Genomic DNA, 56,468 nt, shown 5'->3' on the forward strand with positions numbered 1-56,468 from the left:
GGGCGTGCACGAAGGCCGTGTTGCCGGCCACGTGGTGGGCCCGGTAGTACAGGACGGCGACGGTGGGGCCGTCGCCCTTCCGCTCGCGGTCGAGCAACCCCCACGCGGGGGCCGGTTCCGGCGCGTTGAAGCCGTGGCCGGTGAGCAGGACCGTGTCGGACAGGAAGTGGTGCAGCTGGGCGAGGTTGGTCGCGCCGCCGTGGGCCAGGTAGGCGTGCGCCTCGGCGCAGACGCCCGCGGGGACGGTCGACAGCTCCATCAGCTCGGCGTCGGGGTGCTGCTCGCCGCCCAGGACGACGACGGGGCGCGGACCGGCCAGGAGGGCGTCCAGGCCCTCCTCCCACATGCGCCGCCCGCCCAGGATGCGGACGACGACCAGGTCGACGTCCCGCAGCAGGTCGGGCAGGTCCTCGGGGGCGGTGCGGGCCGGGTTGGCCAGGCGGTAGCCGACGCCGCTCGCGCGGGCGGACAGCAGGTCGGTGTCGGAGGTCGACAGCAGCAGGATCACGTGCGGGCTCCATCCCTCGGGGGTCCTCGCCCCAGGTCGTAGGGGACGGCGGGCGGAGTTCCTGACTCCCGGGGACTGCCCCCGGTCACAGTGGCGGGACCGCGCCGGATTCGCACCGGCTTCCTCCTGTTGCTTCGCCGTTCGGAGGTCACCCTAGTTGGTGGTTAGCATCCAGCCCATGTCCACCGACCGAGATCGCCCGGACGCCTGCCCCGGCGCCGTCGAGGTGCACCGCGCCGCCGACGGCGGGCTGGCGCGCGTGCGGGTGCCCGGCGGCACCCTGAGCGCCGCCCGGTGGGACGTGCTGCGCACCGCCGCGCTGGAGCTGGGCGACGGCGCCCTTGAGCTGACCTCGCGGGCGAACGTGCAGCTCAGGGGCCTCGCGGAGGGAGCGGAGTCGGAACTGGCGGCGCGGCTGCGCGAGGCCGGGCTGCTGCCCTCGCTGACGCACGAGCGGGTGCGGAACGTCGTCGCCGACCCGCTGGCGGACAACCAGGCGCTGGTCGACGCGATCGACGCGGCGCTGTGCGCGGCGCCGGAGCTGGCCGACCTGCCCGGCCGCTTCCTGGTCACCGTCGGTCGCGGTGTCAGCGGCCTGGCGGGTGACGTCGGGCTGGTCGGTGACGCGTTGTTCCTGGCCGGTGTCGATTCAGGGATCCGGGTGACCGACCCGGTGGCGGCGGTGGTGAGGGTGGCGCGGCTGTTCCGGGAGCTGCGCGGCAACGCCTGGCGGCTGTCCGAAGTGGACGGCGGTGTGGGGAAGATCACCGCGGCGCTGGGCGGCGCGGGCGACGAGCGGCTGCCCGCCGTTGTGACGCCCGTCGCACCGGGGCCCGTCGGTTCGGTCGTCGTCGCCGGGGTGCCGCTGGGGCGGTTGGACGCCCGGCTGCTGGCCGGTGTGCCCGTCCGGGTGACGCCGTGGCGGAGCGTGGTGGTGCCGCTGGGCACCGACACGACGGGGTTGTTCACGTCGGCGGACTCGCCGTGGCACGGGGTGAGCGCGTGCACCGGGCGGCCGGGGTGCGCGAAGTCGTTGAGCGACGTGCGGGCCGATGTCGCCCGGTGGGTCGGCGCCCCGCACGCGGGCCGCGTGCACTGGTCGGGCTGCGCGCGGCGGTGCGGGCGGCCGGCCGGGGACGTCGTGGAGTTCGTCGCCACCGGCGACGGGTACGAGGAGATCAGGTGACCAGCTACGTCAGGGACGGCGCGGAGATCTACCGCCGGTCGTTCGCCACCATCCGGGCCGAGGCCGACCTGGGGCGCTTCCCCGCGGACGTGGCGCGGGTGGTGGTCCGGATGATCCACGCGTGCGGCATGGTCGACCTCGTCGACGACGTGGGCTTCTCGCCGGGCGTCGTGCGGGCGGCGCGGGAGGCGCTGCTGGCCGGCGCGCCGGTGCTGTGCGACGCGCAGATGGTGGCCTCGGGCGTGACCAGGCGGCGGCTGCCCGCCGACAACGAGGTGCTGTGCCTGCTGGGCGACCCGCGGGTGCCCGCGCTGGCCGAGGAGCTCGGCAACACGCGCAGCGCCGCGGCGCTGGAGCTGTGGGGCGAGAGGATGGGCGGCGCGGTGGTGGCGATCGGCAACGCGCCCACGGCCCTGTTCCACCTGCTGGACCTGGTCGCCGCGGGCGCGCCGAAGCCCGCCGCGGTGCTGGGCGTGCCGGTCGGCTTCATCGGCGCGGCCGAGTCGAAGGACGCGCTGGCGGACAACCGCCTGGGGCTGGAGCACCTGGTCGTGCGCGGGCGTCGCGGCGGCAGCGCCATGACCGCCGCGGCGGTCAACGCGATCGCGAGCGAGGAAGAATGAGCGGCAAGCTATACGGCGTCGGGGTGGGTCCGGGCGACCCGGAGCTGGTGACCGTCAAGGCGGCGCGGCTGATCTCCGAGGCGGACGTGGTGGTGTTCCACAGCGCGCGGCACGGCCGGAGCGTGGCGCGCCGGGTCGCCGAGCCCTACCTGCGGCCGGGTCAGGTCGAGGAGCAGCTGGTCTACCCGGTGACGACCGAGGACTCGGACGACTACCAGGGCGAGATCGACGCCTTCTACGAGGAGTGCGCGCGGCGGCTGGCCGCGCACCTCGACGCCGGGCGCGTGGTGGTCGTGCTGGCGGCGGGCGACCCGTTCTTCTACGGGTCGTACATGCACCTGCACAAGCGGCTGGCGCACCGGTACGAGGCCGAGGTGGTGCCCGGGGTGACGTCGGTCAGCGCGGGCGCGGCGGTGCTCGGCCGGCCGCTGGTGGAGCGGGACGAGGTGCTGACCGTGCTGCCGGGCACGCTGCCCGCCGACGCGCTGGTCGAGCACCTGGCGGGCGGCGACCCGGTGGCGATCATGAAGCTGGGTCGGACGTTCCCGCAGGTGCGGGCGGCGCTGGAGCGGGCCGGGCGGCTGGACGAGGCGTGGTACGTGGAGCGGGCCACCACCGGCGGGCAGCGCACCGCGCCGCTGTCCGAAGTGGACGCCGGGAGCGTGCCCTACTTCTCGCTGGCGGTGCTGCCCAGCAGGGGGCAGCGGCGGCGCGAGGCCCGCGGCGAGGTCGTCGTGGTCGGGCTCGGCCCGGCCGGGCCGGAGTGGCTGACGCCGGAGGCGCGGCGGGCGCTGACCGAGGCCGATGACCTGGTCGGGTACGTGACGTACCTGAACCGGGTGAACGCCAGTCCGCGGCAGCGGGTGCACGCCTCGGACAACAAGGTGGAGTCCGAGCGCGCCGCGTTCGCCCTGGACCTGGCCAAGCGGGGGCGGCGGGTCGCGGTGGTGTCGTCGGGCGACCCGGGCGTGTTCGCGATGGCGAGCGCGGTGCTGGAGGTCGCGGACGAGGAGCAGTTCGCCGACGTGCCGGTGCGCGTGCTGCCGGGGCTGACCGCGGCGCACGCGGTGGCCAGCCGGGTCGGCGCGCCGCTCGGGCACGACTACTGCGTGGTGTCGCTGTCGGACCGGCTCAAGCCGTGGGACGTCATCGAGGGCAGGTTGGAGGCGGCGGCGAGGGCGGACCTGGTGCTCGCCGTCTACAACCCCGCGTCCCGGAGCCGCACGTGGCAGGTCGAGTCGGCGCGGGAGGTGCTGCTGCGGCACCGGTCGCCGGACACGCCCGTGGTGATCGGGCGCGACGTCGGCGGTCCGGAGGAGGACGTGCGGGTGGTGCGGCTGGCCGACCTGGACGCGTCCACCGTGGACATGCGGTGCCTGCTGCTGGTCGGCTCCTCGCAGACCCGGTGGACCGCGCGCGGCGCGGTGTTCACCCCGCGCCGCTACCCGCGGTGAGCCAGGCCACGGCCTCCTCGACCGTCTCCACCAGCGGCGCGTCGGGCGCGGGCGGGCGGCGCACCACGACCACCGGCAGGCCCAGGTGACGGGCGGCGGCCAGCTTGGCCGCCGTCATCGGGCCGCCGCTGTCCTTGGTGACCAGGACCTCGACGGCGTGCTCGCGCAGCAGCGCCAGCTCGCCGTCGAGGGTGTAGGGGCCGCGGTCGAGGACCACGGTCAGGCCCGGCGCCGGGTCCTCCGGCGGGTCGACGGTGCGGGCCACGCCGGTGGTGAAGCGGGCCAGCTCCTGGCGGCCGGTGGTGATGAAGGCGCGCCTGCCCCGCACCGCGGCGGCCGCGTCGGCGACGGTGTCCACGTAGGTCCAGTCGTGCTGCGGCGGCCACGGCGGTCGGCGCAGCACCAGGAACGGCGTGCCGGTCTCCGCGGTGGCGGCCGCGGCGTTGGCGGTGATGCGTTCGGCGAACGGGTGCGTGGCGTCCACGAGCGCGTCGACGCGCTCGGCCCGCAGGTAGTCGACGAGACCCGGCACGCCGCCGAAGCCGCCGACGCGCACCTCGCCCGGCGGCAGCCTCGGCGCGCTCACCCGGCCCGCCAGCGAGGAGATCACCCTGAGGCCCGTGAGGGCTCCGGCGAGCGCGCGGCCCTCCCCGGTGCCACCCAGGACCAACACGGTCCTCACGGTTGTTGCATCCTGATGTCGTGAGCACGGAACTGCGCTTCGGCTGGACGACGGGCGCCTGCGCGACGGCCGCGACGACCGCCGCCTACACGGCGCTGCTCACCGGCGAGTTCCCCGACCCGGTCGGCATCGTGCTGCCCAAGGGGCAGACGCCGTCCTTCGCGCTGGCCCGGGAGGAGCTGGGCGCGGGCTTCGCCGCCGCCTTCGTGGTCAAGGACGCGGGCGACGACCCGGACGTCACGCACGGCGCGCTGGTCGGCGCGACGGTCCGGCCGGGCGAGCCGGGCTCCGGCGTCGTGTTCCGCGCCGGGCCGGGCGTCGGCACGGTGACCAAGCCGGGCCTGCCGCTGGACGTCGGCGAGCCCGCGATCAACCCCGTGCCGCGCCGGATGATGCGCGAGCACGTCGAGCGGGTGGCGCGCGAGCACGGCGGCAGCGGCGACGTGGTCGTGGAGGTCTCCGTGGCGCACGGCGAGGAGCTGGCGCGCCGCACGTGGAACCCGCGGCTGGGCATCCTGGGCGGGCTGTCGATCCTGGGCACCACCGGGATCGTGGTGCCGTACTCGTGCTCGGCGTGGATCGACAGCATCCGGCGCGGCGTCGACGTGGCGCGCGCGGCCGGCCGCGCGCACGTCGCCGGGTGCACCGGCAGCACGTCGGAGAAGGTCGCGGCGGAGCTGCACGGGCTGCCGGAGGACGCGCTGCTGGACATGGGCGACTTCGCCGGGGCGGTGCTGAAGTACCTGCGGCGCCACCCCGTGCCGCGGCTGACCGTGGCGGGCGGGATCGGCAAGCTGTCCAAGCTCGCCGACGGCCACCTGGACCTGCACTCGGGCCGGTCGCAGGTCGACCTGGGCTTCCTGGCGTCGCTGGTGGGCGACGACGACGTGGCCGCCCGGGTGCGGGCGGCCAACACGGCGCTGGGCGCGCTGCGGGTGTGCCAGGAGGCCGGTGTGCCGCTGGGCGACCTGGTGGCGGCGCGGGCGAAGGCCGTGGCGGAGGGGGTGCTGCGGGGCGCGCCGGTGGAGGTGGACGTGGTGGTGATCGACCGGGCGGGGACCGTGGTCGGGCGCGCGGGCGGGCCGGCGGGTCACGAGCGGCAGCGGTCGGCCGAGTAGAGGTGGCTGTCGGGGAAGCCCTCGGCGGTCAGCACGCGGCCCACCACGATCACGGCGGTGCGCCTGATCCCGGCGGCCAGCACCTGGTCGGCGATGGTGGCCAGGGTGCCCCGGAGGACCTCCTCGTCGTCGCGGCTGGCCCGCGCCACCACGGCCACCGGGCAGTCCGGGCCGTGGTGGGGCAGCAGGTCGGCCACCACCTCGGTGATCCGCTGCACGGCCAGGTGCAGCACGAGCGTGGCGCCGGTCGCGCCGAGCGCGCCCAGGTCCTCCCCCGGCGGCATGGGGGTGGCGCGGGCGGCGGTGCGGGTGAGCACGACGGTCTGGCCCACGCCGGGCACGGTCAGCTCGCGGTTCAGCGCCGCGGCCGCCGCCGCGAAGGCGGGCACGCCCGGGGTCACGTCGTAGGGGATGGCCAGGGCGTCGAGGCGGCGCATCTGCTCGGCCACCGCGCTGAACACCGACGGGTCGCCGGAGTGCAGGCGGGCCACGTCGTGGCCGGCGGCGTGCGCGTCGGCCAGCTCGCCGACGATCTCGTCGAGGGTGAGCGACGCGGTGTCCACCAGGCGGGCGCCCGGCGGGCAGTGCGCGAGCACCTCGGTGGGCACGAGCGCGCCCGCGTACAGGCACACGGGCGACTCGGCGAGCAGGCGGGCGGCGCGCAGGGTCAGCAGGTCGGGCGCGCCGGGGCCCGCGCCGATGAAGTGGACGGTCACCGGTCCTCCTCGGTCTGGGTTCGGGTGTCGGGCTTGGTCACGGCCCACGTGGTCACGGGCAGGTGGGGCCGCCAGGCGGTGAAGCCGCCGACGGCGGCGGCGCGGCTGACCTCCAGCCGGGTCAGGTCGCCGCCCAGGCGCGCCCGCCAGCGGGTGAGGACGGCCTCGGACTCCAGGGTGACGGCGTTGGCGACCAGGCGGCCGCCCGGCCGCAGGGCTTCCCAGCAGCGCTCCACCACGCCCGGCGCGGTCAGGCCGCCGCCGATGAACACCGCGTCCGGCGGGTCCAGGTCCAGCGCGCCGGGCGAGTCGCCCACCACGACGCGGATGCCGGGCACGCCCAGGGCGGTGGCGTTGCGGGTGACGCGGGCGGCGCGGTCCGGGTGCCGCTCGACGGCGATCGCCCGGCACGCCGGGTGGGCGCGGCACCACTCGACGGCGATGCTGCCCGCGCCCGCGCCCACGTCCCACAGCAGCTCGCCGGGGCGCGGCGCGAGCAGCGCCAGGGTCACCGCGCGCACCTCGCGCTTGGTCAGCTGCCCGTCGTGCTCGTAGGCGTCGTCGGGGAGGCCGGGGGTGGTCGACGCGCCGTCGCGGCCGCACTCCAGGGCCAGCACGTGCAGCGGGTCGGCGTCGTCGAGGTCGTGGTGGACGCGTTCGCGCGGGCCGCCGAGCTGCTCCAGGACGGTGACCCGGGCGTCCGGGGCCAGGGCCGCGACCTCGCGGGGCGCGCCGCCGAGCACCAGGACGCGCCGGCCGGGGTGCAGGTGCGGCACGAGCAGCGCGGCGGGCTTGCCGACCAGGCTCACCACCGCCACCTCGTCCAGCGCCCAGCCCAGCCGCGCGCACGCCAGCGACGCCGACGACGGGTGCGGCACGGCCCGCACCCGGTCCGCGCCCAGCAGCCGGACCAGGGTGGAGCCGATGCCGTGGAACATCGGGTCGCCGCTGGCCAGCACGGCGACCCGCCGGCCGCGGTGGCGCTCCAGCAGCCCGGGCAGGGCGGGCAGCAGCGGCGAGGGCCACGGGACCCGCTCGAAGTCGCCCGGGACGAGGTCGAGCTGCCGGGCGCCGCCCATCAGCACGTGGCAGGAGGCGATCTCGTGGCGCGAGGCGTGCGGGAGCCCGTCCCACCCGTCGGCGCCGATGCCGACCACGACGATCACCGGGCGGTGCCCAGCACGCGGGTCACGGTGATCTCGATGACCACCCGCTCGGGGTTGGGGCGCGGCGTGCGGTAGCGCCGGGCGTACCGCTGCTCGGCGTCCGCGACGGCGTCGGGTTCGCGGCGGACCACGGCCCGGCCCTCCAGCGTCGACCAGCGGGCGCCGTCGACCTGGCACACCGCGACGGGCGCGCCCGCCTCGCCCGCGGCCTCGACGTGGCGGACCTTGCGCGAACCGCCCGAGGTGATCACGCGCGCGGTGCCCGCCTCCACGTCCAGCGTGACGCCGACCGGCACGACGTGCGGCGTGCCGTCCCGCCGGACCGTGGTCAGCGTGCACAGGTGGCGCTCGGTCCAGAACGCGCGGAAGTCCTCGCCCTTGGTCGACAACATGGGTGCATCATGCGGCACGTCCGGGCTAGGGTGGAAAACGTGACGCGCCGATTTAGCCGCCCCCGGCCGGGAGACCCGGTCGTCGGGGCCTGCGGCGTGCGCTGAATCACGCGGTCCCGTCGGCGGACCGGCCAGGGGGTGCTCCCGCACCGTCCAGCCGACTCCCCCGAAAGGGACACCGCGATGACCCGCGACCTCAGCGACCCCGCCTACGGGCCGCACGCGATGCAACTGCTCCTCGACGAGATCCTGGCCGTCCTGCCGGGCGACGTGCGCGTCCTGCGGGACCACCCGGACGTGTCGATCGACGACAACTACACCGCGCTGGGCTACCCGCCCGACGCGATCACCCGCGACGCCCGCTACACGCGCTACACCACCGAGGGCCGGATGTTGCGCAGCCACACCACGGCCATGGTGCCGCCCGCGCTGCGCCTGCTGGGCGCCGCCGACGACTGGGACGACGTGCTGCTCGCGTGCGTCGGCGTGGTGTTCCGGCGGGACGCGGTGGACCGGGTGCACTCGGGCACGCCGCACCAGCTCGACCTGTGGCGGATCTCCCACCACCGGGCGTCGCTGGAGGAGCTGGTGGGCGCGGTGGTCTCGGCGGCCGTGCCGGGCCTGCCGCACCGCACCACGCCCGCCGCGCACCCGTACACGACGGCCGGTCTCCAGGTGGACGTGCTGGTGGACGGCCGGTGGCTGGAGGTCGCCGAGGGCGGCCTGGCGGCCCGGCACGTGCTGGACCGGGCGTGGCTGCCCCGCGACGCGCACGGCCTGGCCCTGGGGTTCGGCCTGGACCGGCTGCTGATGATCCGCAAGGGCGTGCCGGACATCCGGCTGCTGTCGTCCACCGAGCCGCGGGTGGCCGCGCAGATGCTCGACCTGGCCCCGTACCGGCCGGTGTCGCGGCACCCCGCGATCACCAGGGACATCTCGGTGGCGGTCGCGGCGGACGCCGACGCCGAGACCATCGGCGACGTGGCGCGGGACGCGGTGGGCGACCTGGCCGAGGAGGTGCTGGTGGTGGGTGAGACGCCGGTGGCCGAGCTGCCGGCCGCGGCGGTGGCCAGGCTCGGCGCGCACCCCGACCAGAAGAACGTGCTGCTGCGCCTGGTGCTGCGCCACCCGACGCGCACCCTGACCGACGAGGAGGCGAACGCCGCGCGGGACGCCGTGCACGCCGCGGTGCACGAGGGCGATCAGCCCCTGATCTCGTTGAGGTAGTTGTAGATCGTGTACCGGGTGACGCCGAGGACGCCGGCCAGGTGGTCGACGGAGTCGCGGATGAGGAACAGCCCCGCTTCGTCGAGCACGCGCACCACCTGCGACTTGTGGGACTTCTTCATCAGCTCCACGGGCACGCCGACCGCGTCGACGGCGCGTTCGACCAGCAGGCGCTGGAGGGTGTCGACGTCGCCCGGGAACGCCTCGACGGGGCGGGCGGCGCCGGGGGCGGCGCTGCCGGCGAAGCCGTTCTCGGGGAGGCCGTTCCCCGGGAGGCCGTCCTTCGGGAAGCCCTCCTCGGGCCGGCTGTTGACGCACAGGCAGCCGACCGCGACACCGCGCTCGTCGCGCAGGAACACCGTGGACGAGCGGATCACCCGGCCGTCGGGCGCGTAGGTCTCGTAGCCCGCGAGGTCGTGGGTGGTGCCCCGGCGGACCAGGCCGAGCAGCAGGTCGGTCATCGGCCCGCCGACGGCGCGGCCGGTCAGGTCGCCGGCGATGGCGATGATCGAGTCGGGCAGGGCGCCGAGGTCGTGCAGCACGACCTCGGCGCCGGGCCCGAGCGCCGCGGCCAGGCTGTTGACGGTGGGGACGAGGGCGGCGAGCACGTCGTGGGTGACGGGCGGCGCGGCGACCGCCCGGGGCGTGGGTCCGCCCAGCCCCTTGAGCGCTTCGGCGAACCGGCGGAGGGTGCCGGGCGCGGTGGAGGCGTGCGGTGAGACGCGCACGTGCTCCGGGCGCACGGTCGCGGTCACGCCGGCCTCGGCGAGGGCCGCGCCGACCACCGGCGGCGGCAGGCGGGGCAGGGTGAACGCGAGGATGCCCGCGCGCCGCCCGGTCGCGGACACCACCTCGCCGCCGGCGGCGCGGACCGCCTCGGCCAGCGCGTCCGCGTGCTCGGCGACCCGCTGTTCGAGGGCCGCCACGCCGGCCAGCTCGACCAGTTCCAGCGCCGTGGCGAGGGCGCCCGCGGCGACCGGGCTGAGGTTGGTGATCGACCAGCCGGCCGCGCCCTCGCCCACCGGGTGGACGGCGTCGTCGAACAGGCCGGGGTCCTCCGCGCCGGTCCAGCCGGACAGCACCGGGTCCAGGCGCTCCAGGGCGCGGTCGGACAGCGCCAGGAAGCCGGTGGACCAGCCGGCGCGCAGCCACTTCTGGCCGCCGACCACCAGCGCGTCGGCCACCTCCCACGGCTCGTCGACCACGCCGAAGCCCTGGATGCCGTCCACCACCAGCAGCCGGTCGCCGACCACCTCGCGCAGCGCGGCCAGGTCGGCGCGGTGACCGGTGCGGAAGTCCACCGCGCTGACCGACACCGCGGCGGTGGCCGGGGTCAGCGCCGCGCGCACCGCCTCGGGCGTCACCGGGCCGGCGGGCAGCCACGTCACGTCCACGCCGGGCGAGCGGGCCCACGGGTAGGTGTTCGCCGGGAACTCCCCCGCCGGCACCAGCACCCCGCCGCGCAGCCCGAGCGCCAGTTGGAACAGGCCGGTGCTGGTGTTGGGCAGCAGCGTCACGTGGTCGGTGTCGCTGCGGCACAGCCGGGCGGCCGCGGCCCTGGCGCGCAGGTCCTGGCGCATCAGCTCGTCCACGGTGGACGGGCCGGCCGCCGCCGAGGCCTCCAGCAGCCTCGTCGACGCCTCCACCACGGCGTGCGAGGGCGGCCCGAACCGGGCGAAGTCCAGGTACCCCTCCGGCTCGTGGAACTGGACGAGGTAGGAGGACGGGATGCGCATGACCACCTAGAGCACCTTCGCGAGGAACTGCTGCGTGCGTTGCCGCTGCGGATTGTCCAGCACCTGCGCGGGCGGGCCCGCTTCGACCACCGCGCCGTCGACCAGGAACACCACCTGGTCGGCGACCTGCCGGGCGAACCCGACCTCGTGCGTGACCACGACCATGGTCATGCCGTCGCGGGCGAGGTCGACCATCACGTCGAGCACCTCGCCGACCAGCTCGGGGTCCAGCGCCGACGTGGGCTCGTCGAACAGCATCAGCTTCGGCCGCATCGCCAGCGCGCGGGCGATGGCCACGCGCTGCTGCTGGCCGCCGGACAGCTGGTGCGGCCAGGCGTCGACCTTGTCGGCCAGGCCGACGCGCGCCAGCAGCTCCCGCGCCTCGTCGAACGCCTCCCCGCGCGGGCGCCGCAGCACCCGGACGGGGCCCTCGGCCACGTTCTCCAGCGCCGTGCGGTGCGGGAACAGGTTGAACCGCTGGAACACCATGCCGATGTCCCGCCGCTGCCGGGCGACCTCGCGCTCCCGCAGCTCGTGCAGCCGCCCGCCGCGCTCGGCGAACCCCACCGGCGTGCCGTCGACCCAGATGCGGCCCGCGTCGATGGTCTCCAGGTGGTTGACGCACCGCAGGAAGGTGGACTTGCCCGCGCCCGACGGCCCGAGCAGGCACACCACCTCGCCCGCGGCCACCTCCAGGTCGACGCCGCGCAGCACCTCGACCGCGCCGAAGGCCTTCCGCACGCCCACCGCACGCACCAGGCTCATCGGACCGTCCCCCTGCCGTAGTAGCGCTCCAGGAAGTGCTGCCCGACGCTCGCCACGCTGACCACCACCATGTACCAGGCGGCCGCGGCCAGCAGCGTCTCCATGATCTGGAGGTTGCGCGAGGCGATGTTGTTGGCCGCGTGGACCAGCTCCAGGAAGCCGATGACCGACGCCATGGACGTGCCCTTGAGCATGTTGATGAAGTTGTTGCCGGTCGGCGGGATGATCACCCGCATGGCCTGCGGCAGCACCACGCGCCGCAGCGTGGTGGCGGGCGTCATGCCGATGGCCTTGGCGGCCTCGACCTGCCCGTGGTCCACGCTGTTCAGGCCGGCCCGCACGATCTCGGCCATGTAGGCGCTCTCGTTGAGGCCCAGGCCGAGCAGCGCCGCCACGAACGCGGTCACCAGGACGTTGGTCTTCTCCTCGTAGAGGCCGAAGATCGAGATGTGCTCGAAGACCAGGGCCAGGTTGAACCACAGCAGGATCTGGAGCAGCACGGGCAGGCCGCGGAACAGCCAGACGTAGCCGGCGGCGAACCAGCGGGCGACGGGGTTGGGCGAGCGCCGCAGCAGCGCGATCACCACGCCGAGCGCGATCGCGCCCGCCTGGGCGACCAGGGCGAGCACGACCGTGTTCACCAGGCCGCGCAGCATGATCTCGTGGGTGAAGAAGCCGGGCACGGCCGCGTAGTCGATCCGCGCGCCGGCCAGCGCCCAGGCGAGCCCGCCGAGCAGGGCGAGGATGACCGCGCCGCCGACCCAGCGGCCCCAGTGGCGCAGCGGGACCACGGCCAGGTCGTCGGTCGCGGGCGCGCCGCCCTCCGGGCCGGGGGACGTCCCGGCGCCCGCCTCAGCCGCCATTGACGGTCGCCTCGTCCACCGCGCCCTGCTCGACGTCCCAGGCGGCGAGGACCTTGCCGTAGGTGCCGTCGTCGATCAGGGCCTGGAGGGCTCCTCGGAGGGCGGCGGCGAGTTCGGGGGTGTCCTTGTTGACGCCGATGCCGTAGGGGCCGCCGTTGATCGGCTCCAGGTCCACCACCTCGAAGAACTCGCCGTCACCCGCGGTCTTGGCGACGTAGACGGCGGTGGGCAGGTCGTTGAGGATGGCGGCCACCCGGCCGGTGCGCAGCTGGTTCTGGTTCTGCGTGTCGCTGTCGGTGGCGGTCACCTGGATGGGGTCGCCCGACAGGCACCGGTGCTCCTTGGCGAAGGTCTCCTGGCTGGAGCCGAGGTTGACCGCGACGGACTTGCCGCACAGGTCGTCCGGGCCCTTGACGCCCTGCGGGTTGCCCTTCTGCACCATGATCGTGATGCCGGAGGTGAAGTAGTCGACGAAGTCGATCGCCCGCTGCCGCTCCGGGGTGTCGTTCATCGCGGCCATGGTCACGTCGATGCGGCCCGCCTGGAGGCTCGTGATGAGCGAGCCGAAGGCCATGTCCTGGTGCTCGACGGTCAGGCCGAGCTTGGCGCCGACGGCCTTGACCAGGTCGACCTCGGAGCCGACCGGGGTCTTGCCGTCCTCGGCGTAGAAGTTGTTCGGCGGGTTCTGGACGTTGGAGCCGACCCGCAGCTTCCCGGCCCGCCGGACGTCCTCGGGCAGGCCGGCCGCGAGCGCGTCGTCCTTGGTCACGGCGCCCACGATCGCCGCGGTGTCCGGCAGGTCGCCGGAGGACCCCGGTGGCTGCTCTTCGGCTGGCGCACCGCACGCGACCAGCGCGAACAGGGACAGGGCGACGGCTGCGGTCCGGCGCACGGGACACCTCCAGGCGATCGGGTGCCCCGAAAACTACAACTTCTGGTTGAAGCCGTCTACAAGTTGTTGAAGGGAATTGCCCGCGTGTCCGTTTCGTTGAGCGGGGTACCAGGGGTGTGACCCCCTGAGTCAACACCGAGGAGGACCTATGACCACCGTGGAGCTGACCGCGGAGAACTTCGACGAGGTTGTCGGCGGCTCCGAGATGGTCCTGGTCGACTTCTGGGCGGCCTGGTGCGGTCCGTGCCGCCAGTTCGCGCCGGTCTACGAGAAGTCCGCCGAGAAGCACGCCGACATCGTGTTCGGCAAGGTCGACACCGAGGCGCAGCAGCAGCTCGCCGCGGCGTTCCAGATCCGGTCGATCCCGACGCTGATGATCGTGCGCGACGGCGTGGTGCTCTACGCGCAGCCCGGCGCCCTGCCGGAGGCGGCGCTGGAGGACCTGATCGAGCAGGCGCGCAAGGTCGACATGGACGAGGTGCAGAAGCAGGTCGCCGAGCAGAAGGCGGAGCAGGGGTCCTGACGCCCCTCCCCGGTCGACGAACTCCCGGGCGCGCCGCCTGGTCGCGGCGCCCGACCGACCGGCCGCGGCGACCGGTTGCCCGGTCGCCGCGGCCGGTTCCGGTTCCTAGTCGTCGTCCATCGCACGCGTGTCGCGGGGCGGGGCCACCGGGTCCTGCCCCGTCGACTCGCCCGCCGCCATCCGCCGGCCGCGCTCCAGCTCGGCGTCCAGCTCCGCGCCCAGCAGCAGCATCAGGTTCGAGATCCACAGCCACACCAGGAAGATGATCACGCCGGCCAGCGAGCCGTAGGTCTTGTTGTACGAGCCGAAGTTCGCCACGTACAGCGCGAACCCGGTCGAGGCCGCGATCCACGCGACCACGGCCAGGAAACCACCCGGCGTGATCCACAGGAAGCTCGGCTGCCGCACGTTCGGCGACGCCCAGAACAGCAGCCCGATCGCGGCGCTGGCCAACAGGAACAGCACCGGCCACTTGGCGATGTCCCACACCGAGACGAACGTCGAGCCCAGGCCGAGCAGGTCGCCCAGCCACTGCGCCACGCCACCGGTGAGCGTGACGCCCAGCGCGGTCAGCGCGAGCAGCACCACCACGCCGATGGTGAGCCCCAGCCGCAGCGGGACGACCTTCCAGAACGGGCGGCCCTCCTCCACGTCGTAGATGGAGTTCGAGGCGCGCATGAACGCGCCCACGTAGCCCGATGCCGACCACAGCGCGGTCACCAGGCCGACGATCGCCAGCAGCCCGCTCGCCCGCGACTGCTGGAGGTTCTGGATCGCGTCCGCGATGAAGTCCTTGGCCTCGCCCGGCCCCAGCACGTCCAGGCTGTCCACAATGGTCTGGGTGGCGCTCGGCCCGAGCAGCCCCAGCAGCGAGGTCAGGAGCAGGATCCCGGGGAACAGCGACAGCACCGAGTAGTAGGTGAGCGCCGCCGCCCAGTCGGTGAGGTTGTCGTCGTTGAACTCCTTGACCGTCCGCTTCAGCACCGCCAGCCAGGAGTGCTTCGGCAGCTGGGTCGGTGCCTGGGGTGCCCGTGTCGCCATGGCGGTCGGTTTCCCCCGAAGACGTGGCGTACACCTGCGGCTTTTTGGGTAGTCGGGTGGCGAGTGAGAGGAGACGGCCATGAACCACGTCGCCACCGACCGCGACCCGTCCACCGCCGAACTGGTGAGCCGGCTCTCCGAGCAGGTGAGCAGGCTGGCTCGGGACGAGTTCCGGCTGGCCGCGGCCGAGATGCGCACGAAGGGCAAGCGCATGGGCGCGGGCGCCGGCCTCCTCGGCGGTGCGGGCGTGCTGGCCTGGTTCGGCCTCGGCGCGGTCATCGCCGGCCTGGTGCTGCTGCTGGCGACGGTCTGGCCGGCGTGGGTGTCGGCGTTCGTCGTCGCGCTGGCCGTGTTCGCCGTCGCCGGCGTGCTGGCGCTGGTCGGTCGCAAGCAGATCGACCGCGGCGCCCCGCCCGTGCCGGAAGAGGCCATCTCGAACGTCAAGCAGGACATCGCCACCGTGAGCGAGAGGGCACACCGATGAGCGGCCCGAAGAAGGACACCGGACCGACCGACCCGGACGAGCTGCGCGCCGACGTCGAGCAGACCCGGCGCGAGCTGGGCGAGACCGTGGAGGCGCTGGCGCACAAGGCGGACGTGCCCGGCCGGGTCAAGGAGAAGGCGCACGAGGGAGTGGAGAAGGTGAAGGAGACCGCGACGAGGGCCAACGCGACCGTGGCCGCGGCGGCGGGCAAGACGGCCGCCGCGGTCGGGCACGCTACGGACAAGGCGGGCGAGAAGGCGGGCAAGGCCGGCGCCGCCGTCGGGAGCGCGGGTGTCGCGACCGGTGAGAAGGCCGGTGCGATCGGCGAGAAGGCGGGCGCGGTCGCGGCCCAGGTCGGCGAGAAGGCGAGTGCGGTCGTCGGCCAGGTGGGCGAGAAGGCCGGCGCGGTCGCCGACCAGGTGGGCGAGAAGGCCGGCGTCGTGGCCGGTCAGGTGAGCGAGAAGGCCGGCGCGGTCGCCGGGCAGGTCAGCGAGAAGGCCGGCGTCGTCGCGGGCCAGGTCGGCGAGCGGGCGAGCCGGGCGGTCGAGCAGCTGCCGCCGACCGTGCGGGAGCGCGTCGAGCAGGGCAGGCGGCACCCGGCCGCGGTCGCGGCGGGCGCGCTGGCGCTCGTGGTGGTGCTGTGGAAGCTCGCGCGGCGGGGGCGATGACCGTGAACAAGGTGCTCTACCGCCCGCTCGGCCTGCTGTTCGGCGTGCTCGGCGGTGTGGCGGCCAGCGCGCTGTTCGGCCAGGTGTGGAAGATCATCACCGGCACGAAGGAGGCCCCCACCGCGACCCAGAAGGACCGCGGCTGGGGCGAGGTGCTGCTGGCCGCGACCGTCCAGGGCGCGATCTTCGGCCTGGTCAAGGCCGCGATCGACCGCGGTGGCGCGGCCGGTTACGAGAAGGTCGTCGGCGAGTGGCCCGGCGACACCGACAAGCACGACGGCAAGTGAGCCGCCCGGCGGGGCCGCCCCTAGTCGGGCGGCTCCTGCCGGCGTCCGCGCCGCTCGTCCTCGTCGAGGAACTGCTCGGGGTCCACGTCGAGGTCGGGCGGCTCCGGCGTGCCCGGTGAGCGCGGCGGGTCCGGGTTGAGGGGTTTCTCCTCGGGTTCGGTCATGCCGACGAGGTACCCAGCCCCGGGGTGTTGAACCGCCCGGCTCGCGGACCCGGCCCGTCGGGGCGTCTCAGAAGCGCGGTGGGCGCTTCTCCAGGAACGCCGCGACGCCCTCCGCGTACTCGGCGCTGTGGATGGCCTCGTCGTACAGCTCCCGCACGGCGTCGTCCTCGTCGTGGTGGCCGTCGGTGATCCGGTTGACGATGTGCTTGGCCCCGCGCAGGCTCACCGGGGCCCGGGAGGCGATGGTCTCGGCCAGCCCCTTGACCCGCGCCTCCAGCTCGTCCGCCGGGTGCACCTCGTTGACCAGGCCGATGCGCAGCGCGGTGGCCGCGTCGATGATCTCGCCGCTGAACAGGATCTGCTTGGCCCACGCCGGGCCGACCGCGTCGACCAGCTGCCTGGTGGACAGGAAGTTGTAGACGATGCCGAGCTTGGCGGGCGTGATGCCGAACCGGGCGTCCGCCGCCGCCAGCCGCAGGTCGCAGGCCAGTGCGATCTCGCAGCCGCCGCCGATGCAGAACCCGGTGATCGCGGCGATGGTGGGCTTGCCGAGCGTGACGACGGCCCGCTCCCCCGCGTGCACGGCCTCGCTGTAGCGGGCCGCGCCGTCCGCGCCGCTGCGCAGGGTGGAGAACTCGCTGATGTCCGCGCCCGCCGAGAAGTGCTCGCCGCCCCGGACGACCAGCACGCGCACCCCGTCGTCGTCCCGGACCCGCCCGAGCAGGCCGGGCAGCGCCGACCACATCTCGTAGCTCAGCGCGTTGCGCTTGGCCGGGCGGTCGATGGTCAGCGTGGCGACCGGACCCGCGGTGTCGAGCCTCAACGTCATCACCGGAGGGTATGTCCTGGCGGCCCGCCGCCGGGAGTGAGGGCGCTCACGCGGGTGGCGCGCCCCGGTGTGGACGCGTCACCCGCGTGAGCGGTCGGGCCGGCCGCGCGGTTACTGCCGGTACTGGTTGCGGGTGTAGGCGAGGCTGAACTCGCCGCGGTTCGCGAAGTACGCCGAGACCAGGTACGCCGGGTCGGTGGCGAGCAGGCCGCGCTGGAGGTCGCTGCCGTCGTTGCCGTCGTCCCAGCCCCACGCGGTGTTCGCCGCGTTGTCCTTGCCGTTGTCGCCCCGGAAGGTGCCCCAGCTCGCGAACGTCGCGGTGCTGTTCCGCTGCGCCCACAGGCCGCCGGTGGCGAAGGTGTCGACCAGGCGGTAGCCGACCGAGCGGTCGTTGCCGCCCGACGGGACCTCGCCGGTGGCGGCGGGCACGTAGACCACGCCGTCGCCGCCGGGGAACTCCGCGCCGTTCCACGCGTACAGGCCGTGGCCCTTGGCCTCCTGGCGGGTGGTGGGGCGGTGGCCGTCGAGCCGCAGCGTGCCGTCGACGCTCTCGCGGCCCGAGGTGAAGGTGCTGCCGGGCGCGACGTAGGAGTAGAAGTCGCTGTGCGCCACGGTGATCACGGCTTCGAGCCTGCCGTAGGTCGAGCCGTCCTTGCGGACGGTGGCCAGCAGGCCCTCCATGTCGTTCTCGTGGGTGGTCAGCCCGAACGGGTCGGGCGCGTCGTCCCAGTCGCGCGGGTGGTAGAAGCTGTAGGCGATGAACCAGTGGGTCGAGGTCTCCACGACGGAGTAGTAGGCCGCGCCGGTGAGCCTGGCGAGCGAGTCGTCCTGGGCCTCCCAGTTGTTCTGCGCGTTCCAGTCGCCGTCGAAGTCCACAGTGGACAGGTAGTCGGCGTCGTAGTCCGACGAGTCCGTGTCCTGGTGGTGGACCGGGGCCCAGTGGTTCGCCAGGTCCGAGTCGCTCACCGCGTGCGCCGCCGGTGCGGTGAGGAACGCGGGGATCGCCAGCGCGGCGGCCAGGGTCGCGGCGAGCTTGCGTGCAGGGGTCATGCTCCACCTCTTCGTCAGGGTTGCCCGTCGGAGCCAACGGGCCGTGCGGAACCCTGCGGTGAAGCGCCGGTCAACACAAGGCGTTGATCAGGTGATCGTTGTCGTGGATCTTCGCCCCGCTACCCGGAAACCCTGATGGGCACGCGCTTTTCCACCTGATCGGCGGTTGCGCGGGTGAGGTCGCGTGCTGGTCGCGCGACGGCACCCCGGCCGCGCTGGTGGCGGAGGTGCGGGTGATCGCGGAGGCGGTCGACGAGCACGACCGCGCGGTCGCGGTCGATCCCGGCACCGCGCGAGCCCATCAGCACGCCGCGGGAACCCGCCGCACGACCGTGACCGCGGTCCCGCGCAGGGGGTCCGGCCATGCCGGTCACGGGCACCGCCTCGGCGGATCGGCTGGACAACGCTGGTCGAGCGCGCCCGGCAGGGCATCACGGACATGCCGGACGAGACGGTGCTCGCCGGCGTCTCCATGGGCGCGAGTGTCGTCTCCGACCTCTGGCCCGAGCGCCCCGCCGCCGGCGTCCTCCTCTTGCACGCCACCGCCGACCTCCCCGACCACGACCCGGCCGCGGCCGGGCTGACCTGGTCCCGAGTGCCGGACTTCCTCGGCCGGCTCCGACGCCGGTGACGCGGTGATCGGTTCGGCACGGGTTCGTGCAGGCAGGTGATCGGTGGCGAGGTCGATCAGGGCCCGGAACGAGGTGGCGGTGGGTTGCGGACCGCTTTCCACGGCCTGTGGCGTTCGCGGGCGCGGAGGTCGGGCGCGGGTCAGGCGGCGGGGAACATGCGCGCCATGCCGGGCGGCGGGGTGAACGGCCGCCAGCGCCCCGGCCGCTGGGCCAGCCGGTCCGCCACCACCCACAGCACGGTCGCGTTGTAGCCGTAGCCGAGGTGGCTCGACGCCACCGCCACGTTCTCGTGCCGCCTGCCCGCCGGCGAGACGCACGACCGCCACGGCACGATCCCGTCCGACCGGGAGTACACCGAGGTGGCGGGCACCGGGAAGCGCGGCCGGGTGTGCTCGGGCGGCGGTGGTTGCGCGCCCGCCTCGTAGAACCGCGCCAGCAGCCGGTAGACCGGGTTGACCCTGGTGTGCCGGGGGTCGGCCAGCGCGTACGGGCTGCCGAGCGTGATCACCTGCCGCACCGAGCCGGGGCGTTCGCGGGCCAGTTCCCTGGCGAACACGCCGCCCAGCGACCAGCCGACGAGGCTGACCTTGCCGTGCGCGGCCAGCTCGCGCAGCAGTCCGCGCATGCCCTCGATCGCGCTGACCGAGGGGCCGATGTTGCGACCCAGGCCCCAGCCGTGGACCTCGTAGCCCAGGCTCGTGAGGAACCGGCGCAGCGGGCCGGTCGCCCGGTCCGTGGAGCCGAGGCCGGGCAGGACGAGCACGGTGTGGCCGTCACCGCTGGGCGCGGCGCGCAGCAGCGCCCGGGTGGCGGCGAACTGGCCGATGTCGACCGCGGCGCGGGTCGGTTCGGTGAGGTACCAGAGCAGGCCGGGCTGGGCGGCCTCGACCGCGACAGCCGGATCCAGGTCCGGCGGGATGTCCGGCAGCGTCGTCATGGCCCCTCCGCTCATCGTCGAGCGCCCCTGGTCCCATGATGTTTCGCCGAACGGCAAACCGCCAGCACCGGCCAGTCTCGATTTCAGCCCCGGTCCAGCCAGTCCACCAGCCTGCCGCCGATCACCTCGGGGATCTCCAGCTGCGGCACGTGCCCGACGCCCGCGAACTCCTCGTACCTCCAGGACGGGTTGCGCCGCGCCGCCGCGCGGGCCGACGCCACCGGCACCAGCCGGTCCTGGTCGCCGTGCACCAGGTAGACCGGCGCCTTCACCCTGCTCATCGCGGTGTAGTAGCGGCGGCTGGTGGCCCCGGTCCGCACCACCGAGCGGGCGGCGGTCAGGAACGCCTCGTCCAGGCCGGGCACCTCGGCGCGCTGCTCCAGCAGGGTCATCGACGCGAGGACCACCTCCTCCGGCACGGTCTTCGCGTTCGCGCAGACCAGGTTGAGCACGCGCTTGACCTGGCGGCGCGTCGACACGCCCTGGCGCGACCGCTCCAGGAACCGCAGGCCCAGCCCCGGGACGACGTACAGCGCGAACGCGGCCACCACCCGCGGGTCCACCCGGGCGCCCAGCGACAGCGGGACGGCCGGGTCGAGCAGGGCCAGCGCGGTGATCGAGTCCGGGCGGCGGGCCGCGTGCAGGATGGAGATCATCCCGCCCATGGAGTTGCCGACCAGCGCCACGGGTTCGCGCACCACCTCGGCGAGGAACCGGTCGAGCAGCCGGGCGTTGGCGGGCACGGTGGTGCCGCGGCCCTCGGGGTGGGTCAGCCCGAACCCGGCCAGGTCCACCGCCAGCACGCGGTGGCGCTCGACCAGGTGGGGCGCGAGCAGGCACCAGTTGAGGTGCGAGCCGCCCAACCCGTGCACCAGCACCACCGGCGGCCCGTCGCCGCCGAAGTCGACGTAGTGCACCGGACCGTCCAGATCGACGTACCGGCTCGTCCCGCCCCAGTGGTCGAGTGTGGTCATACCGGCCAGTATGTCGCAACCTCGCTGGTCAGCCAGGAGCGACCCGGCGGGTGCAGGCCGGCGGGGGCAACGTGGCGGGAGCGGTCCGGCGGAGGCGGGGCCGCACGGCCGGCAGAGCCGGCCGACCCGTTCGGCGCACCTCGATCCTCTCGGCGCGCCCTGACCGGTCGGGGCGCGCCGACCGTTCCGAGGCGCGCCGGGCGGGTCGGGGTGCCCGATCGGAGCAGAGCGGGCAGGGCACAATGGCTCGCTGTGACCACTGCCATTCACCAGAGGATCGCCGACGAGCTCGGGGTGCGGGCCGGGCAGGTCAGCGCGGCCGTCGAGCTGCTCGACGGGGGCTCCACCGTGCCGTTCATCGCCCGCTACCGGAAGGAGGCGACCGGCGCTCTGGACGACGCCCAGCTGCGCACGCTGGATGAACGGCTGGGCTACCTGCGCGAGCTGGAGGACCGCCGCGCGGCCGTGCTGGAGTCGATCCGGTCGCAGGGCAAGCTGGACGAGGCGCTGGAGGCGCAGGTCCTGGCCGCGGACTCGAAGGCCCGGCTGGAGGACCTCTACCTGCCGTACAAGCCGAAGCGGCGCTCCAAGGCGCAGATCGCGCGCGAGCAGGGCCTGGAGCCGCTGGCCGACGGGCTGCTGGCCGACCCGACCCGGGACCCGCAGGTGGCCGCCGCCGCGTACGTGACCGGGGAGGTCGCCGACGTCGCCGCCGCGCTCCAGGGCGCCCGCGCCATCCTGGTCGAGCGGTTCGGCGAGGACGGCGACCTCATCGGCGAGCTGCGCGAGCGCATGTGGGGCCAGGGTCGCATCGCCGCCAAGGTCCGGGAGGGCAAGGAGGAGGACGGCGCGAAGTTCGCCGACTACTTCGACTTCTCCGAGCCGTTCACCAAGCTCCCGTCGCACCGCATCCTGGCGCTGCTGCGCGGTGAGAAGGAAGAGGTCCTCGACCTGGTCCTCGACCCGGCCGACGAGGACGAGCCCACCGGGTACGAGGCGCGCATCGCCGCCCGGTTCGGCGTCGACGACCGGGGCAGGCCCGGCGACAAGTGGCTGGGCGACACCGTGCGCTGGGCGTGGCGGACCCGGATCCTCGTGCACCTGGGCATCGACCTGCGGTCCCGGTTGCGGGCGTTCGCCGAGGACGAGGCCGTGAAGGTGTTCGCGACCAACCTGCGCGACCTGCTGCTGGCCGCGCCCGCGGGCACCCGCGCCACGATGGGCCTGGACCCCGGGTTCCGCACCGGCGTGAAGGTCGCCGTGGTCGACGCGACCGGCAAGGTCGTGGCCACCGACACGATCTTCCCGCACGTGCCCGCGAACCGGTGGGACGAGTCGATCGCCAAGCTGGCCGTGCTGGCGAAGGAGCACTCGGTGGAGCTCGTGGCCATCGGCAACGGCACCGCGTCGCGGGAGACCGACAAGCTCGCCGGCGACCTGCTCAAGCGGCACCCCGACCTGCGGTTGACCAAGGTCGTGGTGTCCGAGGCGGGCGCGTCGGTGTACTCGGCGTCGGCGTTCGCGTCGGCCGAGCTGCCGGGCCTCGACGTGTCGCTGCGCGGCGCGGTGTCGATCGCCCGGCGGCTCCAGGACCCGCTGGCCGAGCTGGTGAAGATCGACCCGAAGTCCATCGGCGTCGGCCAGTACCAGCACGACCTGTCCGAGACCAAGCTGTCGCGGTCGCTGGACGCGGTGGTCGAGGACTGCGTGAACGCGGTCGGCGTCGACCTGAACACGGCGTCCGCGCCGCTGCTGACCCGGGTGTCGGGCATCACCGCGGGCCTGGCCGAGAACATCGTGGTGCACCGCGACTCGAACGGGCCGTTCCGCACCCGCCAGTCGCTCAAGGACGTGCCGCGACTGGGGCCGAAGGCGTTCGAGCAGTGCGCGGGCTTCCTGCGCATCCCCAACGGCGACGACCCGCTGGACGCGTCCGCCGTGCACCCCGAGGCGTACCCGGTGGTGCGGCGCATCCAGGGCAAGGCGGACGGCGCGGAGCTGATCGGCAACACCGCGGTGCTGAAGAAGCTGCGGCCGGAGGACTTCGTCGACGAGCGGTTCGGCTTGCCGACCGTGACCGACATCCTGCGGGAGCTGGAGAAGCCCGGCCGCGACCCGCGGCCCGCGTTCAAGACCGCCACGTTCGCCGACGGGGTGGAGAAGATCTCCGACCTCAAGCCCGGCATGGTGCTGGAGGGCGTGGTGACGAACGTGGCCGCGTTCGGCGCGTTCGTGGACGTCGGCGTGCACCAGGACGGGTTGGTGCACATCTCGGCGCTGTCCAACACGTACGTGAAGGACCCGCGGGACGTGGTGAAGTCCGGCGACGTGGTGCGGGTGAAGGTGCTGGAGGTCGACATCCCCCGCAAGCGGATCGGCCTGACGCTGCGGCTGGAGGACGAGCCGGGCCGCAAGCCCGGGCGCGAGTCGCGGGACGGGCAGGCGCGGGACGGGCAGCGAGGTGGCAGGCAGGGCGGCGGCAAGCAGGGCGGGCAGGGCGGTCAGCGCGGCGGCAACGGTCGTCCGCGCCGGGACGAGCGCCCGCCGGCCAACGGCGCGATGGCGGAGGCGCTGCGCCGCGCCGGCCTCGGCGGCTGACCTGCCCGGCTGATTCGCGCGGCTGACCCGCGCGGTCGGGCCACCGGGGTGTCTCGCGGCGTGTCCCGCCGACGAGGCGCCCCGGTGGCCACGCGCACCTCGCCGGCGCGGTTCCCCGAAGCGGCGGGTGACCGGGTGACCGGAACCTCACCGCGCGCCGCCTGTTCGGGCTTGAGCGCGGCCGGTGGGGGTACGTTCCGGGCATGAGGGTCGTCGTCACGGGTGCCGCGGGCAACGTGGGGACGGCCCTGCGCCGCGTGCTCGCGGAAGCCGGGGGTCGAGATCGACCGGTGGGCGCCCAGCCCCCTGGCGCCGACCGCGCTGCCGGTCGTGGTCGCCACCGATCCCGTGCACCCGAGTGGAGCAGACTGGGGTGGGGTCGGCCCGTGCACCAGAGCCAAGAGGGAGGTTCGCGTTGAGCGACGTCGTGGACGCGGTGGTCATCGGGTCCGGTCCGAACGGGTTGGTGGCGGCGAACGTGCTGGCCGACGCCGGGTGGGACGTGCTGGTGTTGGAGGCCTCCGACGAGCCCGGTGGCGCGGTGCGGACGGCCGAGCTGACGGAGCCGGGGTTCCACCACGACCTGTTCAGCGCGTTCTACCCGCTGGGGGTCGCGTCGCCGGTGATCGCGGGGCTGGGGTTGGACCGGCACGGGCTGGAGTGGCGGTGGGCGCCCGACGTGCTGGCGTACGTGCTGCCGGACGACCGGGTGGCGCTGCTGTCGCGGGACGTGGACCGCACGGCCGAGTCGGTCGAGTCGTTCGGTGCGGGCGACGGTGACACGTGGCGGGCGGAGTTCGAGCGGTGGCAGCGGGTCCGGGACGACCTGATCGAGGCGTTGATGAGGCCGTTCCCGCCGGTGCGGGCGGGCGCGGGGCTGCTGGGCGCGCTGGGCGCGGGTGAGGGGTTGCGGTTCGCGCGGTCGTTCGTGCAGTCGGTGCGGGCGTTCGGGGACGACCGGTTCACCGGTGAGGGCGCGCCGTTGTTGTTGGCGGGCAACGCGATGCACACCGACCTGGGTCCGGACCAGGCGGGTGGCGCGGCGTTCGGGTGGCTGCTGTCGATGCTCGGGCAGGACCTGGGCTACCCGGTGCCGGCGGGTGGCGCGGGGGCGTTGACGCGGGCGTTGGTGCGGCGGCTGGGCGGTGTGGTGGAGTGCTCGCGGCCGGTGGCGCAGGTGGTGGTGGCCGGTGGGCGGGCGCTGGGGGTGCGCGACGCGTCCGGCGGGTTCGTGCGGGCGCGCAAGGCGGTGCTGGCGGACGTGCCCGCGCCGCGGCTCTACCTGGGGTTGGTCGGTGAGCGGCACCTGCCGGCGCGGTTGGTGTCGGACCTGGCGCAGTTCGAGTGGGACGACGCGACGGTCAAGGTGGACTGGGCGTTGGACGCGCCGATCCCGTGGACGAACCCGGAGGCGCGCGGGGCCGGGACCGTCCACTTGGGAGGTGACTTCAACGGGTTGGCGATGACCAGCGCGGAGATCGCGTGCGGGAGGCTGCCGCGGGTGCCGTTCGTGATCATGGGCCAGATGACGACGTCCGACCCGTCGCGGTCGCCGGAGGGCACGGAGACGGCGTGGGCGTACACGCACGTGCCCCGCGGCGAGCCCTGGTCGGCGGACCGCGCGCGGCGGCGGGCGGACCGGCTGGAGCAGCTGATCGAGCAGCACGCGCCCGGGTTCCGCGACCTGGTGCGCGGGCGGTTCGTGCAGGGACCGGGCGAGCTGGAGTCGCGCAACCCGAGCCTGGTCGGCGGATCGATCAACTCCGGGACGGCGGCGATCCACCAGCAGCTGGTGTTCCGCCCGGTGCCGGGCCTGGGTCGGGCGGACACACCGGTGGACCGGCTGTACCTGGCGGGGGCGTCGGCACACCCCGGCGGCGGGGTGCACGGCGCGGCGGGCGCGAACGCGGCACGGGCGGCGCTCGCGCGGAACGGCTTGGCGGGCGACGCGTACCGACTGCTGATGCGCGGCCTGAACCGGGCGGTGTACTAGCGAGGTGGACCAGGGTGGGCCGCAGCCGTTCACCTCGGCGGCTGCGGCCAGGCGGTGTGGTCGGGGGCCTCGCGGGCGAAGGATCACACGATGGGGTGATCATCGCCCGAAGATGTACGAAAACAGGGGTCTCGGCCATCGGTTGAACATGGAATCCCGCGACCACGACCACACCAACCCGGCCACCGACTCAGGTCAGCCCGGCCCCAACCCACGCCGCTCACAGGCTCTCCTTGCGCACGGCCAAGTCGGCGAGCCGCCGCAGTGACTCGCGGTTGCGCGGGACGAGGAACAGCGCCTGCGCGGACTCCGGCAGCAACGCGGTCGGCCCCTTGACGGCCTCCTCGGACATGACCACCTCGGTGCCGCCCGACACCTCGGTCAGCTCGATCCGGACCCGTGCCGCGCCGATCGGCCACAGGCGGGCCTCCAGGTCGAGCAGGCGAGAGGGCTCGACGGCCCGCACGGTGGTCACGTCGCGCACCGCGATCGGCCACGCCCCCACGCTGTGGTGGATGCGGGTGCCGACCGCGGGCCAGCCCGGGTCGACCTCGCGGATGTGGGCCGCGCCCACCACCCAGCCCGCGTAGGACCAGCCGTCGGTGAGGACCGCGAAAACGCGGTCCGCCGACGTGGGGACCGTCGTGCGCACCTCGATCATGCGCACCGGTTTCCCGGTGCGGGGCGGGTGAAAACTACCTGGCTGTCGCGGCACCCCCGGCCACCACCCGGTGACCGCAACACCCCGGCAACACCCCGGCAGCCGCCCGGCAGCCGGCAACACCCCGGCGGCACCCCTCGGCGGCTGCGACAACCGGCAAAACCCCGGCGTTGCCCCTCGGCGCTGCGGCAATGGGCAGCGCCCCGAGCCACACCCCGAAAGCGTCCCCCGGCAACGCGCCCCGGCAGCACCCCCACCGGCTACCTCGCCCGCGTGCCCTTCAGCTTGACCAGCTCGGACTCGAACAGGTTCGCCACCACGGCCAGGCCACCGGGGGTCGCGGGATCCGGGCGGGCGACGTAGGACTGGGTCGCGGACGGACGGCCGGCCAGTGAGAACCGGAGTTGGCCGGTCAGGCCGCCGGTGTCCACGTGGTTCGTGTCCTGGAACGCGCGCAGCACCCCGTCGCGGGTGAGGTCGTGCTCGGCGCACGCCTTCTCCAGGATCGCGGCGAACGCGACGCCGATGACGTAGCCGTGGTCGACCGAGCCCGTGGGTTCGACGTCGGGGTGCTCGCGCTCGAAGGCCTCGGCGACCTCGCGCGGGCCGGGGGCGTCGGCGGCGAAGGGGGAGATCGGGGAGACCATGAGCACCTTCTCGGTCACCGCCCGCGCGGCGGGGGTGTCCAGGATCCGGGGGTCGTAGGAGACGGCGTTGACCATGAACGGGACGTCCCAGCCGAGTTGTTCGGAGGCGGTCACGGCGGTCGCGGTCTGCTGCGGCGAGGTGCTGAGGAACACCGCCTTGACGCCCGCGGCCTTGAGCTCGGCGACCTGGGCGGTCACGTCGGCGGTGTCGGGGACGGCCTCGGCCACCAGGTCCATGCCCCACTGGCGGGCGGCGAACGTGCTGCCCTCCAGGGCGTTGCGGCCGAAGTCGCTGTCGACGTGGATGTGCCCGATCGGGTCGCCGTCGTGGATGGCGCCGGTGCTGCGGAGGTGGTCGAGGCCGTTGATGACGTCGAGGTCGTAGGTGGTGCCGACGACGACCATGTGGGGGTTGCCGAGCAGGGTGGCCGACCAGGAGGCGGGGGCGGCGAGGGCGCGGGTCTGCACGAGGTCGGGTTCGATGGCCTCGGTCATGGGCGCGCCGGTGATGTCGACGAACCCGAGGACCTGCGGTTCGAGCTCGAAGTAGCCGTTGAGGGCGCGGTCGACGTCGTAGCCGTGGTCGCTCTGCTTGAGCTCGACGCGCCGGCCGCAGAGGCCGCCGCGTTCGTTGAGGCCGCCGAAGAACAGCTCGTAGCCCTTGATGCGCAGCAGCGAGGTGGCCGAGAACGGGCCGGTCATGTCGGTGAGCACGCCGAGGGAGATGGTGGTGTCGGTGACGCCGGGCCCGGTCTTGAGCTGCGGCTCGTCCCCCGCGCAGCCCGAGGCGAGCAGGGCGAGGACGGCCGAGCAGACGACGAGCTTGCGCACCGGGAACTCCCACCCCTCACGTTACTGACCAGTAGGATTATCGGCACGTGGTCGCGGCACCACCTGATCCTGTGACATACCGCACGGTCGGTATGCCTGAACGGACGAGTCGCCTACGGAATGGAAGGTGAGCTCCAGTCACGGAAAGTCGTGAATTCCGCACCTCCTCACCCGTTCAGACCGATGATCTCGATGTGAACCACAGGGGTGCTGTCCGTGAACATCCCGGGTTCTAATACAGGGGTCGGCCGATCCCCCAGGAGTCCGCATGACGCCACCGCGCGCCGGTTCGCCCGTGCTGGTAGGACGGGACGACGAGCTGGACGCGCTGCTGGACGCGGTGGCCGGCCAGCCGTCCGTGGTGCTCATCGCGGGTGAGGCGGGTGTCGGCAAGAGCCGCCTGGTCAGGGAGCTGCTGCACCGCCCGGAGCTGGCGCCGCTGCGGGTGCTCACCGGGTTCTGCCAGCCGCTGCGGGAGCCCTTCCCCTACGGCGCGGTGCTCGACGCGTTGCGCACGGTGGGCCCGCACCTCAGAAGGGCGTCCCTGAGTCCGGTCACGGGCGTGGTGAGCCCGCTGGTGCCGGAGATCGCCGAGCACCTGCCCGAGCCACCCACCCGTCCGGACGACCCGCGGCACGAGCGGCACCACCTGTTCCGGGCCGTGCGGGAGCTGCTGTCCGCGGTGGGCCCCGCGCTGCTGGTCGTCGAGGACCTGCACTGGGCCGACGACGGCTGCCGCCACCTGCTGCGGTTCCTGATGTCCGACCCGCCCGCCAACCTGACCACCCTGGTCACCTACCGCCGTGAGGACGCGCCCGGCGGGATGCCGCTGGGCAGCGCCTACCGCCCGCCCGCCGGCGTCGCCTCGGCGCTGGTCGAGCTGCGACCCCTGGACGTCGCCGGCACCCACGACCTCACCACCGCCATCCTGGGCGCGGACGCCGTGCCCGCCGGGTTCGCCGCCCACCTGCACGAACGCACCGCGGGCCTCCCCTTCGTCATCGAGGAGGTGCTGCGCGCCCTGCCCGACCCCGACTGGCGCCTGCTGGACGCGGTGGAGGTGCCGGCCCTGCTGCGCGACGCCATGGCCGAGCGGCTGGACCGGCTGCCCGCCACCGGCCGCCGCATCGCGCAGGCCGCCGCCGTGCTGGAGGTGCCCGCCGACGAGGCGCTGCTGGCCGAGGTCGGCGCGGTCGCGCCCGACCGGGCCCGGACCGCGCTCACCCACGCCCTGCACAGCGGCGTGCTGCACGAGACCGGCGAGGTGCGCTACGGCTTCCGGCACGCCCTCGCGCAGCAGGCCGTCTACGACACGCTCACCGGTCCCGAGCGCCAACGCCTGCACCTGCGCGCGCTGAGGGCGCTGGAGGCCGCCAGCCCGCGCCCGTTCATGCAGCTGGCCGAGCACAGCCGTCGCGCCGGGCTGCTCGACGACTGGTTGCGCCACGGCGAGGCGGCCGCCGACCGGGCGCTGGAGGTCGGCGACCCGTCCACGGCCACGCGCCTGTACCAGCGGCTGCTGGACGAGGCGTCCCTGACGCCGTCCGACGTGGACCGGCTGGCGGTGAAGCTGGGCCAGGTGGCGCGCGGCGGGATCGACCAGCACGACCCGCGGGCCACGCTGGAGCGGCTGCTCGACGACCACCGGCTGTCCACCGCGGCGCGCGGCGAGGTGCGGCTGAACCTGGGTTTCCTGCTGATCCGCCAGTTCGGGGGCGTGCGGCACGGCCGCGAGGTGCTGGAACTGGCCATCGCCGAGCTGGGCGAGCGCCCGGAACTGGCGATGCGGGCGCGGGCCGTGCTGGCGCAGCCGTTCTTCGGCGCGGTGCCGCTGGCCGAGCACGCGCGGTGGCTGCGCGAGGTCGAGGTGTTCATCGCCGGCTGCGACGACGAGGCGGTGCGGTACTCCCTGCTGGCCAACCAGCTCGGCTCGCGGACGTGCGTCGGCGAGCGGGGCGTGGTCGACGAGCTGGACCGGCTGCCGGACACCTCGACCGACGTGGCCGCGCGCCGGCACCTGGCGCGCCTGCACTGCAACCTGGCCGACGCGTTCGCCCTGGTCGGGCACTTCGACCTGGCGCGCGACTCGCTGGACCGCGGCCTGCGGCTGACCGTCGGCGCGGGCGTGCCGTTCACCGCGGGCACCGGGCAGTCCACGCGCATCCACCTCGACTGGTACACCGGGGACTGGGCGTCGCTGGCGGACCGGTGCGAGCGGCTGCTGGAGGAGTACCGGGAGCTGCTGCCGGTCGCCGGTGAGGTCAACCTCGTGCTGGGGTGCCTGGCGGTGGCGCGCGGCGACTGGGACGCGGCCGAGCGGCACCTGGCGGGCGCCGGGGTGCGGTCGGCGGAGAACTCGATCACGCCGGTGGCGCTGGGCGGGTTCGCCGCGCTGACCCGGCTGTGGTTCGAGCGCGGCGACCTGGACCGGGCCTGCGCGGAGGCCGACCGGGGCCTGGAGCTGGCCCGCAGCAAGGGCGTGTGGGCGTGGCTGGGCGAGCTGGCGCCGGCCGCGGTGGACGCGTTCTGCGCGGCCGGGCGGGTCGGGGACGCCGAGGAGCTGGTGGAGGAGCTGGACGCGGGCCTGCGCGACCGGGACGCGCCGCTGGCGCACGTGGCGCTCAAGGCGTGCCGGGCGCTGCTGGCCGCGCACCGGGGCGAGGACGCCGTGCCGCTGCTGGAGGTGGCGCGGTCGGCCGCCGACGCGCTCGGGCTGCGGTACCACTCGGCGGTGCTGGCCGAGCGGACCGCGCTCGTGCGCCTGGAGCGCGGCGACGGGGCGGCGGTGGCGGCGCTGGGCCGGGTGGCCGACCGGTTCGACGCGCTGGGCGCGAGCCGGGACGCGGCGCGGTGCCGGCACCTGGTGCGCGGTGCGGGCGTGGCCACGCCGTCCCGCCGCGGCAGGCGCGGTTACGGCAACGCGCTGTCGCCGCGGGAGCAGGACGTGGCCCGGCTGCTGGCCCGGGGGCGCACCAACCGGGAGATCGCCGACGTGCTGTTCCTGTCGCCGCGCACGGTCGAGCAGCACGTGGCGCGGGTGCTGCGCAAGCTGGGGGTGGCGTCGCGGGCGGACCTGCTGGCCTGACCTGCCGGCCCTGACCTGCCCGCGACCGACCCCGCGCCTACAGGTAGGAGCGCTGACCCCACGGCATGGCCGCGGCGAGCTGGGCGCGCCTGCCGATGTCGAGCTTGCGGTAGATGCGGGTGATGTGGAGCTCCACGGCCCGGGTGGACACCGAGAAGTGCTCGGCGATCTGCCGGTTCGTCATGCCCTCCAGCATCATCAGCGCGATGCGGTGCTCGTGCGGCGTCAGCGGCTCGCGCGAGCGCGCCTCGGCGCTCTGCCCGTCCCGCGGACGCACCATGCCCGGCACCCGCTCGCCCTCCGGCAGCCCCAGCAGCACGTGCCACTGCCGGATGCGCACCTCGGCGATCGACTGCGACCGCACGTACGGGTCACCGCGCACCAGGTCCCGGGCGGCTGCGTCGTCGGGCACCTGCACGATCAGCAGCACCCCGGAGCCGTCGGCCCACGGGCCGGTCCCGACGAGCACGCCCTGCTCCGCGAGCGGACGCCAGTATTCCCGGTGGGCGAGATGAATGGATCTCCGCACCTGGCGCGCATCACGAAATGTCAACTCAACGGCGAAAGCCACTGGACTGATCCCCATTTCATTCCGCGGCCGACTTTCGCCCAACACTCAACATGTGGCGATTATTCAGTGTCAAGTGAGACACCTCACATGGGTGATATGCGAACCCAATGACCCCTATAGGCGCTTTTCGAACCGGTACTCGGCGTAGGGGTCGGCGTTGAACGGCGTGACCTGCCCGTAACCGTGCCTGGCGTACGGGGCGCGGGCTTCGACCAGGTCAGCGCGGGTGTCCAGGCGCACGGAGCGGGCACCCGGGGCGGCCGCGCCCCGCTCCACCTCGGACAGCAGGGCCGCTCCCCCGCCCGTGCCCCTGGCACCGGCCGCCACGTGCAGGCGCTTCAGCTCGGCGGTCGCGGGGTCGACCAGCCGGAAGCCGGCGCAGCCCGCGGGCCGCCCCCCGCACCTGCCGACGTAGCAGCCGACCAGGTCGTCGGTGGGGTCGTCGGCGATGGCCCGGTCCACGTCGCAGGGGGTGGCGGGGCGGCCGTGGCAGCGGCCGATGACCTAGGCCGGGTAGTCGCGCACGAGAGTGGTCACGAGCGGGTTGTCAACCCGCACGGGCTGAACGGTCCAAGAAGCCACTGGCAGATTTTCACCGTTGCTGGTCCATTTGGACACCTGGTTTTCCGCATTCCGGACGCGTGTAAAGTCCACGCCCGTGCCAGCGCAACAGGTCCGCTTGGAGCGGGACGCGGTCGGGCTCGCGGTGCTCACCGTGGACGCGCCGCCGCTGAACCTCTACACCGCGGAGCTGCACGACCTCCTGGAGGCCGCGCTCGACGACCTGGAGGAGCGGCCCGCGCGGGCGCTGCTGGTCAGGGCCGAGGGCAAGGTCGTCAGCGGCGGCGTCGACGTGCGGCTGTTCGCCGCGCAGAAGGGCGCCGCGCGGGCCAAGGCCCTGCTCGACCACATGCTGGAGCTGCCGGAGCGGGTGGCGGCGCTGCCGTTCCCGACCGTGTTCGCCGCGCACGGCCTGTGCCTGACCTGGGCGTTCGAGGTCGCGGTCGCGTGCGACGTGGTGCTGGCGGCGCGGCGGGCGACGTTCGGGCTGGTCGAGAAGGTCGTCGGGCTGACCCCGACCATGGGCGGCACGCAGCGGCTGGCCGCGCGGGCGGGCGTGGGCCGGGCCAAGGAGTTCGTGATGACCGGCGACCGCTACGACGCCGAGACCCTGGAGCGGTGGGGCGTGGTCAACCGCGTGCTGCCGGACGAGGGGTTCGACGACGCGGCGCTGGAGTTCACCCACGCCCTCGCCAAGGGGCCCACGCTGGCGCACGCCGCCACCAAGCGGGTGCTGGCGCACTTCGAGAGCGGCGGCGTGGCCGAGGCCGACGAGCACGTGACGGCCATCGCCGCGGAGCTGTTCGACACCGAGGACCTGCGCGGGGCGGTGCGGTCGTTCCTGGAGGACGGGCCGGGCCGGGCGACGTTCAGCGGCCGCTGAGCCGACGCCGAGCCGGTGCGGCCCCCGGCCGGGGGCCGCACCGGGTCACAGCGGGTCGTAGGTGGTCCCCCCGTACCAGGACAGCGCCGAGCGCAGCTCCACCACGTCCTGGTCGCGGCGCTTGCGGTAGCGCTCGTGCGAGATCGGGTAGACGCGCAGGCCGCCCTTGTGGGTGGTGAAGGTGCCGCGGCCCAGCGTCTCCGGCGGCTGGGCGGCGCTGACCAGCCACACCACGAGCCACGGCCGCGAGTGGTGCGACTCCACCTTCACCCGGGCGACGGCGTACCAGGGCAGGCGGCGGGTCTGCTCCCCGTCGGACAGCGTGATGCCGTCCGGGCCGACGCCCAGGGTGAGCTGCGCGCCCACCGCGCCCGCGATCAGGCGCACCGCGACGACCACGAACGCCAGGAACGCGACGAACGCGGCGATCCGCACCGGGACGATCGCGACGTTGTCCGGGTCGGCGATCCAGCCGGTGACGAAAGCCGCCAGCAGGTTCGCGCCCGCCCAGCCCAGGGCCACCGCCCGCGAGGTCCGGAAGCTGGCGCCGGTGGGCTTGACCTGCTGGGAACCGGGATCGGCGGCCGAGGCCACGCGGGTGGCGGGCTTGGGCGCCACAGGGGCGACGCCGGTCGGGTTCGGGACGCCGGTCGGGTTCGGGACGCCGGTCGGGTTCGGGACGCCCGTGGGGTTGGGGAAGCCGGTGGGGGTGGCGAAGCCGGTCGCGTTCTGGGCGGGGATCCCGGTCGGGTGGTGGAACCCGGCCGGGCTCGGGTTGACCGACGTGGGCGGCTTCGGCGGCGGGTCCTCCACCATGACCCGCGTCGGCGGCTTCGCGGGCAGCTTGCTCAGCTCGGTGTGGCGCTGCTCGACGACGGTGCGCACGCGGGCCGGCAGCCACGACGGGTCGGTCGACGGCGGGCCGATCAGCTCCAGCAGGCGGGCGGGCGTCGGCCGGTTCGCCGGTTCGCGGACCAGGCACGGCACGACCAGCGGCACCAGCGACGGCGGCACCCGCGTCAGGTCCGGGTCCTGGTGCACCGCGCGGTAGATCAGCGCGGACGTGGCGCCCTCGCCGAACGGGCCGCTGCCGGTGGCCGCGTAGACCAGGACCGAGCCGAGGGCGAACACGTCGCTCTGGGACGTGATGGCCTGGCCGACGACCTGCTCCGGCGACAGGTAGCCGGGGGTGCCGAAGACGATGCCCGCCTCGGTGAGCGCCGAGTGCTCCAGGGCGCGGGCGATGCCGAAGTCGATCACGCGCGGGCCGTCGTCGGCCAGCAGCACGTTGGACGGCTTGAGGTCGCGGTGCACCAGGCCCGCGGAGTGGATGGCGACCAGCGCCTCGGCCAGGCCGCCCGCGAGGCGGCGCACCGCGCGTTCCGGCAGCGGCCCGTGGTCCTGCACGGCCTGGTGCAGGCTCATGCCCGCGATGTACTCGGTGGCCATCCACGGGTGCTCGGCGTCGGGGTCGGCGTCGACCACGGTCGCGGTCCAGAAGCCGCCGACCGAGCGGGCCATCTCGACCTCGCGGCGGAAGCGCTCGCGGAACTGGGGGTCCTCGGCCAGCTCCGGGCGCGCGACCTTGACCGCGATCGGGCGCCCGCCGCGCGAGCGGGCCAGGTAGACCGACCCCATCGCGCCGCGACCGAGTGCGGCGAGCAGCGTGTAGTCGCCGATCCGCGACGGGGCGTTCGGGGGCAGTGGCTGCACGACACCCACATTAGATGTCCCGGCCACCCGGCTTGACCCGGACCACCGATTACGGCCTGTGAACTATTGCGACGCAACCTCGGGCGGGGTGGCGTTGCCGAGGGTCCCTCACCACCGCGGGGCCCGCCCGAGTGGACGACTCGTGGTGTCCGGGTGGACGACTCGTGATGTCCGAGTGGAGGACACGCGATACCCGAACGGAGGACACGCCTGGTCCGAGCGTTGAACTCGGGGGGTCCGGGCGTTCGACACGGTGGGCCTGGAAGGTTCGACTCGCGCCCGATCAGGTGGTGAGGGTCAGGAGGGTGGTGGCCTTGGAGTGCCAGGAGTGGGGCAGGACGGAGGCGCGGAGGGAGTGGGGGGACTGGAGGGGGCCCTGGGAGAGGGTGGCGCGGACGGCCTCCACGAAGTCCGCGTGGGTGGTGGTGGCGCGGACCCGGTCGGTGTAGGAGGCCAGTTCGGCGAAGTCGGTGCTGACCACCGGCAGGCCCAGGGACAGGTACTCCTTGAGCTTGATCGGGTTGGAGTGCCTGATCCAGCTGTTGTCCTGCCACGGCATGATCGCCACGTCGAACGCCGAGCCGTAGGCCGGGATGAGGCTGTAGGGGCGGAAGCCCAGCCAGTGCACGTTGGGGTGCTTGTCGAAGCGCTCCATGGGGTGGGTGGCGTCGCCGATCAGCACCAGGGAGGCGTCGGGCAGCTCGGCGGCGACCCGTTCCAGCAGGTCGAAGTCGACCACGAAGTCGTCGAGGGCGCCGAAGAAGCCGATGCGCGGGCCGGGGATCGCGCGGACGTCGTCGGGCCGCTCGTGCTCCGGGCGGGCGGTGAAGTGGTCGACGTCCACGCCGTGGTCCAGGAAGTGGGCGCGCGAGCCGGTGAGCGGCCGCTCCTCCTCCATCAGGGCGTGGGAGACGTAGACGACGTGGTCCGAGTGGGTGAGGAGCTCGCGCTCCAGCACCTCGATGGACGCGCGGTCGGCCTCCGGGAAGTCCGAGTGCCGGTCCGAGCGGTTGAACACCAGGCGGTGCCGCCGCATCGGGGCGACCACGTCCCACGCGGTCGGGATGGTGACCATGATCACGGGGGTGCGCAGGCGCAGGGCGGTGGCGACCAGCCGCACCTGGGCGCGCACCAGGACGGCGTTGACGCGGCGCAGGAACGGCGAGCCGTAGAACGGCAGCGGCAGCGGCGACATCACGTAGAAGTCCGGCAGCGGCTCGCGCACGAACTTGGCCACGCTGCGCAGCTTGCGCAGGATGCGCCGGGACACGTGGGTGCTGTTGCCGCGGGTCGGCATCCGCATGCCGATGCTGTTGACCACCAGCACCCTGCGGCGCCCGGCCACCGACCGCATCAGCTGGAAGTCCGAGTGCGCCCGGTTGTGGTACCACCAGTCCTGCGCGGAGAAGCAGATCCAGCCGTGCTCGGCGTCCCCGCCGGGGCGGGCGGGCCAGCGCCGCCAGCGCAGCAGGTCCCGCAGGGCCGTGCGGTGCTTGGCGTGGCGGGGCGCGCGCAGCAGCTCGTTGAGCACGACCGCGAACCACATGACGAGCGCGAGCGGGCGGCCGTGGCGCTCGCGGACCATCCGCACCCGGTTCGTGGTGGCCATCGACCACAGCACCGGCGACGTGGACTGCTCGCCGCCGAGGTGCACGGCGCGGGCGCGCGGCTCGTAGCGGACCGCGTGCCCGCGGTCGCCCGCGCGGAGCATGTACTCGGTCTCCTCCGAGTACAGGAAGTACCGCTCCTCCAGCACGCCGGTCGCCTCGCGGGCCTCGCGGGAGATCAGCCACGCCGCGCCGGTCGCCCAGTCGACGGTGGCCGCGGTCGCGTAGCGGCGGTGGTCGGCGACGACCTCGCCCAGCGCGTCGCGCAGGCCGGCGCGCTCGCCGCCGAGCAGGGCCTCGCCCAGGGCGCGCAGCGGGTTCGGCGCGCGTCGCAGCGACAGCTGCGGCGAGCCGTCGGCGTAGGTCAGGCGCGGCGCGGCGATGCCCGTGCCGGGCAGGGCCAGGGCGGCGCGCAGCAGCGCGATCGCGTCCGGTTCGAGCCGGACGTCGGGGTTGAGCACGAGGACGTCGCAGTCGGGCGCGGCGGCGAAACCCGCGTTGACGCCCGCGGCGAACCCGTCGTTGGCCTCGCGCGCCACCACCCGGGCGCCGGGCGCGACCCGCGCGACCACGTCGAGGGTGCCGTCGGTGGAGGCGTTGTCCACCACCACGACCCGACCGTCCGGAATGGACTCCAGCGCGGCGGCCACCGATCTCAGGCAGTCCTCGACGACGTCGGCGCTCTGGTAGGTCACCACGACCACGGCAAGCGGCACTTCTACTCCCCCGGACGGCGGAACCGGGTGCGCAGCGCGCCCCCGAGCAGGCGGAACGCGAACGGCAGGTCGTCGCGCAGGTAGCGCTTGGCCAGGCGGCGCGGTTCGAGCGCGAGGCGGTGCAGCCACTCCGCGCCGACCTTCTGCACCACGCCCGAGGCGCGGCGGAACTCGCCCGCGGCCATCGGGATGCCCGCGCCGCAGCCCAGGAACCAGGTCTCGGGCAGCTCCGCGCGCAGCAGCCGGATCAGGCGTTCCTGCTTGGGGAAGCCCAGGCCCACCATGACCAGGTCGGGCTTGGCCTCCACCACCCGGGCGACCACCTCGGCGGTCAGCTCGGGCGAGGTGTCGAAGCCGAACGGCGGCGAGTCCGTGCCCGCCACGCGCAGCCCCGGGTGCCGGTCGGCGAGCACGGCGGCGGCCTTCTCCGGGATGCCCGGGTTGCCGCCCAGCAGGTACACCGAGCGGTCCTCGCGGGCGGCGGCCGCGGCGAGGGTGAACACCAGCGACGAGCCGGTGACCCGCTCCGGCACGGGCACGCCCGCCAGCCGTCCCGCCCACACCACCGGCATCCCGTCGGCGACCACGACCTCCGACTCGGCGATCAGCGCCGCCAGCGCGGTGTCGCGGGTGGCGGCGCGCACGATGTCCACGTTGGCCGTGACGATCGCGCCGCCCTCGGCGCGCCGCCACGCGGCGGCGACGTGCCCGGCGACGCCGGACTCGGGCACGGCCCACACGTCGACGGCGCCCACCCGGACGCGGGCCTGCGAGTTCTCCGGCATACCCGCGTCATCGGCCGCGGCCGGGACGCCGTTACGGTGGTCCGACCACCGGTAACGGTCACCGCCCGTAGCCGATAACCGGGGCATGTACGTCGCGTCGGCCCGACCCGCGGAGCGGGTCAGGGGCAAGGTGCCCGGCACCGTGGTCGCCCTGGGGGCGGTGAGCCTGCTGACCGACGTGTCGGCCGAGATGGTGACCGCGTTCATGCCGGTCTACCTGCTCGTCACGCTCAACATGAGCTACGCCCAGTTCGGTTTCCTCGACGGCCTGTACACGGGGGCGACGGCGGTGCTGCGGCTCGTCGGCGGGCACCTGTCCGACCGGTCCCGGCGGCACAAGGCGGTCGCCGCGGCCGGTTACGGGCTGTCGGCGGTGACGAAGCTCATCTTCCCGGTGGTGGGCGCGTCGGCGTTCGGGATCGGCGCGACGATGGCCGCCGACCGCGCGGGCAAGGGCCTGCGCACCGCGCCGCGCGACGCCCTGATCTCCCTGGCGACCCCGCCGGACCGGCTGGGCGCCGCGTTCGGCCTGCACCGCACCATGGACACGGTCGGCGCGCTGCTCGGGCCGCTGGTGACGTTCCTGCTGCTGTACCAGGTCGGCACGGTCGCCGGGCCGGTGTTCGTGGTCAGCGCGTGCTTCGCGGTGGTGGGGCTGATCGTGCTGGTGGCGTTCGTGCGGGAGAACCCGGGACCCGCGCCCGCCGGGCCGAGGCCGTCGGTCCGGGCCGGACTGGCGCTGCTGCGGGACGCCGGCTACCGGAAGGTGGCGGTCGCGTCGGCGGTGCTGGGCCTGGCGACGCTGTCCGACGCGTTCGTGTTCATCCTGGTGCAGCGGGCCACCGGCGCGCCGCTGCACCTGCTGGCGCTGTTCCCGCTCGGCACCGCGCTGGTCTTCCTGCTCGCCGCCGCGCCCGCGGGCGGGCTCGCCGACCGGGTCGGCCGGTGGCCGGTGTTCCTGGTCGGGCACGTGCTGCTGCTCGGCGTGTACGCGGTGCTGCTCGTCCCCGGCACCGGCTACCTCGGCGCGGGCGCGGCGCTGCTGCTGCACGGCCTGTTCTACGCCGCGACGGACGGCGTGCTGTCGGCGCGGGTGAGCGCGCTGGCGCCGGAGGCGCTGCGGGCGTCGGGCCTGGCGGTCGTGCAGACGGGGCAGGCGCTGGCCCGGTTCGCGTCCTCGGTGGCGTTCGGCTTCCTGCTCCAGCACGCCGCGTTCGGCACGGCCGTCTGGACGGCGATCGGGTCGCTGCTGGTGGCCGTGCTGGTGGCCTGGCGGCTCAAGGCCTGACGCGCTGCCGCGGGCCTGGTGGGCTGCCGCGGGCCTGGCGGAACCGCCGCGGCGCCCCCTGTGGCGGGGACGCCGCGGCGGTGCGCCTCGGAGTCAGAGCGACCTCAGAGCAGGGCGATGTGGCCGTGGGAGACGGACCTGCCGTGCGCGGCGTTCCCGGCGAACGCGGCGGTGTAGCCCCGCAGGAGCGTGTCCAGGCCGACCAGCAGCGGCACCGGGGCGTCGCACCTCGCCTCGCCCCGGGCGTCGGTGGTGGCCGCGCACAGCGGGTGGCCCTTGATCGTGCGGAACACCACCCTCTCCCCCGCCACCGGGCGGCCGGTGTGCGACTCGACGAGCGTGGCGTCCACGCCGCGCAGGGTGAAGCCCAGCAGCAGCCGCAGCTGGAGCTGCGCGTGACCGGCGGTGAGCTCCGTCGGCGCGGGCGGCACGGCGTGGATCGCGACGCCGACCGGGTTCACGCCGACCGGCACGGTCCTGGTCACGGCCAGGGTGGCGGTGTCCACGACGGACACCGTGCCGCCGGCGAAGTTGGTCACGTAGGCGCGGGAGCCGTCCGGGGTGAGGGCGACGCCGATCGGGCGGCTGCCGACCGGGACCTGGGTCACGTGCGCCAGGGCGTCCACGTCGACCACGGACAGGGTGTGGCCCTCGCTGTTGGTGACGAACGCGCGGCCGCCGTCGGGCGAGACCGCGATGCCGTGCGGGACGAAGCCCACCGGCACCGCGCCGATCACCGCGTTGGTGGCCGTGCTCACCACGACCACGTTGTTGGACGCCTTGTTCACCACCAGCAGCTCCGCGCCGTCCGGGGTCACCGCCACGGCGGTCGGGGTCGAGCCGGTGGGGATCTCGGCGACCTCGGTGTTGGTCGCGGTGTCCACCACGGACACCGTGCCGGGGCCGGCCACGTCGTGCGCCACGTACAGGCGTCCGCCGTCCGGGCTGATCGCCACGCCGTCGGCGTTCGGGCCGACCGGGATGGTCTCGGTGGCGGTCAGCGTGGCCGCGTCGACCACCGAGACCGTGCCCGCCCGGTAGTTCGACACGTACACGTGGCCGCCGTCCGGCGAGACCACGACGCCGGCCGGGCCGTCGCCGACGGGCACCGCCGCGTCCACCGAGTTGGTGGGCGTGTCGATCACCGTCAGCGTGTTGTCGCGCACGTTGGTCACGTAGCCGCGCGCGCCGTCGAACGCGACGCCCACGCCGTAGGGCGAGCCGTTGGCGGAGTCGCCGAGGGTGGCCGTGACCGCGTCGGAGGCGGTGTCGAGCACGGACACGCCGCCGCCGTTGTTGGCCACGTACCCGAGCACGCGCGTGGGCGCCGGGGCGGCTGTGGTCGGTGGGGTGGCTGTGGCAGCCGTTCGGGCGGTCGCGGCGGGTGGGGCGAGCAGCAGCGCCGCCGCCGCGAGGGCGACCGCCCCGCCCAGCGCTCGTGAGGATGTCGGCAGCACTGTCGGCCTCCAGGGGTCAGAAACGGTAGATGTGCACCCCGTACGGGGCGAAGTCGTCGACGATGCGGCCGTCCGTGATCGGCACGGTCCGGTCCTCGCCGACCACGGTCGCCGTGCCCTGCCGGACCGGCACCTCCACCGTCACCCGGGCCGCCAGGCTCCGGGGGTGGTCCCGGTTGCCGTCGGTCTGCGCGAGCACCCAGTGGGCGCCGTCGACCCGCTTGTGCAGGAACGCGACCGGGATGCCGTTGTCGCTGATCGCCCGCACGCCCGGCTGGTTGCGCGCGTTGAGCACGGGCGCGAGCGACTCCAGCCGCGCGTTGACCTCCGTCACCCGCTGGGTGATCTCCGGGCGGGTCAGCACGCTGGAGTACTCGCCCTTGCCGTCCGGGTAGAAGCTGTGCGCGAAGTAGTTGATGCCGGTGGCGCCGTGCAGGACGGTGTTCCACACCGCCGACTCCAGCTGGTCGGCGTCGATGATCTCGCCGTGGGTGTGCGGGTGCCCGGTCTCCACGAACCCGTACAGCGGCTTGTCCGGCCCGCACCACTTGCGCATCGTGTCGATCACCTCGCCGTAGGCGTACGCGCCGACCGTGTGGTTGCGGTCGGGGTGCGTCCAGGCGTAGTAGTCGGCCGAGGCGATGTCGGCGGCCGAGCAGTAGGTGCGCATGTCCTCTTCGTAGGACTTCTCGATGTGGCCGTAGCCGATCTCACCGGTCGGCGTGCCCATCCACGGGCTGAAGTTGATGTAGGTGGGCCGCGTCGGGTCCTGGGCGCGCACCCGGTTGGCCGCCGCGAGGATCGCGGAGGGCTGCATGTCCGGGTTGAACACGTCCCCGTAGACCTTGTTCATGTCCGGCTCGTCGGCCACCAGGTAGCCGACGTAGTTGCGGGCGTGCGCGGTGTCGGCCAGCACGGTGTCGACCCGCACCGGGTCGACGTACACCCGCCAGTCGGTCTCGTACAGGCCCTCCTGGCGCAGGTACCACCACTGGTCCTCCCACAGCCCGATGCCGAAGTCGACGCCGATGCGGGGGAACGCGCGGCCCAGCTTCTCGCCGTGCTCGATCCCGGACGGGTCCTGCATCCAGACGTTGATCGGGAACACGTTCGGGTCGCCGGTCGGGTTCGGGCCGTTGGCCCACTGCTGGTAGTAGCCGGGCAGCGGGGTGGGGATCGGCGCGGGCCACGCCGCCGACCGCCCCTCCGCCTCGGCCGTGCAGGCCGCCGTCAGGATCAGCACCGCCAGGAGACATGGTGGTCGGGCCATCGTCGTCAATCCCCTCAACCGGTGGTCTTGGTGCGACCGCGCGCGGCCAGCACCTGCTTGGCCTTCTCGAAGCCGCCGGGGCCCAGCAGCCTCATCGCCGCGGTCTTGGCCGCGTAGCGGGCGCCGTCGCGCGCCACCCGCAGCGGGTGCCCGACGAACCGGTCGCGGGCCAGCAGCCCGGCGGCCGGCTCCGGCACGTCGCCCAGCGCGTCGCCGAACAGCGCCCGGTGCGGCGCGGGCGAGACCAGCCGGCCCCGCGTGCGGTTGCTCACGTTGCCGCCGTGCACCACCTGGAGCCAGCCGGGCGGCCCGCCCAGCGACACCACCTCGGCGTGCCGGTGCAGGCGGTTGTGCCAGTCCACCCAGCAGGTGACGGGGTCGTCCCAGCTCTCCCGCAGCGAGGCGAACGCGTTGTCGCGGTCGTGGTGGGCGTACAGCCCTCCCGGGCTCTTGACCAGGCCGTTCGCCAGGTACAGCGCGGTGCGGCGGCCGGTCGGCCGGTCCGCCTGGAGGCGGGCCACGAAGTCCGCGGCCAGGCCGTCGTCGTTGTCGAGGTTGGTGGTGATGAGCCCGTCACCCCTCGTGGCGAAGAGCTTCGAGATGTCCTCGACCAGCTCCTCGCGGCTGACCTGCGTGCGGAACACCGGCGCGTAGGCGTCGCCGTGGGAGGCGATCCGGTCCTTGAGCCACGCCGGGCTCTCCGGGTCGAAGTAGATGAGCCACCGGAAGTTCGAGGAGGTCTGGGCCGCCACCGAGGGCAGGCAGTACCTCTCGAACAGCCCGACGCGCTCGACCAACCAGCCCTCGCGCGCCCGCACGACGCTCTCCGCGCCCACGGACGGCAGGTTGAAGCGCGTCAGCACAACGTGGTCCATCGAGAACCCCTTCCCGTCCCCTCGTACATCGGGATCGGGAGCGGACCGTTAACGATCCGCCGGCGAGCACGATGAGTAGGTCGTGACTGAGCCCTCGGCACGACCCACGGTCGACGTGGTCATCCCCTGCTACAACTACGCGCGGTTCCTGCGGGCGTGCGTGAAGAGCGTGCTCGACCAACCCGGCGTCGACGTGCGGGTGTTGATCATCGACGACACGTCGGACGACGACACGCCCGAGGTGATGGCCGAGCTGGTGCGGGACCCCCGGGTCGAGGGCCGGCGCCACGAGGTGAACAGAGGTCACATCGCGACTTACAACGAGGGCCTGCTGGAGTGGGCCAAGGCCGACTACACGGTGCTGCTGTCGGCCGACGACCTGCTGGCGCCCGGTTGGCTCGCCCGCGCGACCGCGGTCTTCGAGGCCAACCCCGGTGTCGGGATGGTGTACGGGCGGGTCGTCTACTACACCACCGACGGGGACGGCGACCGGGCGGCGGCCCACGACGCCCCCCGGTTGCCGCGGGTGGTGGCGCCCCCGGCCGGCCGCACCGTGTGGTCCGGTGTGGACTGGGTCGAGGCGCGCTGCCGCACCGGGCAGAACGTGCTGTCCTCCCCCGAGGCCGTGGTGCGCACGTCGGTGCAGCAGGCGGTCGGCGGCTACCGGCCCGACCTGCCGCACGCGGGCGACCTGGAGATGTGGATGCGCATCGCCGCGGTGTCCGACATCGGGTACGTGAGGGGCGAGCCCGCCGCCTACTACCGCGTCCACCAGCAGTCCATGATGCGCACCCGGTTCTCGTCGCTGTTCGCCGACCTGGAGCAGCGGCAGGCCGTGTTCGACCTGTTCTTCCGCGAGCACCCCGACCTGCCGCCGCGCCTGCGGGCGCTGGCCAACCGGTCGATCGCGCGCGACGCGCTGTGGCGGGCCGTGCGCGCCTACGACCGGGACCAGCTCGACGACATCCCGGTCGACGAGCTGGAGGACTTCGCCCGCCGCGTCTACCCCGACACCGAGCGGCTGCCCGAGCACCGGGCGCTGCGGCGGCGGCGCGCGCTCGGGCCCAAGGCGTGCAGCCGCACCCAGCTGTTCCTCGGCTCGCACCTGGTCAAGCGCGGGCGCGGCCTGGTCGACAAGCAGCTGTGGAAGTGGCGCGGGCAGTGACCGCCGGCCTGGAGCGCAAGGTCACCTCGGCGATCCGGTGGAGCGCCGTCAACAGCCTCCTCCAGCGACTGGGGCAGGTCGGCGTCGGCGTCCTGATCGCCCGGCTGGTCGCGCCCGAGCAGTTCGGCGTGTTCGCGGTGGCGCTGGTCGTGCTCAACATCGTGCTCAGCGTCAGCGAGATGGGCGTGAGCGTCGCGCTGGTGCGCAGCGAGAAGCCGGTCGAGGAGCTGGCGCCGACGGTGACCACGCTGTCGATCGCCTCGGGCGTGCTGCTGTGCCTGGCGTGCGTGGTCGGCGCGCCGTTCTTCGCCGAGGCCATGGGCACGCCGCAGGCCACCGGCGTGATCCAGCTCATGTCGGTGTCGCTGGTGGTGGCGGGCGCGTCGGCGGTGCCGGGCGCGCTGCTCCAGCGCGAGTTCCGGCAGAACCACAAGTTCGTGGCGGACACCTCGGGGTTCGTCGTCGGCACGGCCGTGGTGGTGGCGCTGGCGCTGCTGGGCTTCGGCGCGTGGAGCCTCGCCTGGCAGCGGATCGCGGTCAACCTGGTGTCGGCCGGCGTGATGTTCGCCTACACCGAGCGGCGCTACCGGCCCGGGTTCGACGCGCGGCAGGCGCGGGAGCTGCTGGGGTTCGGCCTGCCGCTGGCCGGGGCGAGCCTGCTGGTGTTCGGCGTGCTCAACGTCGACCAGATCGTGGTCGGCAGCGTGCTGGGCACCGTGCCGCTCGGGTACTACCTGATGGCGTTCAACCTGGCGAACTGGCCGGTGGCGGCGTTCTCCCAGCCGGTGCGCAGCGTGTCCCTGGCGGCGTTCTCGCAGGTCAGGAACGATCCGGAGCTGTTCGCGCGCACGTTCGCCCGCGCGTTGCGGCTGCTCGCGCTGGCCACCGTGCCCGCGTGCGTGCTGCTGGCCGCGCTGGCCGACCCGCTGGTGCGGATCGTCTACGGCGAGCGGTGGGCGCCCGCCGCGCAGGCCCTGGCGATGCTGGTGCTGCTCGGCGCGCTGCGGGTGGCGCTGGAGCTGGGGTACGACTACCTGGCCAGCGCCGGGCGGTCGCGCGCCATCCTGGTCATCCACCTGGTGTGGCTGGTCGCGCTGGCGCCGCTGCTGGTGCTGGGCGCGCACGTCGACGGCATCCGGGGCGTGGCGGCGGCGCAGAGCGTGGTCGTGCTGGTGTTCATCGTGCCCGCGTACCTGGTGGCGTTCCGGCCCTACGGGTTGCGGGCGCGGGTGCTGGGGGCGGCCGTGGCGCGGCCGGTGCTGGGCGGCGCGGTGATGGTCGCCGTGGCGCTGGGCGTGCAGTGGCTGGTCGAGGACCCGCTGTGGCGGCTGCTGGCGGGCGGCGCGCTGGCGTCCCTCGCCTACGCCGCCGTCGTCTTCCCCCTGCGCCACGAGGTGCTGGGGCTGCTGAGGAGGAGCAACGCGTGAGGGTCGTCCAGCAGTTGCAGCGCCGCGCGCACCAGGTCTCGCGCATCGTGCGCGAGCAGGGGGTGCGACAGCTCGGCGCTCGCGCGCTGAACAACGCCGCCCGGCGGTTCGGCGCGGACACCGAGGTGTTCCCGGTGCGGCTGGAGGACGTGCGGGCCGCCGACCTCGCCGCGCCGCGGCCGCTGGTCGTGCCGCCCGTGCCCGCGGACGGCAAGCTGACCGTGAACTGGGTCAGCACGCCGCCCGCGCCCGGCTCCGGCGGGCACACCACGATGTTCCGGCTGGTCGAGCACCTGGAGTCGCTGGGCCACACGTGCCGGCTGTACCTGTACGACGTGTACGGCAGCCGGGCGGTGGACCACGAGCCGGTGATCCGGTCGGCGTACCCGGGGTTCCGCGGTCCGGTGCTCGACGTGCTGGACGGGATGGCCGACGCGCACGCCGTGTTCGCCACCGCGTGGATGACCGCCTACCCGGTGTTCAACGACCCGTGCGCGGGCAAGCGGTTCTACCTCGTGCAGGACTACGAGCCGTGGTTCTTCCCCGTCGGCGGGCTGTCGGCGCTGGCGGAGAACACCTACCGGATGGGCTTCCACGGCTTCACCGCGGGCCGCTTCCTCGCGGACAAGCTGCGGACCGAGGTCGGGATGCCCGCCGACCACTTCGACTTCGGCTGCGACGCGGACCGCTACCACCTGCGCGAGGGCGTGGCGCGCGACGGCGTGGTGTTCTACGCCCGGCGGCTGGCGCCCCGCCGCGCCACCGAGATCGGTCTGCTGGCCCTGGAGCTGTTCGCCGACCGGCACCCCGACCTGGCCATCCACACCTACGGCGAGAAGATCGGCGCCCTGGGCCCCCGCCACGTCGACCACGGCCTGATCAGCCCGGACCGGCTCAACGACCTCTACAACCGCTGCTACGCGGGCCTGACCCTGTCGATGACCAACGTGTCCCTGGTGCCGCACGAGATGCTGGCCGCGGGCTGCGTGCCGGTCGTCAACGACGCGCCGCACAACCGCGTGGTCCTGGACAACGACCACGTCCGCTACGCCCCCGCCACCCCCCACGACCTGGCCCGCGCCCTGACCGACGTGGTCACCGCCCCGGACTTCGCCACCCTGGCCCGCACCGCCTCGACCAGCGTCTCCAGCCGCTCCTGGGACGCCGCGGGCCACCAGCTGGAAAAACTCCTACGCCACCACCTGAACCTCTAACCCCCGCGTGTCCTCCGCTCAGGCATCGCGTGTCGTCCACTCGGACATCGCGTGTCGTCCGGTCCGACACCGCGTGTTGTCCAGTCAGGCAGGCAGAGCCGTGTTCCGAATGCGCAGTTCGCAGTGCCGGAGTGGAGGACACGCAGTGCCGGAGTGGAGGACACGCAGTGCCTGACCGGAGGACACGCGGGTCAGGGTGGGGAGGGGCTCGTGGCGTCGGGGATCAGGAGGGTGGCCGGGGTGGCGCCGGTGGCCTGGACCAGGTGGACGGCCGGGTGCTTGGCATCTCGGGGGACGGCGGCGAAGGCCAGGCGGGTGTCGTCCAGCCAGGTGGCCTGGTCGTCGATGCCGGCGGTGCCCGGGAGGCGGGTCTCGGCGTCGGTGGCCAGGTCCAGGACGGCCAGGTCCCAGGGGCCCAGGCGGCCGATCCGCTTCTTGTAGGCGATCTTCGTGCCGTCCGGGGACAGGGACGGGCACTCGGCGTCCCGGCGCAGCGACGTCACCGCGCGGGTCCGGAGGTCGCCCCGCACGAGCCAGGTGAAGCCGCCCGAGGCGAGGGTCGCGTAGAACGTCCGGTCGTCGGCGCCGACGGTCAGGCCCCAGTAGTTGGTGTCCTGCGCCGAGTGCGGCCTGCCCTCGATGTCGGCCGTGAAGCCCTCCAGGGTCTCCACCACCTCGCCGGTGCGCAGGTCCAGGAACCCGGTGCGGGTGGAGAAACCGCCCGGGACGGCGTACGAGTCGCCGGTCACGAACGACGTCCAGGCGACCACCTGGCCGGACGCCGACACCTTGGCGCGGCTCGGGATCCCGGGCAGCGGCACGGTCCGCACCACGGCCCCGTCGCGCGTCACCTCCACCGCGTACGTCGGCCCCGGCCCGGCGAGCCTCAGGCACACCTCGGTGCCGCCCGCGCGGTAGAAGCGCTGGCACGTCCGCCCGGTGGCGCTGCGCGCGCCGGGGTCGGCCAGGCTCACCTGCTCGACCCTCGACCAGCCGTCGGCCAGCTCCACGTAGAGCAGGTCGCCCTCACCCGCCGGTGTGGCCGCGGTGGCCGCCTGCCGCCCGTCGCGGGCGACCGCCGCCACGTAGATCCCGCCCGCCACCACGACCAGTACGATGGCGGCCACGGCGAGCACGATGCGACGCGAGCCCAAATCCATCACCACCTGTAACGACAAGGCGCAAGTCAGCCGATTTCAGGGTAACAACACTCTTGCGCACCTCTACGCAGGGTAAACGCGGATCGGGGAACGGATGGACTTCTGGGGCGCGCTGCGTGTCCTGCGGAGGCGGTGGTACATAGCGCTGCCGTCGGCGCTCCTGGCCGTGGGCTTGGCCGCGGGCGTTTTCGTGTCGATCCCGACCCGCTACGAGTCCACCGGTGTGATGGTGTTCACCTCGCCGTCGGCGGGTGGCACGTTCTCGGAGAACGTGTCGCCCGAGGAAGCGGTGAAGATCAACCCGCTGCTGGCGTTCGACGGCAGCCTGTCGACCACGTCGCAGATCATCGCGCAGATCCTGGCCGACCCGAAGACCCGGGAGAAGCTCGGCATCGTCGAGGGCTCGACCGCGAACTTCACCGCTTCGGGCGGCGGCCAGAACGGGCCGTTCATGTTCGTGGTGACCGACTGCGAGTCGCCGGACGAGGCCGAGAAGCTCGTCACCACGGTGCTGGAGTTCGCCCGTTCGGAGCTGGACTCGCAGCAGCGCAAGCTGAACGCGCCGGAGCCGACGTTCATCACCTCCCAGGTGATCGTGAACCCGACGGCGGCGGAGGCGCAGATCGGCGGGAAGGTCCGGTACGCGGGCGCCGCGTTCGTGCTGATGATGTTGTTCACGCTGGCCGCCACGTTCGCCTCGGACAGCGTCATGGGCAAGCTGAAGCGCCGCAAGGAAGCCGAGGCTGAGGCAGCGGCGAAGGCGGAAGAGGATGCGGAGGCGGGCGCCGAAGCCGCCGGGTCGCGGAACGCCCAGAACGCCCAGAACGCCGGGAATGGCGACACCGCAGGGCGGGGGCAGCAGAACGTGCCGCAGGCGCAGCACGGGCAGCAGCAAGGGCAGCAAGGCCTGCCGCAGGCGCAGCAGCGGCCGCCGCTCGACGGGCAGCCGCGGCGGCCCGAACCGCAGGCCGGCGCGCCCGTGCAGCGGCCGCCCGCGCGCAGGCAGCCCACGGCGGCCGAGCAGACGGTCAAGGTGCAGCCCACGGCCAGCGAGAAGACGGTGAAGATGACCGCCGTCAGCCCGCCCGACCAGCCGAAGCCCGGCGCGCCCACCTGGCCCGCCCGCGAAGACCCCCGGTGAGATGAGCGCCCTGACCCGCGTGCGGCAACGCGCGGACGGCGCCACGCTCGTCTGCGCCTACCTGCTGGCGCTGCTGGTGATCCCGGCCCGGCTGGTGCTGTCGTTCGTGCCGATGACCCTGCCGCCGGCGCTCGTGGTGGCGCTGCTGCTGGGCGTGCTGTCGCTGTCCGCCCACATGGTCGACACCCTCGGCATGGGCAAGGGCCGCAACGCGCTGCGCACCGCCGTGCTCATCTACCTGGCCATGCACCTGGCCACCTACGCGGTCGCCACGCGCCGCTGGCTGCCGATGGACGAGCTGACCGTCGCCGACAGCAGCATGGTGCGCATCGTGGCCACCATCAGCGTGGCGCTCTTCGCCTGCGACGCCATCCGCACCCGCGACCGCCTGGACAAGGTGCTCAAGCTGGTGCTGGCCTGCTCGGCGCTGATCGCGTTCGTGGGCCTGGTCCAGTTCGGCGCCGGCGTCGACCTCGCCTCCTACGTGAGCCTGCCCGGCCTGCGCACCCAGGAGAACGCCTACTCGGCGATGGAGAGCCGGTCGATCTTCCGCCGGCCCACGGGCACCACCAATCACCCCATCGAGTACGGCCTGGTGTGCGCGATGGCCGTGCCGCTGGGCGCGCACTACGTGTTCCGCGCCCGCGACGAGGGCACGCCGCAGCTGCGCTGGTGGCTGTGCCTGGCCATGGTCGGCCTCGGCGGTCTGACCGCGCTGTCCCGCACCGCGATCCTCGGCATGGCCGTGGCGGGCGTCGTGCTGGTCCTGACGCTCCCCCGCCGCCGCAAGCTCACCGTCTCGCTGCTGGGGATCGGGTTCTTCCTCGGCGCGAGCCTGACCGTGCCGGGCCTGTTCGGCACGATCCGCGGCATGTTCGCCAACATCGAGGACGACCCGAGCGTCAAGGCGCGCACCGCGGACTACGAGGCGGCGGCCGACCAGATCGATCTGAACCCGTTGCTGGGCCGCGGTTTCGGCACGTTCCTGCCGACGAAGTACACGATCCTGGACAACCAGTTCCTGCTGACCCTGATCGAGAACGGCTACCTGGGCCTGTTCGCGCTCGTCGGCATGTTCCTGGCCGCCTGCTACGCGACCTCGCGCACGCGCCTGATCAGCCGCGACGAGAACCTGAGGGGCCTGGCGAGCTGCCTGCTGGCGGCGGTGCTGGTCGGCGGGATCGCCTCGGCGACGTTCGACCTGCTGAGCTTCGGCGTGGCGACCGGCATGGTGTTCACCACGGTGGGGTTGTCCGGCGCGGCGCTGCGCATCGCCCTGGCCGAGCCGGGCGCGGACCGCGGGCCGCTGGTCGGGTCGGACGTGGGTTCGGGCGGGGCGGTCCGCTAGGGCCTCCGGGGACGGCGGACCCGGAGGCCCCAGCGGGGGTCAGGCGCGGGTCAGGCCCTGGTCGCCCTCCGCGTGGCGGCTGCCGCAGTCCGGGCACGCCAGCACGGCGTCCAGGCGCTGCCCGCACGCGCACACCCAGCCCTTGTGCCGCGCCGGGTTGCCCGCCACGAACGCGTGCGCGGGCACGTCCCGGGTCACCACGGAGCCGGCCGCGGCGAACGCGTGCTCGCCGACCTCGACGCCGCACACCACCACGGCGCCCGCGCCGAGCGTCGCGCCCCGCCGCACCACCGTGGACAGCAGTTCCGCGCCGCCGCGCTTGATCGCCGCGCGCGGCCGCAGGTCGTTGGTGAACAGCACGTTCGGCCCGAGGAACACGTCGTCCTCGCACACCACGCCGTCGAACACGAGCGTGCCGTTCTTCACCGTCACGTTGTCGCCGAGCACCGCGCCGCCCTCGACGAACGCGCCGTCGCAGATGTTGCAGTCCCGGCCGACCCGGGCGCCGGGCAGCACGTGCGCGAACGCCCACACCCGCGTGCCGTCGCCCACCTCGGTGCTCTCGCACAGCCCGCGGGGGTGCACGAAGACGCCGCTCACCGCACGGCCCCGGCCAGCGCGGCCACGACCCGCTCCTGCTGCGCCGGCGTGATCTCCGGGAACAGCGGCAGCGACAGGATCTCGCCCGCCACGGCCTCGGCCACCGGGAAGTCGCCCGGCGCGTGGCCCAGGGACTCGAACGCGCCCGTCAGGTGCACGGGGGTCGGGTAGTGGATGCCCGCGCCCACGCCGGCCTCGTGCAGCGCGCCGAGCACCCGGTCGCGCTCGGGCACGCGCACCACGTACAGGTGCCACACCGGCAGGTTGCCCTCCAGCACGACCGGCCGCACGACGCCGGGCACGTCGGCCAGCATCGCCGAGTACCGGTCGGCCGCCGCGCGCCGGGCCTCGTTCCAGCCCTCCAGCCGGCGCAGCTTCGCCGACAGCACCACGGCCTGGAGCGTGTCCAGCCGGCTGTTGAAGCCCAGCACGGTGTGCTCGTACTTGCGCGGCGACCCGTGCTCGCGCAGCAGCTCCACCGCCTCCGCGAGCGCCGCGGACGACGTCAGCACCGCGCCGCCGTCGCCGTAGGCGCCGAGGTTCTTGCCCGGGTAGAAGCTGGTCGCGGCGATGTCGCCGAGCCCGCCGACGGGCACGCCGTGCCGCCGCGCGCCCTGCGCCTGCGCCGCGTCCTCGACGATCGGCACGCCGAACTCGCGCAGCTCCTCGACGGGGGCGGCCTGGCCGTACAGGTGCACCGGCAGCAGCGCCTTGGTGCGCGGCGACAGGGCGGCGGGCACCAGCGACGGGTCGATCAGGCCGGTGTCGGCCACGCAGTCGACCAGCACGGGCGTCGCGCCGGCGCGGGCCACCGCCTCGGCGGTGGCGATGAACGTGTTGGCGGGCAGCACGCACTCGTCGCCCGGCCCGACCTCCAGGGCGCGCAGCGCCAGCTCGATCGCGTCGGTGCCGTTGCCGACGCCGACGCAGTGGGCCACGCCCTGGTAGGAGGCGAACTCCTCTTCGAACGCGGCCACCTGGCGGCCGCCGATGAAGGCCGTGGTCTTGAGCACTTCCGCCCAGCCCTCGGCGACCTCGTCGGCGACCTGCTCGTGCTGGGCACGCAGGTCAACCAGCGGGATGTCGATCACGAACCGTTCCCCTCTCGCAGTCGCCGGGCGGGGTTGCCCGCCCAGACCTCACCCGCGGGGACGTCGTGGAGCACCACCGAGCCCATGCCCACGACGGCTCCCGCGCCGATCGACACGCCTTCCCGGACCGCGCTGCCCTGCCCGAGGTAGGCGCCCTCCCCGACGCGCACCGATCCGCCCAGGGACGCGCGGCCGGCGAACGTCGCGCCGTCGGCCACCTCGTCGTCGTGGGTGATCAGCACGTGCGGCATGGCGACCACGTGCGCCCCCAGGCGCAACGGCGTGGTCACCACCGCCCCGGCCAGCAGGACCGAGCCCGGTCCCACCGCCGTGCCCGCGGCCACCGACGCCGCGGGGTGGACCACGGTCGCGTACCGGTCGGCCGGCAGGTCGAGCCGGGCCACCACGCCCAGCCGGCCGCGGGGCCGGTGCGCGTTGGCCACGCACACCAGCACCGCCGCGTCGGTCATCTCGTGCACCAGGTCCGACCCGCCGACCACCGGCAGGCCGTCCAGGTCCGCGCCGCGCCGCGCCGGGTCGTCGTCCAGCGCGCCCACGGGTCGCCACAGGTCCGGGAGGAGGCGGACGGCCGCGAGGACCTCGCGGGCCAGTCCGCCGCCGCCCACCAGCAGCAGGGGCCGGGGCGCGCTCATCCGGTGGTGAACACGACGTCGACCCAGTAGTTGCTGCCCGCGTAGGACTGCTCGGGGAACCCCGGGCCGTCGCCCTTGTACAGGCCGTTCGCCATGCCCTCGGCGCTCGCCGGCGCGCTCAGCGGCGGGCTGGTCACCGAGTTGCCCATGAAGTACCCGACGTCCACCGAGTAGTGGCCCTCCGGTGCGAAGTACGACGCCACGTACGTGGTGCCGGCGTTGACCCGGACCGGCTGGTCGAAGACCAGCGACTGCCAGCCGGTGGCGGTCTCGTCGACGAACGTGCCCCTGGCCAGTTCCTGGCCGGTCGCCGACCACAGGGTGCCGGTGTGCGTGCCGGTGTTGCCCGCGCCCTTGTAGAACCTGATCCCGGTGACCTCGCCGTTGGCCGAGGGCACGAACCGCACGCCCAGCTCGTGCGGGCCGGTCGCCGCGTCCGACGCCACGGTGGGCGCGGTCGCCGCGCTGAACAGCGAGCACGGGCAGTTCCCGGCGGTGGTCGTGGTGAACGACCAGGTGGTCGGCGCGGCCATCACGTTGCCGTAGACGTCGGCGATGCGCAGGCTCGCGGTGTAGGTCGTCCCGCCGCCCAGCGGCGCCGCGGGCGTCCAGGTCACCTGCTGCTGGTTCGCCGACAGCGACAGCGTGCCGGCGAGCTTCGCGCCGCCCGAGTCGACCAGGGTGAACTGCGCCGAGGCGAGGTCGACCGGCTCGTCGAAGCCGGCGGTCAGCGGCGCGGTGCGCGACACCTGGCCCGCGCCGTCGAGCGGGGTGCGCCCGTTGACCACCGGCGGGTCGTTGTCCTCGTTGGGCAGGTACACCACGTCGACCCAGTAGTTGCCGCCCGCGTAGGAGTCGGTCGGGTGGCCGGCGCCCGCGCGGTAGACGCCGTTGCCGCCGTCGCCCGCCGCGGGCGCGGTCAGCGGCCCGGAGACCACCCGGTGGCCGCTGAAGTACTCGCCGTCGACGGAGTACCTGCCCGTGGTCGTGGTGTACGAGGCGGTGTAGGTGACGCCCGCCGTCACGTACACCGGGCTCGCGAAGGTGAGCGTCTGCCACCCGGTCGCGGTCTCGTTCTGGAACGTGCCCTTGGCCAGTTCCTGCCCGGTGGGCGACCACAGCGTGCCGGTGTGCGCGCCGGTGTTCTCGGCGCTCTTGTAGAACTTCACGCCGGTGATCCGGCCGCCCGAGGTGGGCGTGAACCGCACGCCCAGCTCGTAGGTGCCCGAGTCGGTCGCCGACCGCACCGTGGGCACGGTGGCCGCGCTGAACAGCGAGCACGGGCAGATGGACGTGGTCGCGGTGGTGAACGACCACGTCGCCGGGTTCGGCATCGGGTTGCCGTTGGCGTCGGCGATCAGCACGCTCGCGGTGTACCGGGTGTTCGGCACGAGCCTGCCCGCCGGCGTCCACGTGATCGTCTTCTGGTCGCCGGACAGCGAGAGCGAGCCGGTGAGCTTCGCGCCGCGCGGGTCGCTCAGCTCGACCTGGGCGGACGCCGGGTCGACCGGTTCGCTGAACGTCGCGGTCAGCGGGGCCGTGACCGCCACGCCCGTGGCGTCGACGCCCGGCGACCGGTTGGTCGTGGTGGGCGGCGTGGTGTCGCCGTTGAGGCCGTTGCGGTAGATGACGTCGACCCAGTAGTTGGTCGCGTTGTAGGTCTTGTCCGGCATCACGCCGCCGGGCCCGTAGTGGTAGACGCCGTTGGCGCCGTCCACGCCGTCGGCGAGCGCCCGCAGGCCCGCGTGGCTCGCGCCCTGGTTGGCGAACCCGCCCGGCGTGACCGAGTAGCGGCCGTTGGGCGCGTGGTAGGACACGACGTAGGTGGTGTTCGCCTGGACCTGGACGGGACCGGCGAAGACCAGCCGCTGCCAGCCGCTGGCGGTCTCGTCCTCGAACGTGCCCGTGGCGAGGATCAGGCCGTTGGCCGACCAGAGGGTGCCGGTGTGCGTGCCGGTGTTGCCCGCGCCCTTGAAGAAGCGGATGCCCAGCACCTCGCCCTTGCCGTTGAAGCGGATCTTCGTGCCCACCTCGGTCGGGGTGCTGTCGTCGGCCGCGTAGACGGCGGGCCGGGCGAAGTCGTCCCAGATCGTGCACGGGCAGGTCGCGGGCCTGGTCGCGCCGGTGGTGAACGACCAGGTCGTCCGGACCGACTGGTTGCCCGCCGCGTCGGACACGCTCAGCGCCGCCGTGTAGGAGGTGTTCGGGCTCAGCGGCTGCGAGGGCGTGAAGGTGACCTTCTTGTCCTCCTCCGACAGCGCGGTCGAGCCGGACGCCGCGCCGTTCGGGCCGGTCAGCGTGAACTGGGCGGAGCCGGGCGCGATCACCTCGTCGTAGGAGCCGGAGACGGCCGGGGTGAGCGACACGGTGCCCTCGCCCGCCAGCGGCGCGGTGGCCGTCAGCAGGGGGGCGCGCAGGTCGGGGCCGGGGTCCGGCGCCCACACCACGTCGACCCAGTAGTTGCTGCCCCAGTGGGACTGCGTCGGGAAGCCGGTCGAGCCGAAGCGGAACAGGCCGTTGGGGCCCTCCTCGCCGTTCTTCGGCGCGGTCAGCGGCTCCAGGTGGTGCCGCCGCTGGAGGAAGTGCTCCAGGTCGTAGGAGTAGCGGCCCTTGGGCGCGAAGTACGACACGACGTAGGTGGTGCCGGCGAAGACCTGCACGGGCCGGGCGAAGACCAGGGTCTGCCAGCCGGTCGCGGTCTCGTCGACGAAGGCGCCGGTGGCGAGCTGCTGCCCGGAGGCCGACCACAGCGAGCCGGTGTGCGTGCCGGTGTTGCCGGGTCCCTTGTAGAACCGGACGCCGCGCACGTAGCCGTCGCCGCTCGCGCGCCACTTCACGCCCAGCTCCAGCGGCGACGGGTCGCCGCTGTCGACCACGTCGGGGGTGTCGGCGTCGGTCCACAGCCCGCACGGGCAGGTGCGGGCGGTCACGCCCGGCGTGGCCACCACCGGGGTGGACAGGTTCACCGAGTCGTCCACCGCGCGCACCCGCAGGCTCGCCGGACCGGACCTGTCCGGCGTGTAGGTGTAGGTCCACGTGCTCCGGCCGGCGAGCCAGTTCGCCGGGTGCCAGCGGTCGCCGCCGTCGGTGGACACCTCGACGCCGGCGACCCGGCCGCCGCCGTTGTCGGTGACCACGCCGCCGAACGCGTAGGGAACGCCGACCGCCGACACCGCGGGCACGGTGGTGAACGCCGCGGTGGGCGGCGCGTTGTCGTTGCTCGCGGTGGCCTGGACCAGGTCGGGCTGGAGCGTGGTCGCGGACACGCCCATGTCGGCCAGGAAGTTGACCGTGGCCTGCTGCATCCGGACGTCGGAGGTGGGCGTGTTGGTCAGGAAGGCGTGCTCGTCGTCGACGCCCCACGCCCACTGCACGGTGCCCGCGCCGAACACCAGCGAGCCGCTGGGGTGCCGGTAGTAGGTGATCGCGTGGGTCTTGGTGTCGGGGGTGTAGTGGTCGCCGTGGTTCTGGAGCACGTACGGGCCTTCGGGCATGTCGACCGTGGTGCGCGACAGCTGCGCCACGCCCGGCGGCTGGAAGCCGTTGTCCTCGACGGAGTTCCACTCGTAGCCGAGGGTGCCGGGCTGGAAGGTGTAGGTGGTGTTGTCGGCCATGCCCTGGAGGTCGGTGTGCCGCCAGAGGCGCATCCTGCCGTAGGCGGCGGGCACCTGGAGGGAGTCGTCGCGGCGGCCGTTGACGGTGAAGATGTTGCCCAGCAGGGCGTTCTCGGGCCGGCCGCCGTCCTGGTCGGGGTAGCGGGGGTCGCGCCAGGTGCCGGTCCAGTCCGCCAGGCCGTCGTTCTGGGTGCCCTTGGTCTCCTTGTAGCTCGCGATGGTCCGCCAAGCCGTGCGGGAGTCGGCGATGGAGGGTTCCCAGCGGGTCTTCCAGAAGATCTCGTTGCCGGTCAGGAACGCGAGGTGCACGCCCGCCGCGCGGGCCGCCTCCACGTTCGCGCGCTGCTCGTTGGACCAGTACTCGTCGTGGCCGACGGCCATGAACACCTTGTGGTTCCTGATCAGGTGACCGCGGCGGGCCGAGTCCACGTCGGTGGTGTAGCTCAGGTCGTAGCCGTTGCGCTCCAGGAACCGCAGCATCGGGTACTCGGCGTTGAAGATGAAGTTGTCGTCGCCGTCGCCGCCGGTGTAGGGCCGGTTGTAGCTCACCTTGTAGGCCTGGCCGCCCTGGCCGGGGCCGTCGCCGAAGTAGAGGCT

Annotated in this window: 50 protein-coding genes and 1 riboswitch (2 of these 51 only partly in view); of the genes, 20 read left to right on the forward strand and 30 right to left on the reverse strand. The window is 74.0% G+C overall.

The annotated features are described in order from the left end of the window. A protein-coding gene (gene cobN / locus ABD223_RS09715; RefSeq protein WP_344035684.1) for a cobaltochelatase subunit CobN crosses the window boundary here: on the reverse strand, positions 1 to 508 show its 5' portion. Its footprint begins 3,035 nt before the window's first position; the window shows 508 of its 3,543 coding nt (coding positions 1-508); it begins with the start codon at positions 506 to 508; its stop codon lies off the left edge, out of view. 55 nt (positions 509 to 563) lie between these two features. Next, positions 564 to 634, reverse strand: a riboswitch (cobalamin riboswitch). 52 nt (positions 635 to 686) lie between these two features. Between cobN and ABD223_RS09720 the strand changes: the two genes are divergently transcribed. The 3 genes from ABD223_RS09720 to cobJ are packed head-to-tail and all read left to right on the forward strand — an operon-like array spanning position 687 to position 3,771. Further along, positions 687 to 1,694: a hypothetical protein gene (locus tag ABD223_RS09720; protein ID WP_344035685.1), complete on the forward strand. Its 1,008-nt coding sequence runs from the start codon at positions 687 to 689 to the stop codon at positions 1,692 to 1,694. After that, positions 1,691 to 2,317: a precorrin-8X methylmutase gene (locus ABD223_RS09725; RefSeq protein ID WP_344035686.1), complete on the forward strand. Its 627-nt coding sequence runs from the start codon at positions 1,691 to 1,693 to the stop codon at positions 2,315 to 2,317. The genes ABD223_RS09720 and ABD223_RS09725 overlap by 4 nt, the downstream gene beginning before the upstream one ends. After that, positions 2,314 to 3,771, forward strand: coding sequence for a precorrin-3B C(17)-methyltransferase (gene cobJ, locus ABD223_RS09730; RefSeq protein ID WP_344035687.1), 1,458 nt, complete (start codon positions 2,314 to 2,316; stop codon positions 3,769 to 3,771). The genes ABD223_RS09725 and cobJ overlap by 4 nt, the downstream gene beginning before the upstream one ends. Here the strand turns inward: cobJ and ABD223_RS09735 are convergent. Further along, positions 3,746 to 4,453 (reverse strand): cobalt-precorrin-6A reductase, encoded by a 708-nt coding sequence (locus ABD223_RS09735; RefSeq protein ID WP_344035689.1) that lies wholly within the window; start codon positions 4,451 to 4,453, stop codon positions 3,746 to 3,748. The two genes, cobJ and ABD223_RS09735, sit on opposite strands and share 26 nt — an antisense overlap. A 20-nt stretch (positions 4,454 to 4,473) precedes the next feature. On the opposite strand from ABD223_RS09735, the gene ABD223_RS09740 reads away from it, so the two are divergent. Beyond that, positions 4,474 to 5,571 carry a cobalt-precorrin-5B (C(1))-methyltransferase gene (locus tag ABD223_RS09740; RefSeq protein WP_344035690.1) on the forward strand — a complete coding sequence of 366 codons (1,098 nt, stop codon included), beginning with the start codon at positions 4,474 to 4,476 and terminating at the stop codon, positions 5,569 to 5,571. On the opposite strand, the gene cobM is transcribed toward ABD223_RS09740, so the two are convergent. From cobM to ABD223_RS09755, 3 genes are read right to left on the reverse strand one after another with little or no spacing between them, the layout of a single operon-like run. Further along, complete coding sequence (gene cobM / locus ABD223_RS09745; protein WP_344035691.1) at positions 5,544 to 6,287, reverse strand: precorrin-4 C(11)-methyltransferase; 744 nt, start codon at positions 6,285 to 6,287, stop codon at positions 5,544 to 5,546. The two genes, ABD223_RS09740 and cobM, sit on opposite strands and share 28 nt — an antisense overlap. Next, a complete protein-coding gene (cbiE, locus tag ABD223_RS09750) occupies positions 6,284 to 7,453 on the reverse strand; it encodes a precorrin-6y C5,15-methyltransferase (decarboxylating) subunit CbiE (protein WP_344035692.1) in 1,170 nt (389 codons plus the stop codon). Before cbiE ends, cobM begins: the two co-directional genes overlap by 4 nt. Beyond that, the gene (locus tag ABD223_RS09755; protein ID WP_344035693.1) at positions 7,450 to 7,845 is read right to left on the reverse strand and encodes a pyridoxamine 5'-phosphate oxidase family protein; all 396 of its coding nucleotides are present in this window, start codon (positions 7,843 to 7,845) and stop codon (positions 7,450 to 7,452) included. Before ABD223_RS09755 ends, cbiE begins: the two co-directional genes overlap by 4 nt. A gap of 183 nt (positions 7,846 to 8,028) precedes the next feature. Here ABD223_RS09755 and srmL point away from each other — a divergent pair, with 183 nt between their 5' ends. After that, positions 8,029 to 9,072 carry a PheS-related mystery ligase SrmL gene (gene srmL, locus ABD223_RS09760; RefSeq protein ID WP_344035694.1) on the forward strand — a complete coding sequence of 348 codons (1,044 nt, stop codon included), beginning with the start codon at positions 8,029 to 8,031 and terminating at the stop codon, positions 9,070 to 9,072. Here srmL and ABD223_RS09765 read toward each other — a convergent pair. The 4 genes from ABD223_RS09765 to ABD223_RS09780 are packed head-to-tail and all read right to left on the reverse strand — an operon-like array spanning position 9,048 to position 13,328. Beyond that, positions 9,048 to 10,808: an aminotransferase class V-fold PLP-dependent enzyme gene (locus ABD223_RS09765; RefSeq protein WP_344035884.1), complete on the reverse strand. Its 1,761-nt coding sequence runs from the start codon at positions 10,806 to 10,808 to the stop codon at positions 9,048 to 9,050. The genes srmL and ABD223_RS09765 overlap by 25 nt on opposite strands. A 6-nt stretch (positions 10,809 to 10,814) precedes the next feature. Next, entirely contained in the window at positions 10,815 to 11,573 is a 759-nt protein-coding gene (locus ABD223_RS09770) for an amino acid ABC transporter ATP-binding protein (RefSeq protein WP_344035695.1), read from the reverse strand. Further along, positions 11,570 to 12,436 carry an amino acid ABC transporter permease gene (locus tag ABD223_RS09775; RefSeq protein WP_344035696.1) on the reverse strand — a complete coding sequence of 289 codons (867 nt, stop codon included), beginning with the start codon at positions 12,434 to 12,436 and terminating at the stop codon, positions 11,570 to 11,572. The genes ABD223_RS09770 and ABD223_RS09775 overlap by 4 nt, the downstream gene beginning before the upstream one ends. After that, positions 12,426 to 13,328 (reverse strand): ABC transporter substrate-binding protein, encoded by a 903-nt coding sequence (locus tag ABD223_RS09780; protein WP_380648574.1) that lies wholly within the window; start codon positions 13,326 to 13,328, stop codon positions 12,426 to 12,428. The genes ABD223_RS09775 and ABD223_RS09780 overlap by 11 nt, the downstream gene beginning before the upstream one ends. Positions 13,329 to 13,476: 148 nt before the next feature. Between ABD223_RS09780 and trxA the strand changes: the two genes are divergently transcribed. After that, entirely contained in the window at positions 13,477 to 13,851 is a 375-nt protein-coding gene (gene trxA / locus ABD223_RS09785; protein ID WP_344035697.1) for a thioredoxin, read from the forward strand. A gap of 105 nt (positions 13,852 to 13,956) precedes the next feature. Here trxA and ABD223_RS09790 read toward each other — a convergent pair whose 3' ends face one another. Beyond that, positions 13,957 to 14,892: a YihY/virulence factor BrkB family protein gene (locus tag ABD223_RS09790; protein WP_344035698.1), complete on the reverse strand. Its 936-nt coding sequence runs from the start codon at positions 14,890 to 14,892 to the stop codon at positions 13,957 to 13,959. A gap of 79 nt (positions 14,893 to 14,971) precedes the next feature. Between ABD223_RS09790 and ABD223_RS09795 the strand changes: the two genes are divergently transcribed. Genes ABD223_RS09795 through ABD223_RS09805 form a run of 3 tightly spaced genes read left to right on the forward strand, consistent with a single transcriptional unit; the run spans position 14,972 to position 16,331 of the window. After that, the gene (locus ABD223_RS09795; RefSeq protein WP_344035699.1) at positions 14,972 to 15,376 is read left to right on the forward strand and encodes a phage holin family protein; all 405 of its coding nucleotides are present in this window, start codon (positions 14,972 to 14,974) and stop codon (positions 15,374 to 15,376) included. Further along, positions 15,373 to 16,044 carry a DUF3618 domain-containing protein gene (locus tag ABD223_RS09800; protein WP_344035700.1) on the forward strand — a complete coding sequence of 224 codons (672 nt, stop codon included), beginning with the start codon at positions 15,373 to 15,375 and terminating at the stop codon, positions 16,042 to 16,044. The genes ABD223_RS09795 and ABD223_RS09800 overlap by 4 nt, the downstream gene beginning before the upstream one ends. Then, a complete protein-coding gene (locus ABD223_RS09805) occupies positions 16,041 to 16,331 on the forward strand; it encodes a DUF4235 domain-containing protein (RefSeq protein WP_344035701.1) in 291 nt (96 codons plus the stop codon). Before ABD223_RS09800 ends, ABD223_RS09805 begins: the two co-directional genes overlap by 4 nt. A gap of 20 nt (positions 16,332 to 16,351) precedes the next feature. Here the strand turns inward: ABD223_RS09805 and ABD223_RS09810 are convergent, their stop codons facing one another. The 3 genes from ABD223_RS09810 to ABD223_RS09820 form a co-directional block, all read right to left on the reverse strand. Beyond that, positions 16,352 to 16,495, reverse strand: a complete 144-nt coding sequence (locus ABD223_RS09810; protein WP_344035702.1) for a hypothetical protein — start codon at positions 16,493 to 16,495, stop codon at positions 16,352 to 16,354. Between the two features lie 67 nt (positions 16,496 to 16,562). Beyond that, positions 16,563 to 17,324, reverse strand: coding sequence for an enoyl-CoA hydratase/isomerase family protein (locus ABD223_RS09815; protein ID WP_344035703.1), 762 nt, complete (start codon positions 17,322 to 17,324; stop codon positions 16,563 to 16,565). A 111-nt stretch (positions 17,325 to 17,435) separates the two neighbouring features. Further along, positions 17,436 to 18,374 (reverse strand): hypothetical protein, encoded by a 939-nt coding sequence (locus ABD223_RS09820; protein ID WP_344035704.1) that lies wholly within the window; start codon positions 18,372 to 18,374, stop codon positions 17,436 to 17,438. A 439-nt stretch (positions 18,375 to 18,813) separates the two neighbouring features. Here ABD223_RS09820 and ABD223_RS09825 point away from each other — a divergent pair, with 439 nt between their 5' ends. Continuing rightward, complete coding sequence (locus ABD223_RS09825; RefSeq protein ID WP_344035705.1) at positions 18,814 to 19,005, forward strand: hypothetical protein; 192 nt, start codon at positions 18,814 to 18,816, stop codon at positions 19,003 to 19,005. A 140-nt stretch (positions 19,006 to 19,145) separates the two neighbouring features. On the opposite strand, the gene ABD223_RS09830 is transcribed toward ABD223_RS09825, so the two are convergent. Further along, positions 19,146 to 19,943 (reverse strand): esterase/lipase family protein, encoded by a 798-nt coding sequence (locus ABD223_RS09830; protein WP_344035706.1) that lies wholly within the window; start codon positions 19,941 to 19,943, stop codon positions 19,146 to 19,148. Between the two features lie 83 nt (positions 19,944 to 20,026). Beyond that, positions 20,027 to 20,917: an alpha/beta fold hydrolase gene (locus ABD223_RS09835; RefSeq protein ID WP_344035707.1), complete on the reverse strand. Its 891-nt coding sequence runs from the start codon at positions 20,915 to 20,917 to the stop codon at positions 20,027 to 20,029. A 252-nt stretch (positions 20,918 to 21,169) separates the two neighbouring features. Between ABD223_RS09835 and ABD223_RS09840 the strand changes: the two genes are divergently transcribed. Together ABD223_RS09840 and ABD223_RS09845 are read left to right on the forward strand one after the other, a co-directional pair. Next, complete coding sequence (locus ABD223_RS09840) at positions 21,170 to 23,515, forward strand: Tex family protein (protein ID WP_344035708.1); 2,346 nt, start codon at positions 21,170 to 21,172, stop codon at positions 23,513 to 23,515. A gap of 415 nt (positions 23,516 to 23,930) precedes the next feature. Next, complete coding sequence (locus tag ABD223_RS09845) at positions 23,931 to 25,508, forward strand: phytoene desaturase family protein (protein ID WP_344035709.1); 1,578 nt, start codon at positions 23,931 to 23,933, stop codon at positions 25,506 to 25,508. Positions 25,509 to 25,728: 220 nt separating this feature from the next. Here ABD223_RS09845 and ABD223_RS09850 read toward each other — a convergent pair whose 3' ends face one another. Together ABD223_RS09850 and ABD223_RS09855 are read right to left on the reverse strand one after the other, a co-directional pair. After that, positions 25,729 to 26,169: an SRPBCC family protein gene (locus ABD223_RS09850; protein ID WP_344035710.1), complete on the reverse strand. Its 441-nt coding sequence runs from the start codon at positions 26,167 to 26,169 to the stop codon at positions 25,729 to 25,731. A gap of 260 nt (positions 26,170 to 26,429) precedes the next feature. Beyond that, a complete protein-coding gene (locus tag ABD223_RS09855; RefSeq protein ID WP_344035711.1) occupies positions 26,430 to 27,647 on the reverse strand; it encodes an ABC transporter substrate-binding protein in 1,218 nt (405 codons plus the stop codon). Positions 27,648 to 27,915: 268 nt separating this feature from the next. On the opposite strand from ABD223_RS09855, the gene ABD223_RS09860 reads away from it, so the two are divergent. Next, positions 27,916 to 30,732 carry a helix-turn-helix transcriptional regulator gene (locus tag ABD223_RS09860; protein WP_344035712.1) on the forward strand — a complete coding sequence of 939 codons (2,817 nt, stop codon included), beginning with the start codon at positions 27,916 to 27,918 and terminating at the stop codon, positions 30,730 to 30,732. Between the two features lie 37 nt (positions 30,733 to 30,769). Here the strand turns inward: ABD223_RS09860 and ABD223_RS09865 are convergent, their stop codons facing one another. After that, entirely contained in the window at positions 30,770 to 31,318 is a 549-nt protein-coding gene (locus ABD223_RS09865) for a LuxR C-terminal-related transcriptional regulator (protein WP_344035713.1), read from the reverse strand. A 99-nt stretch (positions 31,319 to 31,417) separates the two neighbouring features. Beyond that, positions 31,418 to 31,765, reverse strand: coding sequence for a GNAT family N-acetyltransferase (locus ABD223_RS09870; protein ID WP_344035714.1), 348 nt, complete (start codon positions 31,763 to 31,765; stop codon positions 31,418 to 31,420). Positions 31,766 to 31,961: 196 nt separating this feature from the next. On the opposite strand from ABD223_RS09870, the gene ABD223_RS09875 reads away from it, so the two are divergent. Continuing rightward, positions 31,962 to 32,747: an enoyl-CoA hydratase/isomerase family protein gene (locus ABD223_RS09875; protein WP_344035715.1), complete on the forward strand. Its 786-nt coding sequence runs from the start codon at positions 31,962 to 31,964 to the stop codon at positions 32,745 to 32,747. Positions 32,748 to 32,792: 45 nt separating this feature from the next. On the opposite strand, the gene ABD223_RS09880 is transcribed toward ABD223_RS09875, so the two are convergent. The 3 genes from ABD223_RS09880 to ABD223_RS09890 form a co-directional block, all read right to left on the reverse strand. Then, the gene (locus ABD223_RS09880) at positions 32,793 to 34,460 is read right to left on the reverse strand and encodes a serine/threonine-protein kinase (protein ID WP_344035716.1); all 1,668 of its coding nucleotides are present in this window, start codon (positions 34,458 to 34,460) and stop codon (positions 32,793 to 32,795) included. A gap of 283 nt (positions 34,461 to 34,743) precedes the next feature. Then, a complete protein-coding gene (locus ABD223_RS09885; protein ID WP_344035717.1) occupies positions 34,744 to 36,783 on the reverse strand; it encodes a glycosyltransferase in 2,040 nt (679 codons plus the stop codon). A gap of 2 nt (positions 36,784 to 36,785) precedes the next feature. After that, the gene (locus tag ABD223_RS09890) at positions 36,786 to 37,568 is read right to left on the reverse strand and encodes a WecB/TagA/CpsF family glycosyltransferase (protein WP_344035718.1); all 783 of its coding nucleotides are present in this window, start codon (positions 37,566 to 37,568) and stop codon (positions 36,786 to 36,788) included. 85 nt (positions 37,569 to 37,653) lie between these two features. Here ABD223_RS09890 and ABD223_RS09895 point away from each other — a divergent pair, with 85 nt between their 5' ends. Beyond that, positions 37,654 to 38,856: an MFS transporter gene (locus ABD223_RS09895; protein WP_344035719.1), complete on the forward strand. Its 1,203-nt coding sequence runs from the start codon at positions 37,654 to 37,656 to the stop codon at positions 38,854 to 38,856. Between the two features lie 104 nt (positions 38,857 to 38,960). Here ABD223_RS09895 and ABD223_RS09900 read toward each other — a convergent pair whose 3' ends face one another. From ABD223_RS09900 to ABD223_RS09910, 3 genes are read right to left on the reverse strand one after another with little or no spacing between them, the layout of a single operon-like run. Next, a complete protein-coding gene (locus ABD223_RS09900; RefSeq protein WP_344035720.1) occupies positions 38,961 to 40,313 on the reverse strand; it encodes a cytochrome D1 domain-containing protein in 1,353 nt (450 codons plus the stop codon). A 16-nt stretch (positions 40,314 to 40,329) separates the two neighbouring features. Next, positions 40,330 to 41,556, reverse strand: a complete 1,227-nt coding sequence (locus ABD223_RS09905; protein WP_344035721.1) for a hypothetical protein — start codon at positions 41,554 to 41,556, stop codon at positions 40,330 to 40,332. Between the two features lie 41 nt (positions 41,557 to 41,597). Then, entirely contained in the window at positions 41,598 to 42,458 is an 861-nt protein-coding gene (locus ABD223_RS09910) for a glycosyltransferase (protein WP_344035722.1), read from the reverse strand. Positions 42,459 to 42,540: 82 nt separating this feature from the next. On the opposite strand from ABD223_RS09910, the gene ABD223_RS09915 reads away from it, so the two are divergent. Genes ABD223_RS09915 through ABD223_RS09925 form a run of 3 tightly spaced genes read left to right on the forward strand, consistent with a single transcriptional unit; the run spans position 42,541 to position 46,264 of the window. After that, positions 42,541 to 43,623 (forward strand): glycosyltransferase, encoded by a 1,083-nt coding sequence (locus ABD223_RS09915; protein WP_344035723.1) that lies wholly within the window; start codon positions 42,541 to 42,543, stop codon positions 43,621 to 43,623. Beyond that, the gene (locus ABD223_RS09920; RefSeq protein ID WP_344035724.1) at positions 43,608 to 45,050 is read left to right on the forward strand and encodes a lipopolysaccharide biosynthesis protein; all 1,443 of its coding nucleotides are present in this window, start codon (positions 43,608 to 43,610) and stop codon (positions 45,048 to 45,050) included. The genes ABD223_RS09915 and ABD223_RS09920 overlap by 16 nt, the downstream gene beginning before the upstream one ends. Beyond that, a complete protein-coding gene (locus ABD223_RS09925; protein ID WP_344035725.1) occupies positions 45,047 to 46,264 on the forward strand; it encodes a rhamnosyltransferase WsaF family glycosyltransferase in 1,218 nt (405 codons plus the stop codon). The genes ABD223_RS09920 and ABD223_RS09925 overlap by 4 nt, the downstream gene beginning before the upstream one ends. Before the next feature lie 191 nt (positions 46,265 to 46,455). Here the strand turns inward: ABD223_RS09925 and ABD223_RS09930 are convergent, their stop codons facing one another. Continuing rightward, positions 46,456 to 47,391 (reverse strand): TolB family protein, encoded by a 936-nt coding sequence (locus tag ABD223_RS09930; protein ID WP_344035726.1) that lies wholly within the window; start codon positions 47,389 to 47,391, stop codon positions 46,456 to 46,458. Positions 47,392 to 47,518: 127 nt separating this feature from the next. Between ABD223_RS09930 and ABD223_RS09935 the strand changes: the two genes are divergently transcribed. After that, the gene (locus ABD223_RS09935) at positions 47,519 to 48,565 is read left to right on the forward strand and encodes a hypothetical protein (RefSeq protein WP_344035727.1); all 1,047 of its coding nucleotides are present in this window, start codon (positions 47,519 to 47,521) and stop codon (positions 48,563 to 48,565) included. A 1-nt stretch (position 48,566) separates the two neighbouring features. Next, positions 48,567 to 49,913: an O-antigen ligase family protein gene (locus ABD223_RS09940; RefSeq protein ID WP_344035728.1), complete on the forward strand. Its 1,347-nt coding sequence runs from the start codon at positions 48,567 to 48,569 to the stop codon at positions 49,911 to 49,913. Positions 49,914 to 49,952: 39 nt separating this feature from the next. Here the strand turns inward: ABD223_RS09940 and ABD223_RS09945 are convergent, their stop codons facing one another. The 4 genes in view from ABD223_RS09945 to ABD223_RS09960 are tightly spaced (each overlapping or abutting the next) and all read right to left on the reverse strand, a layout consistent with a single transcriptional unit that may run on beyond the window. Beyond that, positions 49,953 to 50,513, reverse strand: coding sequence for an acyltransferase (locus tag ABD223_RS09945; protein ID WP_344035729.1), 561 nt, complete (start codon positions 50,511 to 50,513; stop codon positions 49,953 to 49,955). Then, positions 50,510 to 51,601 (reverse strand): DegT/DnrJ/EryC1/StrS family aminotransferase, encoded by a 1,092-nt coding sequence (locus tag ABD223_RS09950; RefSeq protein WP_344035886.1) that lies wholly within the window; start codon positions 51,599 to 51,601, stop codon positions 50,510 to 50,512. The genes ABD223_RS09945 and ABD223_RS09950 overlap by 4 nt, the downstream gene beginning before the upstream one ends. Continuing rightward, the gene (locus ABD223_RS09955; RefSeq protein WP_344035730.1) at positions 51,601 to 52,257 is read right to left on the reverse strand and encodes a NeuD/PglB/VioB family sugar acetyltransferase; all 657 of its coding nucleotides are present in this window, start codon (positions 52,255 to 52,257) and stop codon (positions 51,601 to 51,603) included. Before ABD223_RS09955 ends, ABD223_RS09950 begins: the two co-directional genes overlap by 1 nt. Continuing rightward, on the reverse strand, positions 52,254 to 56,468 hold the 3' portion of the coding sequence (locus tag ABD223_RS09960; RefSeq protein WP_344035731.1) for a DUF4082 domain-containing protein. Its footprint extends 633 nt past the window's final position; only the last 4,215 of its 4,848 coding nucleotides appear in the window; its start codon lies off the right edge, out of view; the stop codon is at positions 52,254 to 52,256. The genes ABD223_RS09955 and ABD223_RS09960 overlap by 4 nt, the downstream gene beginning before the upstream one ends.

Source organism: Saccharothrix xinjiangensis (assembly GCF_039527585.1).
In the GTDB taxonomy this organism is placed as follows: Bacteria; Actinomycetota; Actinomycetes; order Mycobacteriales; family Pseudonocardiaceae; genus Actinosynnema; species Actinosynnema xinjiangensis.

Coding starts and splice junctions, on each gene's coding strand:
- ABD223_RS09860 (WP_344035712.1), top strand. CDS start 27,916: ATGACGCCACCGCGCGCCGGTTCGCCCGTGCTGGTAGGACGGGACGAC.
- ABD223_RS09935 (WP_344035727.1), top strand. CDS start 47,519: ATGGACTTCTGGGGCGCGCTGCGTGTCCTGCGGAGGCGGTGGTACATA.
- ABD223_RS09770 (WP_344035695.1), bottom strand. CDS start 11,573: ATGAGCCTGGTGCGTGCGGTGGGCGTGCGGAAGGCCTTCGGCGCGGTC.
- ABD223_RS09795 (WP_344035699.1), top strand. CDS start 14,972: ATGAACCACGTCGCCACCGACCGCGACCCGTCCACCGCCGAACTGGTG.
- ABD223_RS09865 (WP_344035713.1), bottom strand. CDS start 31,318: ATGGGGATCAGTCCAGTGGCTTTCGCCGTTGAGTTGACATTTCGTGAT.
- ABD223_RS09850 (WP_344035710.1), bottom strand. CDS start 26,169: ATGATCGAGGTGCGCACGACGGTCCCCACGTCGGCGGACCGCGTTTTC.
- ABD223_RS09940 (WP_344035728.1), top strand. CDS start 48,567: ATGAGCGCCCTGACCCGCGTGCGGCAACGCGCGGACGGCGCCACGCTC.
- ABD223_RS09755 (WP_344035693.1), bottom strand. CDS start 7,845: ATGTTGTCGACCAAGGGCGAGGACTTCCGCGCGTTCTGGACCGAGCGC.
- ABD223_RS09910 (WP_344035722.1), bottom strand. CDS start 42,458: ATGGACCACGTTGTGCTGACGCGCTTCAACCTGCCGTCCGTGGGCGCG.
- ABD223_RS09800 (WP_344035700.1), top strand. CDS start 15,373: ATGAGCGGCCCGAAGAAGGACACCGGACCGACCGACCCGGACGAGCTG.
- ABD223_RS09830 (WP_344035706.1), bottom strand. CDS start 19,943: ATGACGACGCTGCCGGACATCCCGCCGGACCTGGATCCGGCTGTCGCG.
- ABD223_RS09890 (WP_344035718.1), bottom strand. CDS start 37,568: ATGCCGGAGAACTCGCAGGCCCGCGTCCGGGTGGGCGCCGTCGACGTG.
- ABD223_RS09720 (WP_344035685.1), top strand. CDS start 687: ATGTCCACCGACCGAGATCGCCCGGACGCCTGCCCCGGCGCCGTCGAG.
- ABD223_RS09955 (WP_344035730.1), bottom strand. CDS start 52,257: ATGAGCGCGCCCCGGCCCCTGCTGCTGGTGGGCGGCGGCGGACTGGCC.
- ABD223_RS09765 (WP_344035884.1), bottom strand. CDS start 10,808: ATGCGCATCCCGTCCTCCTACCTCGTCCAGTTCCACGAGCCGGAGGGG.
- ABD223_RS09835 (WP_344035707.1), bottom strand. CDS start 20,917: ATGACCACACTCGACCACTGGGGCGGGACGAGCCGGTACGTCGATCTG.
- ABD223_RS09815 (WP_344035703.1), bottom strand. CDS start 17,324: ATGACGTTGAGGCTCGACACCGCGGGTCCGGTCGCCACGCTGACCATC.
- ABD223_RS09820 (WP_344035704.1), bottom strand. CDS start 18,374: ATGACCCCTGCACGCAAGCTCGCCGCGACCCTGGCCGCCGCGCTGGCG.
- ABD223_RS09810 (WP_344035702.1), bottom strand. CDS start 16,495: ATGACCGAACCCGAGGAGAAACCCCTCAACCCGGACCCGCCGCGCTCA.
- trxA (WP_344035697.1), top strand. CDS start 13,477: ATGACCACCGTGGAGCTGACCGCGGAGAACTTCGACGAGGTTGTCGGC.
- srmL (WP_344035694.1), top strand. CDS start 8,029: ATGACCCGCGACCTCAGCGACCCCGCCTACGGGCCGCACGCGATGCAA.
- ABD223_RS09805 (WP_344035701.1), top strand. CDS start 16,041: ATGACCGTGAACAAGGTGCTCTACCGCCCGCTCGGCCTGCTGTTCGGC.
- ABD223_RS09825 (WP_344035705.1), top strand. CDS start 18,814: ATGCCGGACGAGACGGTGCTCGCCGGCGTCTCCATGGGCGCGAGTGTC.
- ABD223_RS09895 (WP_344035719.1), top strand. CDS start 37,654: ATGTACGTCGCGTCGGCCCGACCCGCGGAGCGGGTCAGGGGCAAGGTG.
- cobJ (WP_344035687.1), top strand. CDS start 2,314: ATGAGCGGCAAGCTATACGGCGTCGGGGTGGGTCCGGGCGACCCGGAG.
- ABD223_RS09775 (WP_344035696.1), bottom strand. CDS start 12,436: ATGGCGGCTGAGGCGGGCGCCGGGACGTCCCCCGGCCCGGAGGGCGGC.
- ABD223_RS09790 (WP_344035698.1), bottom strand. CDS start 14,892: ATGGCGACACGGGCACCCCAGGCACCGACCCAGCTGCCGAAGCACTCC.